The sequence below is a fragment of the Salmonella sp. JXY0409-18 genome (assembly GCF_020268625.1).
Taxonomy (GTDB): domain Bacteria; phylum Pseudomonadota; class Gammaproteobacteria; order Enterobacterales; family Enterobacteriaceae; genus Salmonella; species Salmonella enterica.
This window is the reverse complement of sequence record NZ_CP084216.1, coordinates 1,210,663-1,268,333: the sequence shown is the minus strand read 5'-3', so window position 1 is coordinate 1,268,333 and position 57,671 is coordinate 1,210,663. Positions and strand designations below refer to the sequence as shown.

General features: G+C 54.8%; 46 protein-coding genes (2 of these 46 only partly in view). 15 read left to right on the top strand and 31 right to left on the bottom strand.

Going from position 1 to position 57,671, the window contains the following annotated elements:
- From hisS to LDB27_RS05955, 11 genes are all read right to left on the bottom strand, one after another.
- Nucleotides 1-1,147: the 5' portion of a histidine--tRNA ligase gene (gene hisS / locus LDB27_RS06005; RefSeq protein WP_001107139.1), read on the bottom strand. The gene continues 128 nt to the left of window position 1, outside the view; only the first 1,147 of its 1,275 coding nucleotides appear in the window; the start codon lies at nucleotides 1,145-1,147; its stop codon lies beyond the left edge, outside the window.
- Between the two features lie 110 nt (nucleotides 1,148-1,257).
- Nucleotides 1,258-2,376 carry a flavodoxin-dependent (E)-4-hydroxy-3-methylbut-2-enyl-diphosphate synthase gene (gene ispG / locus LDB27_RS06000; protein ID WP_000551832.1) on the bottom strand — a complete coding sequence of 373 codons (1,119 nt, stop codon included), beginning with the start codon at nucleotides 2,374-2,376 and terminating at the stop codon, nucleotides 1,258-1,260.
- A 26-nt stretch (nucleotides 2,377-2,402) separates the two neighbouring features.
- Entirely contained in the window at nucleotides 2,403-3,407 is a 1,005-nt protein-coding gene (rodZ, locus tag LDB27_RS05995) for a cytoskeleton protein RodZ (RefSeq protein ID WP_001090883.1), read from the bottom strand.
- A 292-nt stretch (nucleotides 3,408-3,699) separates the two neighbouring features.
- Entirely contained in the window at nucleotides 3,700-4,866 is a 1,167-nt protein-coding gene (locus LDB27_RS05990; protein ID WP_000003206.1) for a bifunctional tRNA (adenosine(37)-C2)-methyltransferase TrmG/ribosomal RNA large subunit methyltransferase RlmN, read from the bottom strand.
- A gap of 206 nt (nucleotides 4,867-5,072) precedes the next feature.
- Nucleotides 5,073-5,504: a nucleoside-diphosphate kinase gene (gene ndk, locus LDB27_RS05985; RefSeq protein WP_000963846.1), complete on the bottom strand. Its 432-nt coding sequence runs from the start codon at nucleotides 5,502-5,504 to the stop codon at nucleotides 5,073-5,075.
- A 120-nt stretch (nucleotides 5,505-5,624) separates the two neighbouring features.
- A complete protein-coding gene (locus tag LDB27_RS05980; RefSeq protein ID WP_000247781.1) occupies nucleotides 5,625-6,488 on the bottom strand; it encodes a 4Fe-4S binding protein in 864 nt (287 codons plus the stop codon).
- Nucleotides 6,488-7,297: a dimethyl sulfoxide reductase anchor subunit family protein gene (locus LDB27_RS05975; protein WP_000544897.1), complete on the bottom strand. Its 810-nt coding sequence runs from the start codon at nucleotides 7,295-7,297 to the stop codon at nucleotides 6,488-6,490. Before LDB27_RS05975 ends, LDB27_RS05980 begins: the two co-directional genes overlap by 1 nt.
- Entirely contained in the window at nucleotides 7,290-7,919 is a 630-nt protein-coding gene (locus tag LDB27_RS05970) for a DMSO/selenate family reductase complex B subunit (RefSeq protein ID WP_000077436.1), read from the bottom strand. The genes LDB27_RS05975 and LDB27_RS05970 overlap by 8 nt, the downstream gene beginning before the upstream one ends.
- Nucleotides 7,916-10,294, bottom strand: coding sequence for a DMSO/selenate family reductase complex A subunit (locus LDB27_RS05965; protein ID WP_001530858.1), 2,379 nt, complete (start codon nucleotides 10,292-10,294; stop codon nucleotides 7,916-7,918). The genes LDB27_RS05970 and LDB27_RS05965 overlap by 4 nt, the downstream gene beginning before the upstream one ends.
- A 154-nt stretch (nucleotides 10,295-10,448) precedes the next feature.
- On the bottom strand, nucleotides 10,449-12,764 hold the full coding sequence (gene pbpC, locus LDB27_RS05960) for a peptidoglycan glycosyltransferase PbpC (RefSeq protein ID WP_001014741.1): 2,316 nt from the start codon (nucleotides 12,762-12,764) through the stop codon (nucleotides 10,449-10,451).
- A complete protein-coding gene (locus LDB27_RS05955; RefSeq protein ID WP_000681843.1) occupies nucleotides 12,765-17,699 on the bottom strand; it encodes an alpha-2-macroglobulin family protein in 4,935 nt (1,644 codons plus the stop codon).
- A 208-nt stretch (nucleotides 17,700-17,907) separates the two neighbouring features.
- Here LDB27_RS05955 and sseA point away from each other — a divergent pair, with 208 nt between their 5' ends.
- Together sseA and timP are read left to right on the top strand one after the other, a co-directional pair.
- Entirely contained in the window at nucleotides 17,908-18,750 is an 843-nt protein-coding gene (gene sseA, locus LDB27_RS05950) for a 3-mercaptopyruvate sulfurtransferase (protein ID WP_000205242.1), read from the top strand.
- Nucleotides 18,751-19,165: 415 nt separating this feature from the next.
- Nucleotides 19,166-19,282 carry a small toxic inner membrane protein TimP gene (gene timP / locus LDB27_RS23820; protein ID WP_242617172.1) on the top strand — a complete coding sequence of 39 codons (117 nt, stop codon included), beginning with the start codon at nucleotides 19,166-19,168 and terminating at the stop codon, nucleotides 19,280-19,282.
- A 36-nt stretch (nucleotides 19,283-19,318) separates the two neighbouring features.
- Here the strand turns inward: timP and sseB are convergent, their stop codons facing one another.
- The 11 genes from sseB to trmJ form a co-directional block, all read right to left on the bottom strand.
- The gene (gene sseB / locus LDB27_RS05945; protein ID WP_001522413.1) at nucleotides 19,319-20,095 is read right to left on the bottom strand and encodes an enhanced serine sensitivity protein SseB; all 777 of its coding nucleotides are present in this window, start codon (nucleotides 20,093-20,095) and stop codon (nucleotides 19,319-19,321) included.
- A gap of 109 nt (nucleotides 20,096-20,204) precedes the next feature.
- The gene (pepB, locus tag LDB27_RS05940) at nucleotides 20,205-21,488 is read right to left on the bottom strand and encodes an aminopeptidase PepB (RefSeq protein ID WP_000133546.1); all 1,284 of its coding nucleotides are present in this window, start codon (nucleotides 21,486-21,488) and stop codon (nucleotides 20,205-20,207) included.
- 53 nt (nucleotides 21,489-21,541) lie between these two features.
- Nucleotides 21,542-21,742: a Fe-S cluster assembly protein IscX gene (gene iscX, locus LDB27_RS05935; protein ID WP_000523621.1), complete on the bottom strand. Its 201-nt coding sequence runs from the start codon at nucleotides 21,740-21,742 to the stop codon at nucleotides 21,542-21,544.
- 11 nt (nucleotides 21,743-21,753) lie between these two features.
- Nucleotides 21,754-22,089 carry an ISC system 2Fe-2S type ferredoxin gene (gene fdx / locus LDB27_RS05930; RefSeq protein WP_001124466.1) on the bottom strand — a complete coding sequence of 112 codons (336 nt, stop codon included), beginning with the start codon at nucleotides 22,087-22,089 and terminating at the stop codon, nucleotides 21,754-21,756.
- 1 nt (nucleotide 22,090) lies between these two features.
- Nucleotides 22,091-23,941 (bottom strand): Fe-S protein assembly chaperone HscA, encoded by a 1,851-nt coding sequence (hscA, locus tag LDB27_RS05925; protein WP_001196652.1) that lies wholly within the window; start codon nucleotides 23,939-23,941, stop codon nucleotides 22,091-22,093.
- Nucleotides 23,942-23,953: 12 nt separating this feature from the next.
- A complete protein-coding gene (gene hscB, locus LDB27_RS05920; RefSeq protein WP_000384398.1) occupies nucleotides 23,954-24,469 on the bottom strand; it encodes a co-chaperone HscB in 516 nt (171 codons plus the stop codon).
- 195 nt (nucleotides 24,470-24,664) lie between these two features.
- Entirely contained in the window at nucleotides 24,665-24,988 is a 324-nt protein-coding gene (gene iscA, locus LDB27_RS05915; RefSeq protein WP_000028952.1) for an iron-sulfur cluster assembly protein IscA, read from the bottom strand.
- 28 nt (nucleotides 24,989-25,016) lie between these two features.
- Entirely contained in the window at nucleotides 25,017-25,403 is a 387-nt protein-coding gene (gene iscU / locus LDB27_RS05910; protein WP_000331704.1) for a Fe-S cluster assembly scaffold IscU, read from the bottom strand.
- Between the two features lie 27 nt (nucleotides 25,404-25,430).
- Nucleotides 25,431-26,645 (bottom strand): cysteine desulfurase, encoded by a 1,215-nt coding sequence (gene iscS, locus LDB27_RS05905; RefSeq protein ID WP_000775262.1) that lies wholly within the window; start codon nucleotides 26,643-26,645, stop codon nucleotides 25,431-25,433.
- A 180-nt stretch (nucleotides 26,646-26,825) separates the two neighbouring features.
- Complete coding sequence (gene iscR / locus LDB27_RS05900) at nucleotides 26,826-27,320, bottom strand: Fe-S cluster assembly transcriptional regulator IscR (protein WP_001241346.1); 495 nt, start codon at nucleotides 27,318-27,320, stop codon at nucleotides 26,826-26,828.
- 159 nt (nucleotides 27,321-27,479) lie between these two features.
- Nucleotides 27,480-28,211, bottom strand: coding sequence for a tRNA (cytosine(32)/uridine(32)-2'-O)-methyltransferase TrmJ (trmJ, locus tag LDB27_RS05895; RefSeq protein ID WP_000940033.1), 732 nt, complete (start codon nucleotides 28,209-28,211; stop codon nucleotides 27,480-27,482).
- 118 nt (nucleotides 28,212-28,329) lie between these two features.
- Between trmJ and suhB the strand changes: the two genes are divergently transcribed.
- The 5 genes from suhB (at nucleotide 28,330) to asrC (ending at nucleotide 33,227) form a co-directional block, all read left to right on the top strand.
- A complete protein-coding gene (gene suhB, locus LDB27_RS05890) occupies nucleotides 28,330-29,133 on the top strand; it encodes an inositol-1-monophosphatase (protein WP_000553473.1) in 804 nt (267 codons plus the stop codon).
- A gap of 144 nt (nucleotides 29,134-29,277) precedes the next feature.
- Entirely contained in the window at nucleotides 29,278-30,156 is an 879-nt protein-coding gene (locus LDB27_RS05885; protein WP_001130936.1) for an alpha/beta hydrolase, read from the top strand.
- Nucleotides 30,157-30,337: 181 nt separating this feature from the next.
- Nucleotides 30,338-31,381 (top strand): anaerobic sulfite reductase subunit AsrA, encoded by a 1,044-nt coding sequence (gene asrA / locus LDB27_RS05880; protein WP_000985212.1) that lies wholly within the window; start codon nucleotides 30,338-30,340, stop codon nucleotides 31,379-31,381.
- A gap of 3 nt (nucleotides 31,382-31,384) precedes the next feature.
- Nucleotides 31,385-32,203, top strand: coding sequence for an anaerobic sulfite reductase subunit AsrB (gene asrB / locus LDB27_RS05875; protein ID WP_000017587.1), 819 nt, complete (start codon nucleotides 31,385-31,387; stop codon nucleotides 32,201-32,203).
- A 10-nt stretch (nucleotides 32,204-32,213) separates the two neighbouring features.
- Nucleotides 32,214-33,227 carry a sulfite reductase subunit C gene (asrC, locus tag LDB27_RS05870; protein WP_000020685.1) on the top strand — a complete coding sequence of 338 codons (1,014 nt, stop codon included), beginning with the start codon at nucleotides 32,214-32,216 and terminating at the stop codon, nucleotides 33,225-33,227.
- On the opposite strand, the gene LDB27_RS05865 is transcribed toward asrC, so the two are convergent.
- On the bottom strand, nucleotides 33,228-34,214 hold the full coding sequence (locus tag LDB27_RS05865) for a nickel/cobalt transporter (RefSeq protein WP_000111018.1): 987 nt from the start codon (nucleotides 34,212-34,214) through the stop codon (nucleotides 33,228-33,230).
- Complete coding sequence (locus LDB27_RS05860; RefSeq protein WP_000780029.1) at nucleotides 34,205-34,843, bottom strand: DUF1007 family protein; 639 nt, start codon at nucleotides 34,841-34,843, stop codon at nucleotides 34,205-34,207. The genes LDB27_RS05865 and LDB27_RS05860 overlap by 10 nt, the downstream gene beginning before the upstream one ends.
- Before the next feature lie 125 nt (nucleotides 34,844-34,968).
- On the opposite strand from LDB27_RS05860, the gene csiE reads away from it, so the two are divergent.
- Nucleotides 34,969-36,246 (top strand): stationary phase inducible protein CsiE, encoded by a 1,278-nt coding sequence (gene csiE, locus LDB27_RS05855; protein ID WP_000982967.1) that lies wholly within the window; start codon nucleotides 34,969-34,971, stop codon nucleotides 36,244-36,246.
- On the opposite strand, the gene LDB27_RS05850 is transcribed toward csiE, so the two are convergent.
- Together LDB27_RS05850 and glyA are read right to left on the bottom strand one after the other, a co-directional pair.
- Nucleotides 36,241-37,380: a 3-phenylpropionate MFS transporter gene (locus LDB27_RS05850; protein ID WP_001173729.1), complete on the bottom strand. Its 1,140-nt coding sequence runs from the start codon at nucleotides 37,378-37,380 to the stop codon at nucleotides 36,241-36,243. The genes csiE and LDB27_RS05850 overlap by 6 nt on opposite strands.
- A 195-nt stretch (nucleotides 37,381-37,575) precedes the next feature.
- Nucleotides 37,576-38,829 carry a serine hydroxymethyltransferase gene (glyA, locus tag LDB27_RS05845; protein WP_000919173.1) on the bottom strand — a complete coding sequence of 418 codons (1,254 nt, stop codon included), beginning with the start codon at nucleotides 38,827-38,829 and terminating at the stop codon, nucleotides 37,576-37,578.
- Nucleotides 38,830-39,153: 324 nt separating this feature from the next.
- On the opposite strand from glyA, the gene hmpA reads away from it, so the two are divergent.
- The 5 genes from hmpA to dtpD all read left to right on the top strand — a co-directional run bounded on the left by hmpA (nucleotide 39,154) and on the right by dtpD (nucleotide 47,505).
- Entirely contained in the window at nucleotides 39,154-40,344 is a 1,191-nt protein-coding gene (gene hmpA / locus LDB27_RS05840; RefSeq protein ID WP_000883153.1) for an NO-inducible flavohemoprotein, read from the top strand.
- A gap of 181 nt (nucleotides 40,345-40,525) precedes the next feature.
- Nucleotides 40,526-42,070 carry a lysine decarboxylation/transport transcriptional activator CadC gene (gene cadC, locus LDB27_RS05835; RefSeq protein WP_001187142.1) on the top strand — a complete coding sequence of 515 codons (1,545 nt, stop codon included), beginning with the start codon at nucleotides 40,526-40,528 and terminating at the stop codon, nucleotides 42,068-42,070.
- A 360-nt stretch (nucleotides 42,071-42,430) separates the two neighbouring features.
- A complete protein-coding gene (cadB, locus tag LDB27_RS05830; RefSeq protein WP_000100008.1) occupies nucleotides 42,431-43,762 on the top strand; it encodes a cadaverine/lysine antiporter in 1,332 nt (443 codons plus the stop codon).
- A gap of 82 nt (nucleotides 43,763-43,844) precedes the next feature.
- Complete coding sequence (cadA, locus tag LDB27_RS05825; RefSeq protein ID WP_001100652.1) at nucleotides 43,845-45,989, top strand: lysine decarboxylase CadA; 2,145 nt, start codon at nucleotides 43,845-43,847, stop codon at nucleotides 45,987-45,989.
- A 55-nt stretch (nucleotides 45,990-46,044) separates the two neighbouring features.
- The gene (dtpD, locus tag LDB27_RS05820; protein WP_000856793.1) at nucleotides 46,045-47,505 is read left to right on the top strand and encodes a dipeptide permease DtpD; all 1,461 of its coding nucleotides are present in this window, start codon (nucleotides 46,045-46,047) and stop codon (nucleotides 47,503-47,505) included.
- Between the two features lie 48 nt (nucleotides 47,506-47,553).
- On the opposite strand, the gene glnB is transcribed toward dtpD, so the two are convergent.
- The 5 genes from glnB to purL all read right to left on the bottom strand — a co-directional run bounded on the left by glnB (nucleotide 47,554) and on the right by purL (nucleotide 56,035).
- A complete protein-coding gene (gene glnB / locus LDB27_RS05815) occupies nucleotides 47,554-47,892 on the bottom strand; it encodes a nitrogen regulatory protein P-II (RefSeq protein ID WP_000717694.1) in 339 nt (112 codons plus the stop codon).
- A 76-nt stretch (nucleotides 47,893-47,968) separates the two neighbouring features.
- On the bottom strand, nucleotides 47,969-49,303 hold the full coding sequence (gene glrR / locus LDB27_RS05810) for a two-component system response regulator GlrR (RefSeq protein WP_024131152.1): 1,335 nt from the start codon (nucleotides 49,301-49,303) through the stop codon (nucleotides 47,969-47,971).
- Nucleotides 49,303-50,067, bottom strand: coding sequence for a two-component system QseEF-associated lipoprotein QseG (qseG, locus tag LDB27_RS05805; RefSeq protein WP_001054246.1), 765 nt, complete (start codon nucleotides 50,065-50,067; stop codon nucleotides 49,303-49,305). Before qseG ends, glrR begins: the two co-directional genes overlap by 1 nt.
- Before the next feature lies 1 nt (nucleotide 50,068).
- The gene (gene qseE, locus LDB27_RS05800; RefSeq protein ID WP_023231178.1) at nucleotides 50,069-51,499 is read right to left on the bottom strand and encodes a two component system sensor histidine kinase QseE/GlrK; all 1,431 of its coding nucleotides are present in this window, start codon (nucleotides 51,497-51,499) and stop codon (nucleotides 50,069-50,071) included.
- Nucleotides 51,500-52,147: 648 nt separating this feature from the next.
- Entirely contained in the window at nucleotides 52,148-56,035 is a 3,888-nt protein-coding gene (purL, locus tag LDB27_RS05795; protein ID WP_000970053.1) for a phosphoribosylformylglycinamidine synthase, read from the bottom strand.
- A 21-nt stretch (nucleotides 56,036-56,056) separates the two neighbouring features.
- On the opposite strand from purL, the gene LDB27_RS05790 reads away from it, so the two are divergent.
- Together LDB27_RS05790 and mltF are read left to right on the top strand one after the other, a co-directional pair.
- Complete coding sequence (locus LDB27_RS05790; protein ID WP_001543559.1) at nucleotides 56,057-56,290, top strand: hypothetical protein; 234 nt, start codon at nucleotides 56,057-56,059, stop codon at nucleotides 56,288-56,290.
- Nucleotides 56,291-57,671, top strand: the 5' portion of a protein-coding gene (gene mltF / locus LDB27_RS05785; protein ID WP_000734243.1) for a membrane-bound lytic murein transglycosylase MltF. Its footprint extends 164 nt past the window's final position; 1,381 of the gene's 1,545 nt are visible here — the first part of the coding sequence; it begins with the start codon at nucleotides 56,291-56,293; its stop codon lies off the right edge, out of view.

Sequence of the window (57,671 nt, the reverse complement as noted above, 5' to 3'; positions counted from 1 at the left end):
TACGGGCGCCCCACTTATCGGCGCGGGCAAACTGTTTCTTAAAGTTGCCGCCGCCGTGGTTTGTCATTAGCTTCACGCCTGGCATTTCATCGCGCAGCCGCTCCGCCAGCGTCATTGCCGCAGACTGCGTTTGTGCGCCGGCAGCTACCAGGTATATATCGACAACAGGAGAGGCAATAAATTCCGGATTAACTGCCTGAACTAACAAAACAAGTCGTTCCAGGCCCATCGCAAAGCCCACTGCCGGGGTAGCGCGACCGCCCAGTTGTTCCACCAGACCGTCATAACGACCACCCGCACAGACGGTGCCTTGTGACCCCAGACTGTTTGTTACCCATTCAAATACGGTGCGGTTGTAGTAATCCAGACCGCGTACCAGACGCTGGTTGACGGTGTAGGCAATCCCCGCCGCGTCCAGCAATTTACACAGGCCGGCAAAGTGCTCGCGTGAATCGTCATCGAGATAGTCGCCGAGAGCGGGCGCGTCGTTGAGCAGCGCCTGCACGTCCGGATTTTTTGAATCCAGCACGCGCAGCGGATTGGTATACATACGGCGTTTGCAGTCTTCGTCCAGCGTCTCTTGATGCTGTTCGAGGAACGCGACCAGCGCATCGCGATAGTTCGCACGCGCCTCTAATGAACCAATAGAGTTCAGCTCCAGGCTAACGTGGTCAGCGATGCCCAGCGCGCGCCACCAGCGTGCGGTCAGCATAATCAGCTCCGCGTCAATATCCGGGCCTTGTAAGCCGAAGACTTCGGCGCCTAGCTGATGGAACTGACGGTAGCGGCCTTTTTGCGGACGCTCATGACGGAACATCGGACCGATATACCACAAACGCTGTTCCTGATTGTACAGGAGACCATGTTCGATGCCGGCGCGTACACAGCCCGCCGTACCTTCAGGGCGCAATGTCAGGCTATCGCCGTTGCGATCCTCAAAGGTGTACATCTCTTTTTCAACTACGTCAGTAACTTCACCGATCGCACGTTTGAATAACGGGGTCTGCTCTACAATCGGCAAGCGGATTTCACTGTAACCGTAGCTGCCGAGCACGTTTTTGAGTGTGCCTTCAATGCGCTGCCAGATGGCGGTTTCGCCAGGCAGATAATCGTTCATGCCGCGAATGGCTTGAATGTTTTTTGCCACGTTTATTCTCTTTCTGAATATAAAAATGAACCCTCAGCGCTTCCCCGAACGAACCGGGAGCCATGCGGGTTCAATCATACACGGGAAGCGCGCCGCTTCCCATCACGTTCTTATTTTTCAACCTGCAGCACGTCAATCCGACGCGCTTCATCAAGTTGACTTGCTTTCGCGCGAATACGGGATTCAAGCTGCGCGATCATATCGTCGTTATCGAGTCTGTCCTTACGCACGCCGTCTTCATACAGGCCGCTTTTCTTATTGCCGCCCGTCACGCCCAGCGTCGATACCAGCGCTTCGCCCGGTCCGTTCACTACGCAACCGATGATCGAGACGTCCATCGGGGTGATGATATCTTCCAGACGCTGCTCCAGCGCGTTCACCGTGCCGATAACGTCGAACTCCTGGCGAGAACAGGTCGGGCAGGCGATGAAATTGATGCCGCGCGCGCGAATGCGCAGCGACTTCAAAATATCGAAACCGACTTTGATCTCTTCCACCGGGTCGGCCGCCAACGATACGCGCAGCGTGTCGCCGATGCCTTCCGATAACAGCAGACCTAAACCGATCGCCGACTTGACTGCCCCGCTACGCGCGCCGCCCGCTTCGGTGATCCCCAGATGCAGCGGCTGATCGATCTGCTTGGCTAACAAACGATAAGACTCAACGGCAAGGAATACATCGGACGCTTTTACGCTCACTTTGAACTGATCAAAGTTGAGACGATCGAGATGATCGACATGGCGCATGGCTGATTCCAGCAGCGCCTGCGGCGTCGGCTCACCGTATTTTTCCTGCAGATCTTTTTCCAGCGATCCGGCATTTACGCCGATACGAATAGGGATGTTTTTGTCGCGCGCGCAGTCCACCACCATACGAATGCGCTCTTCGTTACCGATATTGCCGGGGTTGATACGCAAGCAGTCAACGCCGTATTCCGCTACTTTCAGCGCAATGCGGTAGTCGAAGTGAATATCGGCAACCAGCGGGACGTTAACCTGCTGTTTGATAAGCTTGAACGCTTCGGCGGCGTCCATGGTCGGTACAGAAACACGAACAATATCTGCGCCAACGCGTTCCAGCGCTTTGATCTGATTAACCGTCGCTTCCACGTCAGTGGTACGCGTGTTAGTCATCGACTGAACGGTGATGGGGGCGCCATCGCCAATCGGCACATTCCCAACGTAAATACGTGTCGATTTTCTACGTTGAATCGGAGCCTGGTTATGCATGAAAAATCTCCCGCGTTACCCGTCTGTTACTGCGCCGGTGTCGGTTCGGCATTAAGGGTCAGACGCGCAACCTGATTAGTTCTGATAAAGCGGCTCAGATCGACAGGTTTTCCTTGATACTGGATCTGCACCGCGGCCGGTGCGCCAATTTTAAGTTTATAAGGCGCCTGACCTGTTAGGTTTAAATTACCATCTTTACGCTGCATACCGCTAAACAGCTTCTTACCCGTGGCGTCAGTGACTTCGAGCCAGCAGTCAGCGGTAAAATTCATCACCAGCGCGTTCGGATCGGCAGCAGGCGCCGCTACGCCAGCCTGACTGGTCGGCAGCGCGGACGGCGTTTCCGTTGCCGCTGGCGCGGCAGATGTCGCAGCCGTATCGACATTCGCCTGCGAAGGCGCGACTACCGTATTTTGCGTTGCCGTTGCCGTTGCCGCTGGCGTTTGCGTCGCCGCTGTCGAATCAACCGGCGTCGCAGGAGCCGGAGCCGTTTGCGCTGGCGTCGTATCCTGGCTTGTCGCGTCACGGGTGTCCAGCGGTACATTTTGGCCGCTGTCTTTATCTGCGTTCAGTTCAGCCGTGCTTTGATCGGCCATTGTCGTGATCTCTTCCTGCTGCGCCTTATGGTTCTGCCACCACCAGGCGCCGGTCAGCCCTACGACCACAAACAGTACCAGCCAGGTAAAAGACATTAACCAGCCGTCGCGTTTTTTGCGACGCTTTCCTAATGAGAAACTCTGCATCGGAGCGACTTTGGCGGCGCGCAGCGGGGCCTGTTTTTCCAGTCCCGGCAGCAGTTCCTCTTCTGGAACATGCACCAGACGCGCATATGAGCGGATATATCCGCGCAGGAAGGTTGAAGCAAGATCGGACGGCGCCTTATCTTCTTCAATATCGCGTACCGTAGAAACCTTCAGGCAAAGTCGCTCAGCGACAGCCTGCTGGCTGAGTCCGAGTTGTTCACGGGCATTGCGCAGACGAACGCCGGTGGTTTGTGCTTCATTTTGGTCGTGCGTGGCTTCAGTATTCATTCGCTACAGCTACAGGTACGTGTAAATTAGGATTCAGGCGCCGACGAGCCGTAATGCCCGCCCTCACCGCGAAACATCAGGTTAGTTAACCTTAGTCAGACAGTATAAGCCTGTCAGGCCGCAGATGACAAAACCGCGTAAGACACAAGGCTAAACTCTTGTTGCACCGTTACATACTGCCTTAAAGTCGACAAAAACGCACCGTTATTATTGACCAGACAAGTACAACGCCAGACATTATTCAACTGACATTGCGCCACGGTATAATGAATGCACCGTGGCGCAACTGCTATCAAATAGCCTTGATGTCAATCACCTCTCCCTGCATACGCTTACGCAGGGTACGTTTAGTACGGTCAATCACATCGCCTGCCAACTGTCCGCATGCCGCATCAATGTCATCGCCACGCGTCTTGCGTACGATGGTCGTGAAACCATAACTCATCAAAACTTTAGAAAAGCGATCGATACGGCTGTTAGAGCTGCGGCCATACGGCGCGCCAGGGAACGGGTTCCACGGAATCAGATTAATCTTACAAGGCGTCTCTTTTAGTAGCTCCGCCAGTTGATGCGCGTGTTCAGTGCCGTCGTTGACGTGGTCAAGCATCACGTATTCAATCGTCACGCGCCCCTGATTGGCGTTGGATTTCTCCAGATAGCGGCGAACCGCGCCCAGGAACGTTTCGATATTGTATTTTTTGTTGATCGGGACGATTTCGTCGCGAATAGTGTCATTCGGCGCATGTAAGGAGATAGCCAGCGCGACATCTATCATATCGCCCAGCTTATCCAGCGCAGGCACCACGCCGGACGTTGAGAGCGTGACACGACGTTTGGACAGGCCGAAACCAAAGTCATCGAGCATAATTTCCATCGCCGGTACGACATTGGTCAGGTTAAGCAATGGCTCGCCCATTCCCATCATGACTACGTTGGTGATCGGACGCTGGCCGGTGACTTTGGCCGCGCCGACGATTTTCGCCGCACGCCAGACCTGACCGATAATTTCCGATACACGCAGGTTGCGGTTAAAGCCCTGCTGCGCAGTTGAACAAAACTTGCACTCCAGCGCGCATCCTACCTGTGAAGAGACACACAGCGTAGCGCGGTCGTCTTCCGGGATATAGACCGTTTCAACGCGCTGATCGCCGACAGCAATCGCCCACTTAATGGTGCCGTCTGAGGAACGCTGCTCTTCAACGACCTCCGGCGCGCGGATTTCCGCGACCTCTTTTAATTTACCGCGCAACACTTTGTTGATGTCGGTCATCTCATCAAAATTATCGCAGCAATAGTGATACATCCATTTCATCACCTGATCGGCGCGGAAAGGCTTTTCACCTAAGTTTTTAAAAAACTCGCGCATCTGCTGACGGTTGAGATCCAGCAGGTTGATTTTCGTTTCGTTGTTAAGAACTACCGGGGTACTGCTTTCAGGTGTGACAATTTGTTCAGACATATGCTATTCCGGCCTCGTTATTACACGTTATGGCCCCTGGAGGGTTGAAAAAAGAAACGCCCCGGTAAGCTTACTGCTCGTCCAGGGGCGCTGCATTGTACAAATTCTGGCGTAAGGATGCCACGTCTGCACGCGGCATTAGCAAAAATAATATTTGAACCGATAATTTATCGCCAACGCATTTACAGCGTGAAAGACGAAGAAGATTAACGGGTGCGCGGGCACACTTCGCCTTCACCGAAGAAAAAGGCGATTTCGCGCTGCGCGGATTCCAGCGAATCCGAACCATGGGTGCCGTTTTCAGTTAAGCTATCAGCGTAGTCGGCGCGCAGCGTACCCGCCAACGCGTTCGCCGGATTGGTGGCGCCAAGCAGATCGCGGTGACGCTGTACCGCATTTTCACTTTCCAGCACGGATACCACGATAGGGCCAGAGGTCATGAACTCCACCAGACCGTCAAAGAACGGCTTGCCGTCGTGCTCAGCATAGAAGCCGCGCGCCTGCTCAACAGTCAGGTGCAGCATTTTAGTGCCAACAATTTTGAACCCTGCAGCTTCAAAGCGCGCAAAGATGCTGCCAATAACGTTTTTTGCCACCGCGTTGGGTTTAATGATGGAAAAAGTCCGTTCAATAGCCATGTTTACCTCTGAAATATGTTCTGTTGTTATGTCAGGCGCGGATTATAAAGAGCATCCCATCAATTGCCTATGGATGCAGGTAACATTTTTTTAAAATAAAATGAGCATTAGCAACAAAAGTTAAAGGCGCACAGCAAACTCAGGGGACTGACACAGCACGCAGTGCGTGTGTTCAGGCGTGAGAGCATGGAAAGTACGTTTGCAGCTTTCGCAGGTGAGCGTATACGCCGCACTATGCCGCGTTGAGGCGGGTTCCACGTCAAACCGCAGCCGCAGCGCCTGATGCGGACATACCGCCGCACAGCCGCCGCATCCCGTACAACGCGCCGCCGCTATCGTCAGGGTATTGTCGTCAAACTGGATAACGTTCTCCGGGCAGCTTCGCCAGCAGGCGCCGCACATCCTGCACTCTTGCGGACTGATTTCGGGTACGCATTCGCTGAACGCGGAAAACGCCTGTCTGAGACGCCGTTTCCCCGGCTCGACGGCGCACGGGGTAATGGCGTCGCGCGGAACATGAAACAGAGTGCGCCGCGAGGCGTTAATCTCCGCGCCGACAACGTGTTTGAAAGACCAGCCCGGCTCGCCATAGCGGCGCAGCGCTAAATTTAGCCCCGCCAGCGCCATCAGCCACTGCGCCGATCGCTCCACCGCAATATCAATAAAGCGAATACCGTACTGGCTGTGCCAGAGAAGCAGTTCATCGACCGTTGGCGCCTGTAGCGAAAACGGCCCCACCAACGTATCCCCCTGCACAAAGCGTTTAACCGGTTTGATACCGGTAATGGCGTCAACAGGACAGACAAACAGACAGTCGCCACAGGCTATGCAGCGCGTCGTATCTATGCTGACCTGCCCCTGCGCCAGCGAAAACGCCTGCGCCGGACAAACATCGGCGCAAGCGCGGCAGGAAGAAAAACGAAAGCGACGACGGACGCAGGCCTGCGTCACGTCTACCGCCGGATCGATCGTCAGGTTAACCATCAGCCAATACTAAAGAAGACGTAGCGCAGCATAATCTCGCCGATAAGCAGCAATACGCTGCCCGCCACCAGCGTCCCTCTGGCGTTTCGCAGACCGCCTGCGGCAAAGCAGAGCATTCCCGCCGCTGAGACACACCAGCCGAGAAGATAGACGTCACGCAACTGCGCCAGCGCCTGTAGCGGATGATGCGGGAAAGTGACGACCGTCGTATCCACCGCATTAATATCCGCCAGCCATAGCGGCTGCATGATCAGGCGAATCAGCACCATCAGTGCGACCACCACCACAGCGCAGCGCATTGCGGTGCCAGCGTTGCGCAGATAAGCCAGCGCAATGACTACCGAACCGATAATGCCTGACGTGCCAAAAAACAGCGCCAGCGTGTTGCTATGCTGCCAGGTCGCCACCGAGGCATGGATATAAACCTGCGCCATGCAGAATACATCCACCAGCCCGAACGCTGCCGCCAGCGCCAGCAGCGGCTGCCAGCCTGGCTTTCGGAAAAACAGCAGCACAACCCCCAGTCCCAGCGCCGCCAGATAAAGGCTGGCAAAGACGATTTCGCGACTCAGCCACGAACTGGCGACATGACGTAACGCGTTTAGTGCATTCAGGGGATAGCCCATGTGCAGCGCTGAAGCAAGCAGCCCCACGCAGGCCAGTACAAACGCCCCCGCCATCGCGGGAAGCGCGCCGCGTGCAGGCACGCGTCCCTCTACGGCGTACTGGCGGCCCAACGCCAGCCACACTGTCACGCCCACGGACCCTTGCAAACAGAGCGTAAAAATCAGCAGCGGTAACTCATGCATGGCGTTTACCCTCTTTTTCTGCGCCCTGATGCGCTTTGACAACCAGATTAGGTTTGGTTATGGATGAATCTGGCAGCCCGTTAACGTCGCATACGCTACCGTACTTCGCGCGCAGTTCATCAATCGGGCCAAACTTGATGGCCTCCAGCGGACAGGTCGCGACACAGACGGGCGGTTCACCTTTCGCCAGTAAATCAACGCACATGTCGCACTTGGACATTTGGCCGGTCTGCTCGTTAAGCTGCGGCGCGCCGTAAGGGCAGGACCAGGCGCAATAGCCACAGCCGACGCATTTGTCGGTATCAACGCGCACGATGCCGTCGCCCGGGCGTTTATGCATAGCGGTAGTCGGGCAATTTTTGGTGCAGACAGGGTCCGCACAGTGGTTGCAGGAAATGGAAAGCGTATAAGCAAATACATTATTGCTGACCCCGCCCTGCCCGGTCGGGATGAAACTTCCGCCCTTGACTTCATAGACGCGGCGGAAACGACGGCCTACTTCCAGATTGTTTTTGTCTTTGCAGGCCACCTGGCAGGCTTTACAACCGGAGCAGCGTGAGGAGTCGATGAAAAACCCCAGTTGTTTATCGCTCACCGGCGGGTAATGTGTAAACTGACTCATGCTTTAGCCACCTCCACCAGCATGGTTTGATGTGAATTTCCCTTCGCCAGCGCGGTAATACGGGCCGAGCTGAGGACGTTCGCACAGCCGCCTTTATCAATACCGTTCTCATCCGGCTGCCACCAGGCGCCGGCCTGCATCGCGACAACGCCAGGAATAATGCGCGGCGTCACTTCCGCCGGGATTTCGCAAATCCCGCGTGAGTTATGAATGCGCACCATGTCGCCATGCGTAATGCCGCGCTTTTGCGCATCCTGCGGGTTGATCCACAATGTCTGATGCTGCACTTCAATCAGCCACGGGTTAGCGTATTGCGTTGAGTTGGCGCGGTTTTTTCCTTTCCACGTAATTAACTGGAGCGGAAAATCTTTCGCCAGCGCATCCTCCGGGCCTTCATGCGCGGGAACGTAGTGCGATAACGCCGGGATTTCCGGATGCTGCATGTCGTAGAGGCGCTTCGAGAAGATCTCTATTTTCCCTGACGGCGTCGGGAATGGATGATTGTCCGGATCGCGAATATTGTCTTCAAAGGCGATAAATGGCGCGCTTTTGAACAGATGCTGACGGGTCTTTTGCAGCGTGGCGAAATCCGGCAGATTTTCTTCCGGCATCGCCAGGCGCGTCTGTTCCCAGATGTGTTCAATCCACGCTTTCTCATCGCGCCCCTGGCTAAATTCATTCTCAATGCCTAATTTCGCCGCCACCTCACGTAGCCAGTCGTAGTCGGAGCGCCGCTCAAATTCAGGCTCGATCAGTTTTTCAGAGAGCATCAGGTAGCTTGCCGTACCCCAGGTTTCACCGATGTTCCAGCGTTCCATAAAGCTGGTTTCCGGCAGCAGTAGATCAGCGTATTTCGCGCTCGGCGTCATAAACAGATCGCTGGCGACAATAAACTGGATCTTTGATTCATCCTCCAGTACGCGTACCGCCTGGTGCAGATCGGGGTTCTGATTCGCCAGATAGTTCCCGGCCAGCGAGAACAGAATACGGATGTTACTGTCCAGCTTATCGGCATCTTTCAGTCCAATATCCGGCGTCACTTTGCTGGCGTCGTCTGCGGCCTGCACCCAGTTCATCACCGAAATTTTGGCTTTTACCGGGTTATCCGGCATCTCCGGACCCGCGGCAAATTTACGGTTAGCGCAGCCGCCGTAACCCGCAGCCCAACCGCCTTTGATGCCGACATTACCGGTAATGGTCGCCAGTAGAGTCGAGCCGCGCGCGGTGCGCTCGCCGCAGTTGTGGCGCTGTGGTCCCCACCCCTGAATCAACGCGGCGGGTTTGGTATTCGCGTAATCACGCGCTAACTGGCGAATGGTTTGCGCCGGCACATGGGTGATCTTTTCCGCCCACTCGGGGGACTTAACGACACCGTCTTTGGCGCCGGTCAGATACGCCACCAGCGATTCGTTAGCCGGTACGCCTTCCGGCATTGATTCTTCGTCAAAACCGATAGCGTAGCGCGCAATAAATGCACGATCGTGCAGATTCTCGCTGATGATGACGTACATCATCGCGTCCATCAGCGCATTGTCGGTGGTGGGCAGTAGCGGGATCCACTGATCCGCCAGCGACGAAACGGTGTCGGAATAGCGCGGATCGACCACGATAAACCGCGTACCGTTCTGCTTCATCTTCTGCAAGAAATAGTTGGTATGACCAAAAATGGTCTCCGTCGGGTTATGGCCCCACAGAATCACCAGTTTGGTCTCCAAAAGCGTATCCAGTGAACTGCCGCTGGCGGCAATGCCGTAAGTATAAGGCGTCGCGGCCGCCGTGTTGCCCATACTCACAGAATGGTAGCTTTCGAGATAGCCGCCGGTCAGATTCAGCAGGCGACGCGCCATTTTATCGCCAGAAAAGGTGCCGCCGGAAACGGCGGTACCAACATGAACATAGCGCGAAGCCGGGCCATATTTTTCAGTAATCGATTTTAAATTATCGGCGATTAAGGTTGTCGCTTCATCCCAGGAAATTCGCTCGAATTTTCCTTCACCGCGTTTTCCTACGCGCTTCATGGGATATTTAAGTCTGTCAGGATGATAAACAAATTTACGGTATGCGCGTCCACGAACACAGGCACGCATCACCGGCATTTGCGCATCCAGCGCATTATCCGGTCGCGTTGAAATTCGCGTCACGATACCTTCACTGACATGCGCCCGAATATCGCATTTGCCCCCGCAGTCAAAAGTGCTGCATGTCTGGACGACTTTTTCCGCAGGCCTGTTTTCAGTGGCCGTCACAGCGCGCGCCTGAGCGGTAGCTGGCGAGGAGACAAACGGTAACGCAATAAGCGCGGAGCTGGCCTGGATAAAATGGCGGCGAGAAATAGCGGGCTGTTCGCCATTTCCCTGGCTTTTTATATTTTTCATGATCCGACTCGTCAAATAAAAACCCATTCTCACGTTTTTAAGTGTTAGATCTCTTGATATTTATCAAGCTCCCTCATTAAGGGTAATTCCGGAAAATTAATAATTCTCATTAACTTTAAATTAAATGAAATTCATAATTTATTCTGAAGAGTTGTTAACGTATTAATTCAAAATTAACCGCTGCAACCTGACCGGACTCATCCATTACGACAAGTTGATAACGTCCAGCGATATTGAGTAATAAAGAAAGACGATTATTTTCGCCATTAACAGGTTCGCCATTTAAAAACCACCAGCGACGCCCTTTACCGCCGGTAGTCGAGACGGGCAGCGTGACGTTTTCCTGGCCTGGCAATTGCCTGATCACCGCGCCATCCCTCACTCCTGACAGCATTAACGGCGCGGCATCATTGCCCTGCAGCGGCGGACAGTGGTCGGACGCCGCTGGCAAGCGGGCGCTACGTCTTTCCGCAGGCGGCAGCCACGGCTCCAGCGGCCGCGGCCAGACGATAAACGTATGCGCACGCGCCTGCGGACAGTCGGCAGCGACACGCCGCCCCGTATCATCCAGCCAGACCGGGAAACGAATACCGTTGATGTCTTCCTGCTCAGGTAACAGCAGCGTGGGCGGCTGGCTGTCATCGAGAAGCCATGTCGCCAGTCGGCGGCGACAGTTGCTGTCTCCGGCAGGCAGAGTCTGTCCGCCCGGCCAGCAAATGACGCCGCGGCTTACCGTCTGCGGACGCGGATCTTCCGGCAGGCGTCCCGTATGCGCCAGTAACAGATTATTGACCTGGTTAAGCAATGGCACCGCGCTGGCAAAACCAAATTGCCCCACCACAGGCGTGCCGTCGGGCCTGCCTGTCCAGATACCGATGATATAGCGCGCGTTAACGCCAATAGCCCACGCATCGCGATAGCCGTAGCTGGTGCCGGTTTTCCACGCCAACGGCACAATGCGCGGCAGCGCGTTATCCGGCAAGGGTTGCGCTTCATCCGCCATAATCCGTCGAATGATCCACGCCGCTCCCGGCGACATTAATGGTCTTTCCGACAGCGGATCGTCCGGCTGTAACCGTAGTTTCGCCGCTTTCCCATGACGAGCGAACGCGCTGTATGCCGCCGCCATCTCGTCAAGCCGCGCGCCCGCGCCGCCCAAAATCAGCGAAAGATTGGGCACCGCGCCAGCAGGCAAATATAGCGGCAGGCCGACGTTACGCAGTTTTGCCGCAAATCGTTTCGGCCCATAGACTTCAAGCACCTGAACGGCAGGCAGATTCAGCGAGCGTACCAGCGCGTCGCTCATGCTGACCGGGCCGTGAAATCCGCTGTCGAAGTTTCCCGGGCGGTAATCTCCGGTGCGGCGCGGAACGTCCTGTAATAATGATGCGGGATGGATCAAGCCGTCATCCAGCGCCAGACCGTACACAAAGGGTTTGAGTACCGATCCCGGCGATCGGATCGCCGTTACCATGTCGACATGACCAAAACGGCTGTCGTCATTAAGGTCTACCGATCCTACCCAGCCGCGCACGCTCATATCGGTATGATCGACGACGATCATCGCCAACGAACTGCGTGCCGGCAGCCGCCCTTTCCATGCCCGCGCCAGATCTTCCAGTTGCCGCTGCAACCCGGCGTCCAGCGTGGTCACAATTTTGTCGTTCTGGCTTTTACTCAACATCATTCGGGCAAAAAGCGGCGCCAGTTGCGGCATTTGACGCGGCGCCAGCCAGACCGGCTCTTCACGCGACTCGCGTACCGTTTCGGCAGGCCAGACGCCCTGCGCCGCCATCCGATCCAGCACTTTATTTCGTGCCGCTTCGGCTCTCGCAGGCCAGCGGTCGGGGCGTAACCGGCTCGGCGCCTGCGGCAATACGGCCAGCAGCGCCGCGTCAGCGTAACTCAGGCGCGCGGGCGGCTTGCCGAAGTAGGCCCAGCTTGCAGCGCCAATACCCTGTAGCGTGCCGCCGAACGGCGCGCGGTTCAGGTACAGCGTCAGGATATCGCGCTTGGACAAATGCCATTCAAGCTGGAGGGCGCGCCAAAGCTGGCGGATTTTACCGCCGAACGTGCGCGAATGTGGGTCCAGCAGTCTCGCCACCTGCATAGTCAGCGTACTGCCGCCGGAAATAACGCGCCCGGCGGTAAGATCCTGCCATGCCGCGCGCGCGACGGAGAAAGGGTTAACGCCAGGGTGCCGCCAGAACCAGCGATCTTCGTAATTGATTAAGGCCTCCAGGTAACGGGGAGAGACCTCTTCAATCGTCACCGGATAACGCCAGATCCCCCCGGCGTCGGCAAAGCGCCACAGCGGCGTACCGTCATGGGCTACCACGACCCGCGCAGGATGGACCTCATTGAGCGGCAGCGGCCAGAGTTTATCCGCCGCCCATAACGCCAGGAAAATAAAAAGCGGCGCGCCCGCCAGCCACAGCCAGCGGTCACGTTTACCACGCCAACCGTTCATTTAAGGCGTCACAATCAGCAGCCCCTCGCTCGCGCCGGTTGCCCGCCACTGAGGCACGTACATCGATTCCACCTGCGGTTGCGCAAGCTGGTACGTCCCCGGCGTTACCGCGCGCGCCAGGTAGACCAGCGTCACGGGCTGGCCCTCATTGACAACGACGGCAGCCACAAACCGATCATCGCGGAATTCCATATACTGAATATCCGCCTGCTGCATCTGATTAAGCAGATTTTGCACTTCGCTACCGCTCTCCGGCAGGCTGGCGCTGCTGTCAGCCAGATTCTGGTTTTCCAGCTCCAGTCCGGCCGGGAGCAGGTCCACCACCAGCGCATCCGGCACATTGCGATCGGCCACTACCGTTAACCAGACCAGCACCAGTTCGCCGCTACGCAACGAGGACAGCGATTTGCGCTGACCATCGGTCCCCAGTATTTGTCGTTCAATCTGCAAAACGTTGCTGGCAGGCTCAGGCGCAGATGAGGGATAACCGCTGCTATCCAGACGCAACCATAGCGGCTGGCTACCGGTGTTCGTCACCTCAAGGGCGGCCAGCTGGTCAGCATCCAGATTACGGGTCAGCGCCTTGTCGCCCGACAGCGGCTGCGCCTCTAACGAGGTCTGCGCCTGCCAGGCGCCCGCGCTGGCCTGTCGCGAATGCGCGGCGAGGAACAAGGCATTGTTCTCCTGGGTAGAGAGCCATCGCTGACCGAAGGCCTGCTCAGAAAGCGAGCTTAATAGCGCATTTTGCGCGTCCGGTCTGAGGTTGTTCTCTTCCAGTAGCGACAACATCAGAGCGTTATCGCGCAGAGAACTGCCGTAATCCGCTATCCATTGCCGTTCGTCCTGACGCGGCGTATTCAGAGCCAGCGTAATGGCCTCTTCGCCGCGTCTGGCATCACCCATCATGTTTAACGCGATGCCCAATTGCATCAGCGGCAGTCCTGAAACCGCCTGACTACGGCGCTCCCAGATTTCGCGCAGCGCGCCGAGCGGCGCTTTCTGCTGACGCGCCAGTACCAGCGCGGCGTAAGCCTGAGCGGCAAAAGTACTGGCCTGGGTATTATCGCTATAACGAATCAGTATCGTGCCGGGATCCTGCAGATAACGCAGCAGTCGCTCATTGCCCCGGTTAATGGCTTCCGGCGGGACGCTATATCCCTGCTCGCCCGCGCGAATGAGGAAATCCATCGCGTAGGCCGTTAGCCAGGGCTCTTCCGCCCCATCTTCATCCCATAGCGCAAAACCGCCGTTATCACGCTGCATCTGTAGTACCCGTGAGATGCCGATATCCACTGCGGCGCGCCGTTTTTCATCGCTATCGCCGGTAATACCGAGCGACTGCAATTGAGCGGCATTGGTATACAGCGCCGGGAATAACCCGCTGGTGGTTTGTTCCAGGCACCCGTACGGATATGCTTTCAGCTCGCGAATGTAGCGCGCCAGATTGAGCGGCGGTTTTCCGCTTAACAGCAGTTGTCCCTGTAACGTGGCTGGCGAGACGTTTGCCAGATGCTGCTCTGGTACATGCCAGCTCTCTCCCGGCGCCAGCGCAATGCCGCTATTTACCGTTTGGGCAGGCCAGGCCGGACGCACGCCGATTTGCCACTGCTTATGCTGCGCGCCGAGGGTTTCTCCCGGCAGATTCAGACCGCTAATGGTCGCCTGGATTTCGCCTTCGCCCAAACCTTCCAGCGCGCGTACCGGAACGAATAAGGTGGTGCGCACGCCCGGCGCCAGGTTGACCGGTTGCGGCTGCTGGCTAAGCAGTTCCAGTAACCCACTGGCGGCGAGCGCAATATTCAGCGTCTGCGGGCGGTCGGTCAGATTGGTGACGTCCAGCACCAGTCGCGAAACATCCCCTCCCGCCAGAAAACGCGGCATATTCAGCTCGGCAATCACTGGCGCGGCGACAACAACTTTGCTTTCGCCGCGACCAAAATCGTCCGCTGTCCATGCCTGCGCCATAACCCGCAGTTCGCCGTTAAAGTCGCCAATCGGCAGCGTTACGACCCCTTCGCCCTGCTCATTGAGCGTGATCGGCTGCGCCTGCTGCGCGATGATATTGACATGGTTTACCGGCGGTTTTCCGCCGCGCTTAAGGTCGTCGCCATCGCCGCCAAAACGCAACGCCGCCAGCCGCCCCTGCCCTTCAATGACCTGGCCGTAAATATCGTAGATATCCGCACCGTAGCGTTTTTGACCGAAGAACGCCTGCCACGGGTCCGGCGTCGCGTAATCGGTGATATTCAATACGCCGCTATCGACTGCGGAGACCAGCACGTTGATCTGTTTTGGCATTTCGCCGTGTTTAACGCTGGCTTTCACCCTGACGGTGAGCGGCTGATTCGGGCGCATTTTAGCCGGGCTTTCGAGCGCCAGATCGAGGCGGCGGTTTTCATCCCCCAGCGGTAGGTGTAGTAACCCCACGGCGCGTTTTGGCGTCGCGGAACGAGATTTATCGCCGGGACGCACCACCAGCGTACTGAGATAGAGATCGTGGCGATTCCAGGTTTTATCCACCGGAATCGTGAGCTCCAGACCTTGTGCCGGCACATCGATCGCCTGCCACCACAGCGGACCATCGCTGGACTCCACCATCGCATAACCTTTACCGGCGACCGGCGCGGCGATATGCAATTTCATGGTGTCGCCTGGACGATAATTCGCTTTATCCAGTTTGAGGGTGACGCGATCCGGACGCGCCGCGCCGCTACCGTCGCTGTTATCCTGCCAGCTATAGCCGGCCCAGAAACGAACGCTGCTGACCGTCTCATTCGGCGCTTTGACCTCCAGACGGTACGCGCCCCATTCCACCGGGAAGCTGACTTTTCCGGTTTCATCCGCGTTCAGATCCAGCGTCTGCTCGCCCTCCACCAGATCTTTTTGATCAAACTGCGACTGCCAGCCTTCGCTTTCCGACCAGTTCCAGTAATAGTCGCGACGCTCGCGGATGAGCCGCACCTGTAAACCGGACACCGCTTTTTTCTCGCCCTGCGCGTTGGCGTAAACAATATCGAATGCGGCGTTGCTGTCTTCGTCGACAATCGGTTGATTAACGGTGGTATCCGTACGGTAGTCGTATACCGCTTTGGCGGCGAACTGTGGACGAATTCCCGGTAACGTATCGGCAGGCCAAATCGCCTGCTCTACGCGACGAGTGACCGGACGACCGCCAGACTCCAGCAGGCTGGCCTGTAGAATTACCTGCAGCGGCGAATGCGCTTCTTGCCACTGGCTGGCAGCACTCACTTCACCACGTCCGCCTTTATCCAACGTCAGTTGAACTTCGTCCAGGCTGCGCGAAAGATTCTCTTCGGCAATATTGCCGAACTGGAAGCCAGGCAACGCCGCGACAGCGTCGCGCAGCGGACGCAGGAAAAGTTGCCCTTGCAGGGTATTGCCGATAGCAGGCGCGCCATACAAGTAATAGCCGACAACGGAGAATTTCACCTCATCCGCAGGCGCCAGCGGTGTTTTTTGCGCCGTCAGGTTGAGCGCCATCCGCTCCGGCATAAAGTCTTCCACATGGAAATCCCAACTCCGCAGCAAATTATCGCCGGTGTTGGCGCGGACATGCCACAAGCCGGTCGGCGCGTTGATATCCAGCGGATAATTCAAACGGTATAGCCCGTTTTCCGGCTGGCTGACGATGGTACGCATCACCTGTCCGTCTGGTTTTACCACTTCCAGCTTAACGGGTTGATCGGGCAGCGTTTTACCGTCGCTATCGCGCAGCAATCCGTTGAGGATAACCGTTTCGCCCGGTCGGTAGAGATCGCGCGGGCCGAACATAAAGAACTGCTTGCTGTAGCCGGGCGCGCCAGCGACATTAAATTCCGACAGATCCAGAGCCGGAAGCGTGAGATCGAGCAGCGTGGTCTGCTCCTCTTTACGCGCCAGTAATAGCGCCGCCGCTTTATCAGCTTCCAGTTGCACATGTCCCTGCGCGTCGCTCGTCGCCTGCGCCAGCGTCTGCCCTTTATCATTCAGAAGAACGATCTCAATTCCCGACTGCGCCGCGCCGTTTTCCAGGCTTTGCGTAAAGATATCCAGCCGATTATGGTAACGGTGCGCGGACACGCCGATATCGCTAAGGGTAAACAACGTAGCGGCATTACTATAGTTGTAGTGTCCAGCCTGATTCATTACCGCCACATATACGCCCGCCTGTTGCAGCGGCTTAATATCGCTTAATGGCAGCAGCAGTTTCTCACGCGTATTGCGCGCCGGATTAAGATCAAAACGACCGGTATAAACCAAATCCGCCATTTTCAGCAGATTGTCGGACTCCCAGTTAGAGAGAGAACTACGGTACTCCCACTGGCTGACAAATGACGCCAGCGATCCGGGCTTAACGCGGAAAAAGTTCACATCAACGTGGTTGACGTTAAGCGCCATGACCGGCAGTCCTTCCGCGATTTTCCCCGGTAGCAGCGATCCCCGGCTGGCAAAGCCGACGCTGGGCTGGACATCACGCGTGGTAATCGTTTTTTCATAAGACTTGCCGAAGGTGGCGTTATTCAGCGCTTTAACGGCGGGATCAACCGTGACCACCAGCACGCGTTCAGGTTCCAGATGACGTAACCTTAGCTCTTTTAAATTTGGCGCCAGCTCCCATGCGCCGTCAACGCTGCCGCTTTTCTTATCAACCACGTGAACCACACGGGAGAAATCCTGTTCAGGATCTAAAGGAATTGAAAACGTCAGCACCAGCGTCGCCGCGCCGTCGAGCTGCGCTTCGGAGGCGTCTAATAGCGTGAGCGCTTTGCCCTGGCTTTGCTGCGCCAGCTTTTGTAGCTGTGCCGGGTCTTTTGCGGGCGAGGGCTGCGCTACGGCTGGCGCTTCGCTTTTAGTCGTCGGGGCGGTTTTATCGTTGTTATCGCATCCCGCCAGCGCCAGCATGATCATGCAGGCCACCACGCGTAAATGTTTCATCTTTCATCCCTGGCCTTAACGGCCTGTCAGCAACGGTTGATGAGATATTATGCGCGAGAAATTTTATTGTGTAAGTCCGTATTACTGTGATGATGCGAAAATTTTACGCAGAAATGTGGTTTCGCCAGCCAAAACAGCCTCTTCTACTTGTCCCTTTTCGGGAAACGTCCGACAATTTGATCATAATCAGGTAACAATGGAGATGCCCATGACCACCGCCTTTTTTGTCGCCGCCGACTGGCTTGCCGAACATATTGATGATCCGGAAATACAGATTCTTGACGCCCGTATGGCGCCGCCAGGACAGGAACATCGTGATATGGCGGGCGAATATCGCGCCGGACATATTCCCGGCGCGCTGTTTTTTGATATTGAAGCTCTTTCCGATCGCGCATCGCCGCTGCCGCATATGATGCCGCGCCCGGAAGCGTTTGCGGTGGCCATGCGTGAACTGGGTGTTCGCCAGGATAAACACCTGGTCATATACGATGAAGGCAATCTGTTCTCCGCTCCGCGGGCATGGTGGATGCTACGCACGTTCGGTGCCGAGAAAGTGTCCATTCTGGCGGGCGGACTGGCGGGCTGGCAGCGTGACGAATGGCTATTGCGCGAAGGCGAAGAAGCGCATGAAGGAGGCGAGTTTGAGGCGAAATTCGCGCCGCAAGCCGTGGTGCGTCTCACCGACGTATTGCTGGCAAGTCATGAAAAAACCGCGCAAATCGTTGATGCGCGTCCGGCGGCGCGTTTTAACGCTCAGGCTGATGAACCGCGTCCGGGGCTGAGGCGCGGACACATTCCTGGCGCGCTAAACGTCCCGTGGACGGAACTGGTGTATGAGGGCGAATTAAAAACCACTGACGAACTGAATGAGGTTTTTTTCAGCCACGGCGTGAGTTTCGACAGACCGATTATCGCCAGTTGCGGTTCCGGCGTGACGGCCGCGGTCGTGGTGCTGGCGCTCGCCACGCTGGATGTGCCTGACGTCACGCTTTACGACGGCGCGTGGAGCGAATGGGGCGCGCGTACCGATTTACCGGTTGAACCCACTTAATATCTGCCATGCCGGATGGCGCTCACGCTTATCCGGCCTACCGTTCAGGCTGATGTAAAACGAATCTACATAAATACTGTTTAAGCAGGCCACAAAAAAACCGCTCAATTGAGCGGTTTTTTTGTGCTGGTCCGGTTCGCGGCCTTTCCAGCAGGCTTTGTTGCCATAGCAACGCAGGCACACCGTAGGGGATTAATACTCCCTTTTAAGGGAGCAAATGTCAATATAATTTACCAGGAAACTATTCAATATTTGAGGTATTATCTTTCCCGGCCCTTTCCGCCGTCTCGCAAACGGGCGCTGGCTTCAGGAGAGGATAACCCATGGCCGTAAGCGCAGGCACACCGTAGTGCCTGCTATCACGGCATTATCGCCAGCGGTACTGCCGTGATGCGGTCTTCGCAAGGACCGCAACATGAAGGTACGATGCTTTTGTGTCGTGCTTCTTGTTTCTGGCACGTTGTGTCTTCACGCAGACAGAAGCTACCCAGGTAATTCTGTTCCCGTAACGCTCAACGTCCAGAGCAGGTAAGCCAGGAGGCCGCCCTGTTGGGCGGCTTTCTTTTCTTCAGATGATGCGATTCTGTTTAAAGTCGCGCAGGAACCCACCCCAGCGGCGCTCGTAGAACGGTGCGATATGCTCGGTGATAAAGTGGCTGATACCCTGCTCGCCCTTCCTCACCTGACAAATATCGATCGGTTCGTCACCCGGTAACGTGTCGGTCGCCACATTGCCCGCTGCGTGAATGATCTCTTCAATATCGCCGTCAGCCTCAATGCCAATCAGCAGATTAGGTTGGGCGTCCGCATGTTCTTTAATAGCGCAGAGAAATGCGCGTTTCACCGGTTTGATGGTTTTAAACAGCGTAGTGAGGGAATCAATCATCTGCGACGGCGGCTCGGCCACTTCGGATAAAATAAGCGACTCGCCGCCTTCCAGCACTTCCTGCGTACTTAATGGACTGCCTTCCTCAGCGAGAAGCAGGCTGATTTCACGCGGCATAAACTCTTTGCCGGTCGGCAATTTAGCGTTGAGGAATAGCGTTTCGCCAAGCGTCATTTCAAACAGCGTGCGCGCCGGCATCACCACAAATGCCTGTTCGTCTTCCACGGCCTGCTGCAGCGCCTCCAGAGAAGTAAAGAAGGGAATGACGGTCGTGCCGTCTTCTTTTTCCCAGTGCTGCAAATCCAGAGCGCTGTCTTCCACAATCGCCTCGCCTTCGGCAGCGCTGCCCGGCACCCAGACGGTGGACTCCAGTAAGGTACGGAAAAATGCCGGACGATGCGCGGGCTCAGTCGCCGCTTTCTCCAGCAAGATTTCTAATTCATTTTTAGTTTCGGACATAGGAATCACAAATTATGTATATGGGTTGTAGGCCTGATAAGACGCACGGCGTCGCCATCAGGCAAAATGCCGGGTGGCGCTTCGCTTACCCGGCCTACAAAAACACCGTTCAGGCGGTCAGCAAATTCGCGATGGTGCGCACACCCAGACCGGTTGCCCCGGCAGCCCACTGCTCAACCGGCGCTTTGCGATAAGTGGCGGAACAGTCAATGTGCAGCCAGCCTTCGCGGTAATTTTCAACAAAGTGCGACAGAAAACCCGCGGCGGTGCTTGCCCCAGCGGGATACGCCGCGCTGCCGGTGTTGTTCAGTTCCGCAAAGTTAGACGGCAGCTGGTTACGGTGGAACTCCGCCAGCGGCAGACGCCAGAACGGTTCATTCTCTTGCGCCGCGCTGGTCAGCAAGCGCCCCGCCAGCGTATCGTCAAAACTGAATAGCGCATGGTAGTCGTTACCCAGCGCTGTTTTCGCCGCGCCGGTTAACGTCGCCATATCAATGATTAGCTGCGGGTGTTGTGCGCTGGCGTCAATCAGGCCATCCGCCAGCACCAGTCGCCCTTCCGCATCGGTATTCATGACTTCGACATTCTTACCATTACGGTAGCGAATAATGTCGCCCAGTTTAAACGCATTGCCGCTGATTAGATTATCGGCGCAGCACAGGAACAGTTTTACGCGTTTATTCAGCCCACGGGTAATGGCGAACGCCAGCGCGCCTGTTACTGTCGCCGCGCCGCCCATATCGGATTTCATTGAGTCCATAAAAGCGCTTTGTTTGATACTGTAGCCGCCGGAGTCAAAGGTAATACCTTTACCGACCAGGCAGGCATAAACCGGCGCATCTTTGTCTCCCGTCGGGTTGTAATCCAGCGCCAGCAGCACCGGCGGACGCTCAGAACCACGGCCTACGGTATGCAACCCCATATAGTTCTGCTCGCGCAGATCTTCGCCTTTGGTGATACGGTAAGTGACGCTATCGCACGCGACGCTACACAGCAGATCCACCGAGCGCTGCGCCAGTTGCTCCGGCCCAAGCTCTTCCGCCGGAGCATTAATGGTGTCGCGCACCCAGTCAATAATGGTCAGGCGGTTATCCAGCTCCTGACGTTGGGCATCGTCTAAATCCGGCCACATTACGGTACGGACGCCTTTTGGTCCTTTATAACCCGCCCAGAATGCCCAACAACGCTCGGTATCCCATCCTTCGCCTGTCAGCGCGACCTGTTTTATTCCCAGGCCGTCGATTTTACGCGCCGCACGCTGGATCAACCCCAGATCGTCTTTACCGTTAAGATGCAAGGTAATACCGTCGTTATTAATACTGTAAGTGGCTTTATCGCCCCAGCGCGCATCGGCAGGCTGCGTGGAAAGCGTAATTTTCATGGCTTCTGTCATTGTTATTTTCCTTATTAGCAAACGGGCCGCCGTAGGGCAGCCCGTTATTTGACTTACTCTGCTTCATCCAACCAGACTAGCAGAATCGCCTCCAGAATTTTTTCATTGGATGCGTTAGGGTCGTCGTCAAAATCGTCCAGTTCGCAGATCCACTGATGCAGATCGGTGAAACGAACGGTTTTAGGATCGACATCAGGATATGCGTCGTATAACGCTTCGCCAATCTCGCGGCTATCGGTCCACTTGAGTCCCATACTACCCTCTGTTAATGCTCACGCGCATGGTTGATTGTGTAACGTGGAATTTCGATAACCAGATCGTCGTCGGTAACGCGGGCCTGGCAGCTCAGTCGACTTTCCGGCTCCAGCCCCCACGCTTTATCCAGCATATCGTCTTCTTCTTCCGAACTTTCCGGCAAGGAGTCGAAGCCTTCACGTACAATACAGTGACAGGTGGTGCAGGCGCACGATTTCTCACAGGCGTGTTCAATCTCGATGCCGTTGCGCAGCGCAACGTCAAGAATGGTTTCACCGGTCTCAGCTTCCAGAACTGCGCCATCCGGACAAAGATCCTGATGAGGCAGAATAACAATCTTCGGCATGTTAAACCTCGTCTACGGAATGGCCTTTCAACGCGCGACGAACCGACTGGTCCATGCGGCGAGCAGCAAATTCCTGGGTTTGTTTATCTACGTTTTTAATGGCTTGTTCTATGGCGTCAACATCATCGCCTTGTGCGACCGCGCTTAAATGTGCGGCGGCATCATCAATGCATTGACGTTCTGCGGCGCTTAACAGCGCGGCGTCGGCAGTTAGCGCGCCGGTCAAACTTTCCAGCACGCGCGCGGCTTCGACTTTTTGCTCCGCCAGCATACGCGCTTTCACGTCCTGCTCGGCAAAACTCATGGAATCCTTGATCATCGAGGCGATTTCGCTATCGGTCAGGCCATAGGAAGGTTTGACCTGAATGGAGGCCTCGACGCCGGTGGATTTTTCCATTGCGGTGACGCTCAACAGGCCATCGGCGTCTACCTGGAAGGTCACGCGAATATGCGCCCCGCCCGCCGGCAACGGCGGAATCCCGCGCAGCGCAAAACGCGCCAGCGAGCGGCAGTCCTGCACCAGTTCGCGTTCGCCCTGCATCACATGGATAGACATCGCGGTCTGACCGTCTTTGAAGGTGGTGAAATCCTGCGCGCGCGCCACCGGGATAGTGGTGTTGCGCGGAATGACTTTTTCCACCAGGCCGCCCATCGTTTCCAGCCCAAGAGAGAGTGGAATCACGTCCAACAGCAGCATTTCGCTGTCCGGCTTGTTGCCGACCAGAATATCGGCCTGAATCGCTGCGCCGATAGCGACCACTTTATCCGGGTCGATAGCGGTTAACGGCGTGCGGCCAAAAAATTCGCCTACTCGCTCACGCACCAGCGGTACACGGGTCGAACCACCAACCATGACCACTTCCAGAACGTCCTGGGGATCAACGCCGGCATCTTTCAATGCGCGACGGCAGGCCAATAGCGTGCGCTTAACCAGCGCGGAAATGAGATCGTTAAACTGCTCGCGAGTGATTTCCCCCTGCCAGCCCGCAACGTTAACGCGAACGGTATCGGCATCGCTTAAGGCGATTTTCGCCGCAATCGCGGCATCAAGCAGTTCGCGCTGAACGCGATTGTCGCTACGATCGGCAATTCCCGCCTGCTCACGAATATAGTCCGCCAGCAGATGGTCAAAGTCGTCGCCGCCGAGCGCAGAATCACCGCCCGTCGCCAGCACTTCAAACACCCCGCGGCTCAGGCGTAAAATAGAGATATCGAAGGTACCGCCGCCGAGATCGTAAACAGCAATAACGCCTTCTTTGCCTGAGTCCAGACCGTAGGCAATCGCCGCCGCCGTCGGTTCGTTGAGCAGGCGCAGTACATGCAGGCCCGCCAGCCGCGCGGCGTCTTTCGTCCCCTGACGTTGGGCATCATCGAAATAGGCGGGAACGGTAATCACCACGCCATCCAGCTCGCCGGAGAGCGATTCGCTAGCCCGCGCGGCCAGCGCTTTGAGAATATCAGCCGATACGCGTACCGGATTGAGCAATCCAGCCGCCGTGTCAATCATCGGCAGCCCATTAACGCTTGCCTTAAACCGGTAAGGCAGATGCGGATAGCGCGCCTGGATATCCGCCAGCGAGCGTCCCATCATGCGTTTCACAGAGCTGATAGTGTTGGCCGTATCCTGCGCGGCATTGTCGCGCGCAGCGTAACCGACCGTATGGCCCTGCTGCTGATAGTGAACCACTGAAGGCAACAGGTGGCGCCCTTCGTGGTCAGGCAGAGTTTCCGCCTGGCCGCTGCGAACCGTCGCAACCAGAGAGTTGGTAGTGCCTAAGTCGATGCCCGCCGCCAAACGACGCTGATGCGGCGCGGCGCTCAGACCAGGCTCACTAATTTGTAATAAGGCCATGTTAGATTCCAGTTAAAAATCGAGCAGCTTTTCTTCGAGTTGTTCTGCGCTGCTTCGCAGTTTATCGAGAAACCGCAGTTTGCGCACCGTATCCGCCGCCGCGTCCCACGCGGCGTTGTCCAACTGTTCCACCATTTGCTGAAGACGAGCATCAAACATCTTTTGTACGCGTTTGATGAAGCTTTCCAGCCGCACGTCGTCTTTTGATTGTTCGATATCGTCCAGCTCTTCGCGAAGCGTGAGTTGTTCCATCAGAAACGCGGTGTCGCGTACCGTATGCTGCTCGCTGGCCAGATCGAACCCGTGTAAGGAAAGCAGATACTCCGCGCGCGTCAAAGGGTGACGCAGCGTTTGCCAGGCCTGGTTGATCGTGGCGGATTGCTGAACGGCGGCAAGCTGCTGCGCCTGAGTGCCGTTGGCAAATTTGTCAGGGTGATACTGGCGTTGCAGATCCTGAAAACGAAGGCTCAGCGCCTGGGTGTCAATCTGATAACGGGCTGGTAAGCCAAAGAGGGTGAAGTAATCCATAACATTCTCAGGGATAGCCTGTCAGAACAAACCCCACACGCAGGCGACCACGGTGGGGTTATACCTTCTTACTTCGCGCCGCAGATGCGTTGTCTGCGCGGGTTCCCCCAGTCACTTACTTAAATAAGCGCCTGGGGATTCACTCGCTTGCCGCTTTTCTGCAGCACGAATGCTCGGTATAACAGCGGAACACGGTTACACGTGGAAGCTTTCGCCGCAACCACACTCATCTTTCACATTCGGGTTGGAGAATTTAAACCCTTCGTTCAGACCTTCTTTTACGAAGTCCAGCTGTGTACCGTCCAGAAATTGCAGGCTCTTGCCGTCAACCACTACCTTAACGCCTTTGTCTTCAAACACGGTGTCTTCCGCCGTTGGCTCGTCAACAAATTCCAGTACATAAGCCATACCTGAGCAGCCGGAGGTTCTCACGCCCAGACGCAGACCAAACCCTTTACCACGGTTGGCCAGGAAGGTATTAACTCGCGCTGCTGCACTGTCGCTAAGTGTTATCGACATAACAAAACCTCAATGTTAACGTTCTATTTTATTTCGCTTCGCGTTTGCTTTTGTAATCCGCAATAGCGGCTTTAATCGCGTCTTCCGCCAGAATAGAGCAGTGAATTTTCACCGGCGGCAGTTCCAGTTCGTCTGCAATGTCGGTGTTTTTAATCGCCTGCGCTTCGTCCAGGGATTTCCCTTTCACCCACTCCGTTACCAGAGAACTGGAAGCGATAGCGGAACCGCAGCCGTAAGTCTTGAAGCGCGCGTCTTCAATGATACCTTCATCGTTAACTTTAATCTGCAACTTCATGACGTCGCCGCAGGCCGGCGCGCCAACCATGCCGCTTCCCACGTTATCGTCGTTGTTGTCAAACGACCCTACGTTACGCGGGTTCTCATAGTGATCGATTACTTTTTCGCTGTAAGCCATTATAAATTCTCCTGATTCCGATACCGATTAATGATGTGCCCATTCGATGCTGTTCAGATCCACACCCTGCTTGTACATTTCCCACAGTGGAGAAAGGTCACGCAGACGGCCAATGGATTTACGAACCAGATCAATGGCGTAGTCGATCTCTTCTTCAGTGGTAAAACGACCTAAAGAGAAACGGATAGAGCTATGCGCCAGTTCGTCATTCATGCCCAACGCGCGCAGCACGTAGGACGGTTCCAGACTGGCGGAGGTGCAGGCGGAACCGGAAGAGACCGCCAGGTCTTTCAGCGCCATGATCAGCGACTCGCCTTCAACGTAGTTAAAGCTCACGTTGAGAATGTTTGGCGCGCCCTGCTCAAGGTCGCCGTTCAGGTAAACTTCTTCAATATCTTTGATGCCGTTCCACAGACGGTTACGCAGACCGCGCAGACGGGCCATTTCGGTCTCCATCTCTTCTTTCGCGATACGGTAAGCTTCGCCCATGCCGACGATCTGGTGGACAGGCAGAGTACCAGAGCGCATACCGCGTTCGTGCCCGCCGCCATGCATCTGCGCTTCAATGCGAATACGCGGCTTACGACGCACATACAGCGCGCCAATGCCTTTCGGACCATAAATTTTATGACCGGAGAAGGACATCAGATCCACTTTCAGTTGGCTCAGGTCGATAGGCAGTTTGCCCACGCTCTGGGTGGCGTCAACGTGGTAGATGATACCGCGCGCGCGGCACATTTCGCCGATGGTTGCGATATCCTGCACCACGCCGATTTCGTTGTTCACGTGCATGATGGAAACCAGAATGGTGTCGTCACGCATCGCTGCTTCGAGCTCGTTGAGATCGATGATGCCGTTGCGCTGCGGCGCCAGGTAGGTCACTTCAAACCCTTCGCGCTCAAGCTGACGGCAGGTGTCCAGCACCGCTTTGTGCTCGGTCTTGCTGGTGATGATGTGCTTGCCTTTTTTCTGATAAAAGTTGGCAGCGCCTTTGATCGCCAGGTTATCGGACTCCGTCGCCCCTGAGGTAAAGACGATTTCACGCGGGTCGGCACCGACCAGTTCAGCAATCTGGTTACGGGCGATATCTACCGCCTCTTCAGCCTGCCAGCCGAAACGGTGTGAACGAGACGCCGGGTTCCCAAAGGTTCCGTCCAGGGTCAGAAACTGCATCATTTTCTCGGCAACACGCGGGTCCACCGGCGTGGTTGCGGAGTAGTCGAGATAAATCGGTAATTTCATTGCTCTTAAACTCCGTACATCACTCAATGCAAGGAATCAGGCAACCGGCTGGATGTACGACCGTGTTGACGGGACGTCCGCGTCCCGGCCTGATTCTGAATTCTTTTTTACGCTTCATCCTTCAGACGACCGCGGCATTCACCGCATGAGGCCGCCAGAAGAGATGGCGTAATATTTTAATTAAGCGCGTAATTTAACGTCGATAGCGTCCTGCGCACGACCGCTGGCGCGCGGCGCGTCATGCGTGTGCTGGCGACCAGACACATCCAGAACTTCCTGGTTATTCACCAGCTCGCCTAAGGTAATATTGTTGAGAAAACCGGTCAGGCGATCGCTTAAATCACGCCACAGCGCATGGGTCAGGCATTTATCGCCGCCCTGGCAGCCGCCTTTGCCCTGGCAACGGGTCGCGTCAACGGATTCATCAACCGCGCTGATCACTTCGCCGACCGCGATACTGCCAGCATCTTTACCCAGCAGATAACCGCCGCCCGGCCCGCGTACGCTGGAAACCAGACCGTTTTTACGTAAACGGGAAAATAGCTGTTCCAGATAAGAAAGGGAAATCCCCTGACGTTCAGAAATATCAGCCAACGGTACCGGGCCCGCTTCGGAGTTGAGCGCAACGTCTAACATTGCGGTCACGGCATAACGCCCTTTAGATGTCAGTCTCATGTCTTACTTAACCTCAAACTCGCCCCTGCCCGGGGTTTTTTATTGTAAAATGGGGGTATTGCATAGCAGGGACAAGTCTGACATTCCCGAGTAATTTGGTCAACTATTTACTTGAGTAAATTAGTCAGGTATTTAGCGTTCCGTGCGGTATTGACGCGGTTACTTGCCTTTATTCTGCTGCTCAATAGACGCCAGAATCCCACGCAGAATATTCAACTCCTGGCTTTCCGGGCGGGCGCGGGTAAACAGACGGCGCAATTTATTCATCACCTGCCCCGGATGGCTTTCGCGAATAAAGCCAGTGGAGAGCAACGTCTGCTCCAGATGGCCGTAGAAACGTTCAAGATCGTCCACCAGCGGATACGGCGTCTCTTCATGATCTGCCGCGTCGCCGTTTTCCTGCGTCGCCAGCCAGGCCATACGGACTTCATACGCGATGACCTGTACCGCCATCGCCAGATTCAACGAGCTGTACTCCGGGTTAGCGGCAATCGCGACGTGATAATGGCATTTTTGCAACTCATCGTTAGTCAGCCCGACACGCTCACGACCAAAAACCAGCGCAACCGGCGTATTTGCCGCTTCCGCCACGCTTTTTAAGCCGCACTCGCGCGGATCAAGCATCGGCCACGGCAGAGTGCGGGAACGGGCGCTGGTGCCGACCACCAGGCTACAGCCAGCCAACGCTTCATCCAGCGTATCGACGATCTGCGCATTACCGATCACATCGCTGGCGCCTGCCGCCAAGGCGATGGCCTGGGAGTCCGGTTTCACCAGCGGGTTTACCAGCCACAGGTTAGTTAAGCCCATGGTTTTCATAGCGCGAGCCACAGAGCCCATATTGCCGGTGTGAGAGGTTTCCACCAGCACAATTCGAATGTTTTGCAGCATTGTCTTTCTTCAGCTAAAGATTATTCTGACATCTTACCATAAAACCAAGACAGATTCCGATCTCGCTGCTATACTCTGCGCCGTTTTCCCGTTCTTTAACATCCAGTGAGAGAGACCGATGCATCCGATGCTGACCATCGCCGTGCGCGCAGCGCGCAAGGCGGGTAATGTAATTGCCAAAAACTATGAAACTCCGGACGCTGTAGAAGCGAGCCAAAAAGGCAGTAACGATTTTGTGACCAATGTGGATAAGGCCGCTGAAGCGGTAATTATCGACACCATTCGCAAATCTTACCCGCAACACACTATTATCACCGAAGAAAGCGGTGAGCACGTTGGCACAGATCAGGATGTTCAATGGGTTATCGATCCGCTGGATGGCACCACCAACTTTATCAAACGTCTGCCACACTTCTCTGTTTCCATTGCTGTACGCATTAAAGGCCGTACTGAAGTGGCTGTCGTTTACGATCCGATGCGTAACGAACTGTTCACCGCCACCCGCGGTCAGGGCGCGCAACTGAACGGCTACCGTCTGCGCGGCAGTACCGCTCGCGATCTGGACGGCACTATCCTCGCTACCGGCTTCCCGTTCAAAGCCAAACAATACGCGACCACCTACATTAATATTATCGGCAAGCTGTTCACCGAATGCGCCGATTTCCGCCGCACCGGTTCCGCCGCGCTGGATCTGGCCTATGTGGCTGCAGGTCGTGTCGATGGTTTCTTTGAAATTGGCCTTCGTCCGTGGGATTTCGCCGCGGGCGAACTGCTGGTTCGTGAAGCGGGCGGTATCGTCAGCGATTTCACCGGCGGTCATAACTACATGATGACCGGTAATATCGTGGCGGGGAATCCGCGCGTCGTTAAAGCCATGCTGGCGAATATGCGCGACGAACTGAGCGATGCGCTGAAGCGCTAAGTCTCTTCGGCGGATGGGGCCACTCATCCGCCGTGCCTTTTCAGGCGTTTTTCCTAAACACAGCCTCATCGCTTTACTTGCCTGCATGTTTTTGTACGATCGCTCCCTGCTCCGCTATTGGCATAAAGCGGCAAGGAAGCGAACATGCCCCTTCAACATACCCGACGCATCGTCAAATCCCTTTTTATTCTGTTTATCATTGTGGTCTGTATTTACCTGCTACCCCGCGTAGCGATCAATGCCTTTTATTACCCGGACAATAAAGTCTATGGGCCAACCCCTGCCGAAGCTGAATCCATTACCTTTACCGCCAAAGATGGCACGCATCTGCACGGCTGGTTTATTCCCACTGCTTTCGGCAGGCCGGAAAACGCCGTCGCGACGGTGATTCATGTCCATGGCAACGCCGGAAATATGTCGGCGCACTGGCCGTTAGTCAGTTGGCTGCCAGAACGCAACGTAAACCTGTTTATGTTTGATTACCGTGGTTTTGGCGAATCTGAGGGTACCCCATCACAAGAGGGGCTACTGGACGATACGAAAAGCGCGATAGATTATGTGCGGCATCGCGACGACGTTAACCCCGAGCGCCTGGTACTGCTGGGGCAGAGCCTGGGCGGCAATAATGTACTGGCCGCCGTAGGCCACTGCGTAGGCTGCGCAAATATGCGCTACGCCGACCAGGCGGGCATACGTGCGATTATCCTCGACTCAACGTTTTTATCCTATTCCTCCATCGCCAACCAGATGATCCCGGGCAGCGGCTATTTGCTTGATGACCGCTATAGCGCGGATCGCAATATCGCCAGCGTCAGCCCCATTCCGGTATTGATTCTTCATGGCACGGCAGACCATGTTATTCCCTGGCAGGACAGTGAGAAATTGTATGCCCTCGCCCAAGAGCCCAAACAAAAAATCTTCATTCCTGGCGGCGATCACATTGATGCTTTTTCCGGGCGTTATGAAAACCTTTACCGCGATGCAATGATTAATTTTATTCAGACCGCGCTATCCGCTAAATAGCGCGACGCTGTATATATGCATATTTTATGATTAAGAATATATTTATTATACCGATAGTAAAAACCATTTTTTCCCGTTAGCGAAGGCGGTGGATTAGCGCTAGCGTAACAGTAATATTCAACTGATTTTTATAACAATTTATTTTCATTTGTTTTTCCTGAATATTACTGTGGAGTATGTGATGGCTATCAAAATTACGCCTGACGAGTTTAGTTTGCTTATCCAGCGATTAAACAAAAAATGGCGCGTGTTTGCCCCGTCCGCAGAGTTTCGCGGCGGACGTTTTTCCGACACTGACAACATTATTTATCAACGGATTAGCGGCTGGCGCGATCTCATCTGGCACGAGAAATCGCACATGTCGCCGAATACCATTATCGCCCCTATCACCGAAACGCTCTTTTATTTCGATAAAGACACCATTCAAATTGCCGAGACAGACACTTCCCCGATAATCATCTTTGCCCGCGCCTGCGACATTAACGCCATGTCGCGGATGGATTATATGTATTTATCAAATGGGAATAATTCCGATTACAGTTATCAACTGCTACGGGAGCATATTCGTTTCGTCCTTATTGAGTGTGAAGAAAGCTTCGAAAATTGTTTCTGCGTCTCAATGGGTACTAATAAAACTGACTGTTATAGCGCCGCTATGCGTTTTAGCGATGAGGGCGCGCTTGTCAGCATCCGCGATCCCTTTATCGAGGCGGCGATACAAGGGCTGGGGCAGGAGGCTGACTATACCCCCTCTTTCGTCAGCGAAAACCGGGAAACCGTCGTCACGCCGGACAGCGTTTGCCGCGATCCGCAAAAAATTCGCGACATTCTCACCCGCCATCCGCTATGGGACGCCTACGACAGCCGCTGCATCAGTTGTGGTCGCTGCACTACCGGGTGCCCAACCTGTACCTGCTATAGCGTCTTTGACGTCGCCTATGATGAAAATCCGCAGCGCGGCGAACGCCGTCGCCAGTGGGCAAGCTGCATGGTGCCGGGCTTTAGCGACATGGCCGGCGGTCATGGTTTTCGCGAAAAACCCGGCGAGCGTCTGCGCTACCGCGCCCTGCATAAGGTCAATGACTACAAAGCGCGCAACGGCATTGAACATATGTGCGTCGGCTGCGGCCGCTGCGACGATCGCTGCCCGCAATACATCAAATTTTCTTTGATTATCAACAAAATGACCGCTGCCGTTCGGCAGGCGCTGGCAGAGGAGGCATAACGCATGTCACATTGTTCCTGTCATGATAAACCGCAGCACAGTTTGCTGCCTGCGGCGTACCGCATCCTCAGTATTACTCGCCACACGCCGCTGGAGTGGAATTTCCGCGTGGCCGTCGATTTTCCCGCGCACTGGGGGCAATTTGTTGAGGTGTCGCTGCCGCGCGTCGGCGAAGCGCCCATCTCCGTTTCCGACTACGGCGACGGCTGGATAGATCTGCTGATTCGTAATGTCGGAAAAGTGACCAGCGCCCTCTTTACGCTGAAAGAAGGCGACAACGTATGGCTACGCGGCTGCTATGGCAATGGCTATCCGGTCGATACGCTGCGCCATAAACCCTTACTGGTTGTCGCAGGCGGCACGGGCGTCGCGCCGGTGAAAGGCTTAATGCGCTATTTCGTTGAGAATCCCCAGGAAATTGGTCAGCTGGATATGATTCTCGGCTATAAAAATCGCGATTGCGTGCTGTACAAAGAAGAAATGGCGACGTGGCGCGGCAAACATAATCTGGTGCTCACGCTGGATGAAGGCGAGGCTGATGACCGTTACCAGATTGGTCGGGTGACCGATCGGCTTGCCGACATGACGCTTAGCGATATCGACACCATGCAGGCCATCGTCGTTGGGCCACCAATAATGATTACCTTTACCGTAAAAATGCTGCTGCAAAAAGGGCTCAAGCCGGAGCAAATCTGGGTGGACTACGAACGCCGGATGGCCTGCTCCGTCGGGAAGTGCGGCCACTGCCGTATGGGCGAAGTGTATGTCTGCACCGACGGCCCGATATTTAACTACGCCGTCGCGCAACGTTTTGCCGATTAAGGAGAACATCATGAGCATTGATATTGATATCATTAAAGCCCGTGCGAAAAACGAATATCGCCTGTCAAAAGTGCGCGGCGAAGCCATGATCAGCGTCCGCATTCCCGGCGGTATTTTGCCTGCGCATTTGCTAACGGTGGCGCGTGACATCGCCGAAACCTGGGGCAACGGACAAATTCACCTCACTACCCGCCAGAAGCTGGCGATGCCGGGTATCCGTTACGAAGATATCGACAACGTGAACGCCGCGCTGGAGCCGTTTCTTCGCGAGATTGAAATAGAACTGTGCGACGTCCAGGTTGAGGATACCAAAGCGGGCTATCTCGCTATTGGCGGGCGAAATATTGTCGCCTGTCAGGGGAACCGCATTTGCCAGAAAGCCAACACTGACACGACCGGTCTGTCCCGTCGTCTTGAAAAACTGGTCTATCCCAGCCCTTATCATCTCAAAACGGTCATCGTCGGCTGCCCGAATGACTGCGCGAAGGCGTCAATGGCCGATCTGGGAATTATTGGCGTGGCGAAAATGCGCTTCACTGCCGATCGTTGTATCGGCTGCGGCGCCTGCGTGAAGGCCTGTAGTCACCACGCGGTAGGCTGCCTGGCGCTGAAGAACGGCAAAGCGGTCAAAGAAGAGTCCGCCTGTATCGGCTGCGGCGAGTGCGTGCTGGCCTGTCCGACGCTGGCCTGGCAACGTAAGCCGGATCAGCTCTGGCAAGTCCGTCTGGGCGGACGCACCAGTAAAAAGACGCCGCGCGTCGGCAAGCTCTTCCTCAACTGGGTGACTGAAGATGTGATAAAGCAGGTGATCGTTAACCTGTATGAATTTGAAAAAGAGATGCTCGGCGGAAAACCGATCTATCTCCATATGGGCCATCTGATCGACAAAGGCGGCTACCTGCGTTTTAAAGAACGGGTACTGCGCGGCGTTCAGCTCAATCCGGAAGCGATGGTCGCCGAACGCATTTACTGGGCCGAAGACGAATCCGTCGCGCGGATGCATCTCAAACCCGCCGGGCACTAATCAACCACGCCATGGCCGCAGCCCGCCCACAGGCTGCGGCACGCTAAACCACATGACCAGCGCCGCGACAAGCAGTATCACCCCTCCGGCCAGCGCCAGCGTTGACCAGCCTACCTGCCGCCATAACGCCGGCGCTTCGTTTCCACTGAGCTTCACCGCCAGAGCACGAAAAGTGTGTACCAGCAGCGCCAGCGAGGTAATCGTTAGCGAGGTTCCCGCCGCCATTGCCAGTACCGACGCCATTCCCCAGCTAAAAACGCCAATCACTTTACTGAATAACAGCACCATTATCGCGCCGGAACAGGGCCGCATCCCCATAGACAGTACGATCATGAGTCGCGCGCGCCAGTCATCGCCGCTATGCAATTGTTCCTGCGTCGGTAGATGCTGATGTCCGCAGCCGCATTTTTCATGGTGAACATGGCGCGGCGTAAAAGCGATAAAGACAGGTTTACGTAGCAGCGCGCGTAACCTTTTTATCGCCCGCCAGCACAGCAAGATGCCCAGCCCGCCAACTAACGCATAGCTCCCCTTTTCCAGCCAGAAACCGCTCAGATGGAGCTGCCTGGCCGGAAGTTGCAATACGGTCAGCACGCCCACCACCAACCCGATAGCCACGAGCCCCTGTAATAACGCGGCGGCGAGGGTTAGCACGATACTTGATTTCAGCTTCGAAGGATGCGTCGCCAGCCATGTCGCGATCACCACTTTGCCGTGTCCCGGCCCCAGCGCATGAAGCACGCCATACATAAAACTCAGCAGAAGCAACGATCCGCCCGCCCGCTCAGGATGCGTCGCCACCGCGTTAAGCAGCGCGCTCAACTGCTGATTCACGTCCCGCTGCCAAAGAGCGCTTTTCAACATCACCTGCGGCCAGGCCTGCCATATCCACAGACCGCCAACCAGCATTAGCAGCAGGAATAACGCCAATGGCCACAGCGAGAGCCAGCGCCGCCCCGGAGTGCGTTGAGAAAAAATTACTGACATTGCAAGGTCACCGTTTGGGCAAACTGTTTACCTAAATCCATATCCTCCGGCGGCGCGTCCTCTTTATCCAGCGACTGGGCGAAACGTAGTGTCTCTTCGCCGGGCGCAGGAGTATAAACCTGAATCCGACACTTTTCGCGCAGCGGTTCCGGCATCGTGATATCGCTGTCCTGGTCATAATGCATATCGACATAATAAGAGGGATCAAACGTTGAAAAGGTATAAGTCTGTCCGCTTAACGGCTGCGGTTCAGCCAGCGGTAGCGTAAAGGTCAATACCGCCTGATGCACGTCACGCGTCATACCGTATTCTGTCGGCCTGTTTTTAAACTTCACTTTCGCGCCATTGCGCCACACTTCTGTAAAGTAGTGCTGCCCAAGTACGTTAGCCATCACTTCCGCCGCCAACTTTTTCCATATTTCTGACCCCGGAGCCGCGTTTCCGGCGTCATACAGCAGATCTGCGGATGTCAGCGCGTCCATTGTCCAGCGCATTTTTAACGCCACAAATTGCTCATTTTCACTGACCACCTGCGTTTGCAGACGGATGAAGCTGTGCGGATGCGCCGCCGCCACGAAAGATAAAACGGCAAGAAATAGTGTTAAGGCGCTGCGTTTCACTAGCTTCATCTGTTCCTCGCGATAAAAATTCTGTGACGTTCCTCAGCATTCCTGGCCTAAAAGCACGCTTATCACATTTTTCACGCGCAAACTTTAGCTATCCTTACCAGACAAACTAACGGGAGACCTGACAGATGATGCCGACAATTGCCCCACCATCTGTACTTTCCGCTCCCCAGCGCCGCTGTCAGGTATTGCTGACGCTTTTCCAGCCGGAGCCAATTGCCACGGTGGAAATCTTCAGCGCGCTTAATGGCGTTGATGATGATACTGCCCGTGAGGATATCACTGAGACAAGCCTGGAGATCCAGCGCTATCATCGCCTTGCCATCACAACATGCCAGAACGGTTGCTATCGGATCGAAGGTACAGCACTCGATCAGCGCCTTTGCCTTTTACACTGGCTCAGGCGCGGCCTGCGTTTATGCCCGACCTTCGTCACGCAACAGTTTACCCCGGCCTTAAAAAACGCGCTAAAGCAGCGCGGTATCGCGCGTCCGCTGTATGACGATATTAATCTGCACGCGCTCATCAATCTGTGCGCCCGCCGGTTGCAAAAACCATTTGAACATCGCGACGTGCAGTTCCTGCGTCTCTTTTTACAGTATTGTCTGCTACAACACCATGCCGGCATCACCCCGGAGTTCAACCCTGTACAGCAGATTTGGGCGCAGTCGTGCGCGGAATATCCACTCGCCCAGGAAATTGGTCGTCACTGGCAGCGCCACGTGATGCAGGCCGCACCGCTCAATGAAGCGCTGTTTATGGCGTTACTGTTTTCAATGATTCGCCTCCCCGACCCGATTCGCGACACGCATCAACGGGCGCAGCAACTGCGACTGGAAGTGGCGCGGCTGGTGCTGCGCTTCCGAGAAAAAGGGAACGTACGCTTCAGCGACGAACAAGGGCTTAACGATCAGCTGTATGTCCATCTCGCCCAGGCGCTGAACCGAAGTTTATTCACGATTGGCATCGATAATACGCTTCCGGAAGAGTTCAACCGTCTTTATCCGCGTCTGGTTCGCACCACACGTGAGGCGCTCGCCGGATTTGAAGCCGAATATGGTGTCCACTTTTCCGAGGAAGAGACGGGTCTGGTGGCAGTGATTTTCGGCGCCTGGCTGATGCAGGATAACGATTTGCATGAGAGACAGATCGTATTGTTAGTGGATAAAAATGATGCGCTGGAGACGCATATTGAGCAGCAACTGCGTGAACTGACCCTGTTGCCGCTGAATATCAGACGGATATCGCTCCAGGCGTTTCAAAAAGAGGGATGCCCGCGCGGCGTAGCGCTGATTGTTACCCCTTACGCCACGCCGCTACCGCTCTTCTCACCGCCATTAATTCATGCGGATCGCGCCCTCACAGCGCACCAACAGCAGCAGATCCGCAAGATCCTGGAATCATGACGCGGCAACCACTTTGGGCCGAAGGAAGATAGCGGGCAATGCCACCAGCGCCATAATCCAGAATACGCCGCCGCCCAGATGTTGATACAGAAAACCGGCAAATACTGTCATAATCGCGATGCTGCCGCCCATCGCCACAGCGGAATAGACGGCCTGCAAACGAATCACCTCGCTTCCCTGACGCGCAGCGATATAGCGCATGGCGGCCAGATGGCAAACGGTAAACGTGCCACAGTGCAGGATTTGTATCACAATCAGCCACGGCAGCGCCGTACTCCAGCCCATCAGTCCCCAGCGTACCACGCCGCACACAGCGGAAAGCAACAGCAAGTCGCGGGCGCTAAACCGGCGGAATAGCTTTTTACTCAGTGCGAAAATGATCACTTCCGCCACCACGCCCAACGACCATAAATAGCCGACCGCCGATGCTGAATAGCCAGCCCCCTGCCAGTAGATGGCGCTAAAACCGTAGTAGGCGGCGTGCGCCCCTTGCAGCAAACAGACGCAGGCGAGAAAACGCCAACTTTGTGCCACCAGCGTACGCCAGGCGGGCCAGCCTGCGCTCTCCTGCTGACGGCTTTCCCCTTGCGGCGGCACGCTGGGACGTAACAACATACCCAGCAACATCGAGGCGACGCCGAGCGTCAGTAGCGCCAGAATCGCCTGGTAATCGTATAAACTCACCAGCTTACCGGTCAGCGCCGACCCTATCACGAAGGCGATGGACCCCCACAGCCGCACCCGACCATAGTCCAGGGTAATTTGCTTTTGCCAGGTATTGGCCAGCGCATCGGTCAGCGGCACCAGTGGTGAAAAGAAGAGGTTAAACCCAACCATCACCACCATTAGCCACGCGACATGCGTTCCTGCCCAAAATGCCAGCGCAAATACCAGCGTCAGCAATGCCAGTACGCGCAGCGCGGAGATCAACCGCGAAGGATCGCTTACGCGAGGCGCAATGAGCAGACTACCGAGAAAACGCGCGACCAGACCCACGCCCAGCAGAAGACCGATGGTTTCCGGCGTTAGCCCAAGACCTTTGAGCCAGACGCTCCAGAAGGGCAGAAAAATACCGTAACTAAAGAAGTAGGTGAAATAACTGAGCGCCAGCCAGCGCGTGGAATGCAATGCCATGATTCCCTCCCGTTTGGAGGCGATAGTCTGGCGGTAAACGGTTGCGCTGGCAAGGGTAACATAAGATTAACAAGCGGAGGGAGAAGTTCAAACGGCAACGCCGCCGGATAATGACTTCCGGCGGCGTCACGTTATGGCGCATAAGTAATGCCCGACAGACGCAGCGCCATCGGGCCATTTTCACAACATAAGCGCTTACGCGTAAACCGGGAAGCGGGCGCAGATATCCAGTACTTTCGCTTTCACGCGTTCAATGGTGGCTTCATCATTGATGTTGTCCAGCACGTCGCACATCCAGCCAGCCAGCTCTTTCACTTCCGCTTCTTTGAAGCCGCGACGAGTAACCGCCGGGGAACCGATACGGATACCGGAGGTCACGAACGGGCTCTTCGGATCGTTCGGCACGCTGTTTTTGTTCACGGTGATGTTAGCACGGCCCAGCGCGGCGTCAGCTTCTTTACCGGTCAGGTTTTTATCCACCAGGTCCAGCAGGAACAGGTGGTTCTCAGTGCCGCCAGACACCACTTTGTAGCCGCGGTTCAGGAACACTTCCACCATCGCTTTGGCGTTTTTCGCCACCTGCTGCTGGTAGACTTTGAACTCCGGCTCCATCGCTTCTTTCAGCGCTACCGCTTTACCGGCGATCACGTGCATCAGCGGGCCGCCCTGCGCGCTTGGGAAGACGGCAGAGTTCAGTTTTTTGTACAGCTCTTCGTCGCCGCCTTTCGCCAGGATCAGGCCGCCGCGCGGACCCGCCAGGGTTTTGTGGGTGGTGGTGGTGACAACGTGAGCGTGCGGAACCGGGTTCGGGTAAACGCCTGCGGCAATCAGGCCCGCTACGTGCGCCATGTCGACAAACAGGTATGCGCCAATGCTATCAGCGATTTCACGCATTTTTGCCCAGTCAACCACGCCGGAGTAGGCAGAGAAGCCACCGATAATCATCTTCGGCTTGTGCTCTTTGGCCAGCTTCGCCATCTCGTCATAGTCAATTTTACCGGACTCATCGATACCGTAAGGTACGATGTTGTACAGTTTACCGGAGAAGTTAACCGGGGAGCCGTGAGTCAGGTGGCCGCCCTGCGCCAGGTTCATACCCAGAACGGTATCGCCCGGCTGCAGCAGCGCGGTGTAAACAGCGAAGTTAGCCTGAGAACCGGAGTGCGGCTGCACGTTAGCGTAGTCGGCGCCGAACAGTTCTTTCGCGCGGTCGATAGCCAGTTGCTCTACAATATCAACGTATTCGCAACCGCCGTAGTAGCGCTTGCCCGGATAACCTTCAGCGTATTTGTTGGTCAGCTGAGACCCCTGCGCCTGCATCACGCGCGGGCTGGTGTAGTTTTCGGAGGCGATCAGTTCGATGTGCTCTTCCTGACGTACTTTTTCCTGCTCCATAGCCTGCCACAATTCGGCATCATAATCGGCAATGTTCATTTCACGCTTTAACATCCGCATCTCCTGACTCAGCTAACAATAAAATTTGTGCCTGAAAAGGCAGTCCGTGGGACTTCGGCCAACAGTATAACCGAATCATTCTTCGATAACAGGTCTTGACAAAGGTTTTTACGCAAACGATTACCTATGCGTCAGATAAGGGTTTCCTGAACGAGAGCCTGACGAATTTCAACGGATTTCTTTTCAGCTTTGTGATGCAGATTTTTCACGTTGTTACCTCCATAACGTAAAGCAGAGAAGAACCATTTACAATGCAAGGGTATTTTTATAAGATGCATTTGATATACATCATTAGATTTTCACATAAAGGAAGCACGTATGCTTGACGCACAAACCATCGCTACAGTAAAGGCCACCATTCCCCTGCTGGTTGAAACAGGACCGAAACTGACCGCCCACTTCTACGACCGTATGTTTACGCATAATCCGGAGCTCAAAGAAATCTTCAATATGAGCAACCAGCGTAACGGCGATCAGCGCGAAGCCCTGTTTAATGCTATCGCGGCCTACGCCAGCAATATCGAAAATTTACCGGCGTTGCTGCCGGCGGTAGAAAAAATCGCGCAGAAGCACACCAGCTTCCAGATTAAGCCGGAGCAGTACAACATCGTCGGGACGCATCTGCTGGCGACGCTGGACGAAATGTTCAACCCGGGCCAGGAAGTGCTGGACGCGTGGGGCAAAGCCTATGGCGTACTGGCTAACGTCTTTATTCATCGGGAAGCCGAGATTTATCACGAGAACGCCAGCAAAGACGGCGGCTGGGAAGGCACGCGCCCCTTCCGCATCGTTGCGAAAACCCCGCGTAGCGCACTGATCACCAGCTTTGAGTTTGAACCGGTCGACGGCGGTACGGTGGCGGAATACCGTCCCGGGCAGTATCTGGGCGTCTGGCTGAAGCCGGAAGGTTTTGCACATCAGGAGATCCGCCAATATTCACTGACCCGTAAACCCGATGGCAAAGGGTACCGTATTGCCGTGAAGCGTGAAGACGGCGGCCAGGTATCAAACTGGTTACACCATCACGCCAGCGTAGGCGATGTGGTGCGTCTGGCTGCGCCGGCAGGTGACTTCTTTATGAATGTCGCCGCTGATACCCCCGTTTCGCTGATTTCCGCTGGCGTCGGCCAGACGCCGATGTTAGCGATGCTCGATACGCTGGCGAAAGGACAGCATACCGCGCAGGTGAACTGGTTCCACGCGGCGGAGAACGGCGACGTTCATGCGTTTGCCGACGAAGTGAGCGAGCTGGGCCGTACACTGCCGCGTTTCACTGCCCATACCTGGTACCGCGAACCGACCGAGGCCGATCGCGCCCAACACGTCTTTGACAGCGAAGGGCTGATGGATTTAAGCAAACTGGAAGTCGCGATCAGCGATCCGGCAATGCAGTTCTATCTTTGCGGCCCGGTAGGCTTTATGCAGTTTGCCGCAAAACAACTGGTTTCACTTGGCGTGAATAACGAAAACATTCATTACGAATGCTTCGGCCCGCATAAAGTGCTGTAATTGCAAGAAATCCTCTGAAAAAACGGGCGTTATCGTTAAGGCGAACGCCCGTTTTCCTCCCCGTTCCCCTGCTTATTACACTGCTTTTTATGCCTTTCTTTTACAAAAAAGGGGAATAAAAAAAGTCTGTGCAAATCGTGTTATTATTAACGTTTGACTTAGCTCGTTAGGGCATCTTTTTATGCAGCAACCTGTTGTACGCATTGGAGAGTGGCTGGTTACACCTTCTGTTAATCAGATCAGTCGTCAGGGACGCCAGATTACTCTTGAACCACGGCTGATCGATCTTCTGATGTATTTTGCGCATCACCCGGATGAAGTGTTAAGCCGGGATAACATTATTGATCATGTCTGGATGCGCACCATCGTGACCAACCATGTTGTCACCCAAAGCATTTCTGAACTACGCAAATCATTAAGAGATGGCGGAGACAGCAATGCTGAATACATTGTTACCGTACCTAAACGCGGCTATAAGCTGACGGCGCCGGTTATCTGGTGCGAAGAAAATAGCGATGAGATCGATAATTCATCAACGTCGCCGCCGCCGCCGATCGCAGCAACGAATGCAGAACCGGCAGAGGGGGCTACTGCCGCTACGCCTGTGCCGCCCGCCTCTTTGCAAACGCCGACTAAAAAGGCGAAAAAGCCGCGTATCGCCGCTTTCTGGACGTGGGTAATGTTCCTACTCTCGCTGGCGACGCTGGTGGTGTTTATCGTGATGTCGGTGGTAGATCATAATGCCGCGGTAACAAAAACGCGGTTATTACTTAACCCACGAGATATAGATGTTCGTTTTGAAGGCGGCAATTCCTGTAATAACTGGGTCTCGCAGGAGTCCTACGCCATCGGTCTGGGCGGCTTAATCACCGACCTGCTGAACACCTACTCGACCTTTATGGTGCACGATAAAACTAATTACCGGGTCAATGAGCCAAGCAGCTCCGGTAAGACGTTAACCATTCAGTTTGTCAATCAGCGCCACTATCGGGCGCAGCAGTGCTTTATGTCTGTGGTGCTCATTGATAACGCCGATGGTTCAACCATGCTGGATAAGCGTTATTTCGTCACCAATACTAACCAGTTGTCCATCCAGGATGATCTGTTTAATAGCCTGTCTTTCGTTTTAACACAGCCCTGGCCTAATCGTATGCGAGAACAACTGGCCCTGTTCAGAACGCCGCAAAATACCGCGCTGATGCGTTTTTATGAGGCGCGCCAGCTTATTCTGAGCGGCGATGCGCAGGCGCTAGGTAAAGCCAGCGATATTCTGAATGGCATTATTAAGGAAACGCCTGATTTCAACTATGCCTATGAATATAAAGTGCTGGTAGATGTATTACGGCAATCACAGCAGCCGTTTGATAAAGAACAAGTGGCCGCACTGAACGAAGAGTTTAAAAAAATAGATCAAATTCCGGGCGTTGAGAAAACGTCTGTTTATTATAAAATCAAGACCGTCGATCTGTTAGGCAAAGGTGATATCGATGCAGCGTATGAGGAAATCAATAAAAGCATCGAGCTTGAAATGTCGTGGTTTAACTATGTCCTGTTGGGGAAAGTTTACGAAATGAAAGGTGAGAATCGTCTGGCCGCTGATGCCTATCTGACCGCCTTTAATTTACGTCCAGGTGAAAACACGCTGTACTGGATTGAAAATGGCGTATTTCAGACATCCGTTCAGAAAATTGTCCCTTATCTGAATAGTTTTCTGGCAGAAGATTAAATTTAACGCTGAACCATGACAAATAAAAGCGAAAAGATATTAAATTTTTCGCTTTTATTTTGTGAAAAACATGTTACCAAAAATAACTTATGTTAATTTTGGTAACATGTTTACTGCAAAGAAATGTAAATATAACTCCTTGTAATTAAACGATGTTTATCCTTTCATGATATTTTTCATGATATTTATATGTTAATTCAAAAAAATCAATCTATCAGTTTTTTCATGTTTGTGTTTATTTCACTTTTTCTTTAGGACTTATCTCAACCCATTCGTTAATCTTGTCGACAGTTGAACGGGCACGCAGCATATATGAAGCATAAGCCCGGTTCTTAAAAATACAGCTCAGGAGAAATGAACATGAGTTCTGTCAAAAAGATCGGGCTATTTGCCTGTACTGGCGTCGTTGCCGGTAATATGATGGGGAGCGGGATTGCATTATTACCCGCCAACCTTGCCAGTATTGGTGGCATTGCCATCTGGGGCTGGGTAATTTCTATTATTGGGGCAATGTCGCTGGCTTATGTTTATGCGAGGCTGGCAACCAAAAACCCTCAACAGGGTGGCCCTATCGCTTATGCTGGGGAAATATCTCCGGCGTTTGGTTTCCAGACCGGTGTTCTTTATTATCACGCAAACTGGATTGGTAACTTAGCCATCGGCATTACCGCTGTTTCTTATCTTTCTACATTCTTCCCGGCATTAAATAATCCAATACCGGCAGGTATTGCCTGTATTGCTATCGTCTGGCTGTTCACCTTTATTAATATGCTGGGCGGGGCCTGGGTCAGCCGCTTAACAACGATTGGCCTATTCCTGGTGCTGATCCCGGTAGTCTTGACCGCAGTCGCCGGCTGGCATTGGTTCGATATCGCGACCTATCACGCGAACTGGAACACGTCTACGACGACCGACTCTCACGCCATTGTTAAAAGTATTCTGCTCTGCCTGTGGGCGTTCGTTGGCGTTGAGTCTGCCGCCGTCAGCACCGGCATGGTGAAAAACCCGAAACGCACCGTACCTCTGGCAACCATGCTGGGTACCGCGCTGGCAGGCATCATCTATATCGCTGCGACTCAGGTTATCGCCGGGATGTTCCCAGCTTCCGTTATGGCCTCTTCCGGCGCGCCGTTCGCTATCAGTACCTCCACGATTCTGGGTGGCTGGGCTGCGCCGCTGGTTTCCGCCTTTACCGCTTTCGCCTGCCTGACGTCTCTGGGCTCCTGGATGATGCTGGTCGGCCAGGCTGGGGTTCGCGCCGCCAACGACGGCAACTTCCCGAAAATTTACGGTGAAATGGATAAAAACGGTATTCCGAAAAAAGGTCTGCTGTTGGCTGCTGTGAAAATGACGGCGCTGATGATTCTGATCACCATCATGAACTCCAGCGGCGGTAAAGCGTCCGACCTGTTCGGCGAACTGACCGGGATTGCCGTACTGCTTACCATGCTGCCGTACTTCTACTCCTGTGTTGACCTGATTCGCTTCGAAGGGTTCAACATCCGTAACTCGGTAAGCCTGATTTGTTCTGTACTGGGCTGCGCATTTTGCTTCATCGCACTGATGGGCGCCAGCTCCTTCGAACTCTCCGGCACCTTTATCGTCAGTCTGATCATCCTGATGTTCTACGGTCGCAAAATGCACCAGCGCCAGAACAACGACAGCGACAACAATACGGCTGAAGCGCTTTAACCGCTAACTCCTTTTTCTCAAAGCCCCTTTCGTCACCTGCTATAGCGTAGCGGGAGGGGCCCACTTTACCAGGAACAAGACTATGAACGTTATTGCTATCATGAACCACATGGGCGTCTACTTTAAAGAAGAGCCTATTCGTGAACTGCATCGTGCACTGGAAGGTTTAAATTTCCGTATCGTCTATCCAAACGACCGAGAAGACCTGCTGAAGCTGATTGAAAATAACTCCCGCCTTTGCGGCGTCATTTTCGACTGGGATAAATATAACCTTGAGCTTTGCGAAGAGATTAGCAAGCTGAACGAGTATATGCCGCTGTACGCCTTCGCCAACAGCTACTCTACGCTGGACGTCAGCCTCAACGATCTGAGAATGCAGGTTCGCTTCTTTGAATATGCTTTAGGCGCCGCAGCCGATATCGCGGCGAAAATTCGCCAGAATACCGATGAATACATCGACAATATTCTGCCGCCGCTGACAAAAGCGTTGTTCAAATATGTGCGCGAAGGGAAATATACTTTCTGTACGCCTGGCCACATGGGCGGGACCGCTTTCCAGAAAAGCCCCGTCGGCAGCATCTTTTATGATTTCTTCGGCCCGAACACGATGAAATCCGATATTTCGATTTCCGTTTCCGAACTGGGTTCGCTGCTGGACCACTCCGGCCCGCATAAAGAAGCGGAAGAGTATATCGCCCGCGTCTTTAACGCCGAACGTAGCTACATGGTGACGAACGGCACCTCTACGGCGAACAAAATCGTCGGTATGTACTCCGCGCCGGCAGGCAGCACGGTACTGATTGACCGTAACTGCCATAAATCGCTGACCCATCTGATGATGATGAGCGACATTACGCCGATTTATTTCCGCCCAACCCGTAACGCCTACGGTATTCTTGGCGGTATTCCGCAAAGCGAGTTCCAGCACGCCACTATCGCTAAACGGGTAAAAGAGACGCCTAACGCAACCTGGCCGGTCCATGCTGTTATTACTAACTCAACCTATGACGGTTTGTTGTATAACACTGACTACATCAAGAAAACTCTGGATGTGAAGTCCATTCATTTTGACTCCGCCTGGGTGCCTTATACCAATTTCTCCCCTATTTATCAGGGTAAATGCGGTATGAGCGGCGACCGTGTAGAAGGCAAAATCATTTATGAAACCCAGTCCACGCATAAACTGCTGGCGGCGTTTTCACAGGCATCCATGATTCATGTTAAAGGCGACATTAACGAAGAAACCTTTAACGAAGCCTACATGATGCATACCACCACTTCTCCGCACTACGGTATCGTAGCGTCTACTGAAACCGCAGCGGCGATGATGAAAGGTAATGCGGGTAAACGCCTGATTAACGGTTCTATTGAACGTGCGATTAAATTCCGTAAAGAAATTAAACGCCTGAAAAGCGAATCCGACGGCTGGTTCTTTGACGTATGGCAGCCGGAACATATCGATGGGGCTGAGTGCTGGCCGCTGCGTTCAGATAGCGCATGGCATGGCTTCAAAAATATCGATAACGAACACATGTACCTCGACCCGATCAAAGTCACTATCCTGACGCCGGGGATGAAAAAAGACGGTACGATGGATGAGTTCGGTATTCCGGCAAGTCTGGTCGCCAAATATCTCGATGAACGTGGCATCATCGTAGAAAAAACCGGTCCATACAACCTGCTGTTCCTGTTCAGCATTGGTATCGACAAAACCAAAGCTCTGAGCCTGCTGCGCGCGCTCACTGAATTTAAACGCGCCTTTGACCTGAACCTGCGCGTCAAAAACATTCTGCCAGCACTGTACCGCGAAGCGCCTGAGTTTTATGAAAATATGCGCATCCAGGAACTGGCGCAGAATATTCATAAACTGGTCGAACATCATAATCTGCCGGACTTAATGTACCGTGCGTTTGAAGTGCTGCCGAAAATGGTGATGACGCCGTATACTGCGTTCCAGAAAGAGCTGCATGGCGAAACGGAAGAGGTGTATCTTGAAGAGATGGTTGGTCGCGTCAACGCCAACATGATCCTTCCTTACCCTCCGGGAGTGCCGCTGGTGATGCCTGGTGAAATGATCACCGAGGAAAGCCGTCCGGTACTGGAATTCCTGCAAATGCTGTGCGAAATCGGCGCCCACTATCCGGGCTTCGAAACCGATATCCACGGCGCCTATCGTCAGGCAGACGGACGTTACACCGTTAAGGTGCTGAAAGAAAATACGAAATAAGTACCAAAGGGAAGTGGCTTGCCACTTCCCTTTTTTCACGCAGCAAGGAGACTTTATGAAAACACCCTCACAACCGCGCGCGATTTTTTACATCGTGGCGATTCAAATTTGGGAATACTTCAGCTTTTACGGCATGCGTGCCTTACTCATCCTTTATCTTACCCACCAGCTTGGTTTTAATGACAGCCACGCGATCAACCTCTTCAGCGCCTACGCCTCTTTAGTTTACGTTACCCCTATTCTTGGCGGCTGGCTTGCCGACCGCCTGCTTGGCAACCGCGTGGCGGTTATCACCGGCGCCTTATTGATGACGCTGGGTCATGTGGTATTGGGCTTAGAATCTGATTCAACGCTGAGTTTATATGCGGCGCTGGCCATTATTATCTGCGGCTACGGCTTGTTTAAATCCAATATTAGCTGTCTGCTGGGCGAACTTTACGCCCCTGATGACAACCGCCGCGACGGGGGATTCTCGCTGCTCTACGCCGCCGGGAATATTGGATCGATAGCCGCGCCGATCGCCTGTGGTCTGGCGGCGCAGTGGTATGGCTGGCATGTCGGCTTTGCGCTGGCGGGCGTGGGAATGTTCATCGGCCTGCTCATCTTTTTAAGCGGTCATCGCCACTTTCAGCAGACGCGCGGTGTTAATCGCCCCGCATTGCGGGCGGTTAAATTCGCCCTTCCAACCTGGGGTTGGCTGGTATTAATGCTGTGTATCGCGCCGGTATTCTTCACCCTCCTGCTGGAAAATAACTGGTCTGGCTATGTGCTGGCCATTGTCTGCGTCTTCGCGGCGCAACTTATCGCCCGTATTATGGTTAAATTTCCCGAACACCGTCGCGCCTTGTGGCAAATCGTTCTGTTAATGATCACCGGCACTCTCTTCTGGGTTCTGGCGCAGCAGGGCGGAAGTTCGATCAGTTTATTCATCGACCGTTTTGTCAACCGCCACTGGCTGAACATGACCGTCCCCACCGCATTGTTCCAGTCGGTCAATGCGATTGCGGTGATGGCGGCGGGCGTGGTGCTGGCGTGGCTGAGCAGCCCGAAAGAGAGCGCCCGCTCGGTGCTGCGCGTCTGGCTTAAATTTGCCGTGGGACTGGTATTAATGGGCGGCGGTTTTATGCTGCTGGCGCTAAACGCGCATCAGGCCCGGTTAGACGGGCAGGCATCAATGGGAATGATGATCGCAGGGCTGGCACTGATGGGCTTTGCAGAGCTGTTTATTGATCCGGTCGCGATGGCGCAAATTACCCGCCTCAACCTGCCTGGCGTCACGGGCGTGCTGACCGGTATTTATATGCTGGCGACCGGCGCGGTCGCTAACTGGCTGGCTGGCGTCGTCGCGCAACAAACCACGGAATCGCAAATTAGTGATACGGCGGTAGCCGCCTACGGACACTTTTTCTCGCAAATGGGCGAGTGGACGCTAAGTTGCGTGGCGCTGATCGTCGCCATTGTCGGCCTGAGATGGGTTTGCACCCGGACTACATCGGCGCTACCGCAGGGCGATTAAACGGTGGTTCGCTGCCCACAAGGAGGAGACGGGCAGCGAATCGGCACATCAGATAGCCGCGTCGTCTTCTTCGCCAGTACGGATACGAATAACACGGGCAACATCAAAGACAAAAATCTTACCGTCGCCGATTTTCCCCGTCTGCGCGGTACGAATGATGGTGTCAACACAGGTATCCACGATGTCGTCAGGCACAACGATTTCAATTTTTACCTTCGGCAGAAAATCCACCATATATTCCGCGCCGCGATACAGCTCGGTGTGGCCTTTTTGACGGCCAAAGCCTTTGACTTCAGTTACCGTCATCCCGGTAATACCTACCTCGGCCAGCGCTTCACGGACATCGTCCAGCTTGAAGGGTTTAATAATCGCATCAATCTTTTTCATGCTATTCCTTGAAAAGGTCGCCTGTGTTTTGATCGGTTAAACGTAACATATTTCGCGCTACTTTACGGCATGAAAACTACTCTTTGAAATCATTCGCATCCAGTTCGTGACGGGAGAGTAGCTTATAGAATTCCGTGCGGTTGCGCCCCGCCATCCTTGCCGCGTGCGTCACGTTACCTTTGGTAATTTGCAGTAACTTGCGCAGATAGTTCAGTTCAAATTGGTTTCGCGCTTCGGCAAAAGTTGGCAGCGCGGTGTTTTCGCCTTCCAGCGCCTGTTCGACCAACGCATCGCTGATCACCGGCGAAGAGGTTAACGCCACGCATTGTTCAATGACGTTGACCAGTTGGCGCACGTTGCCCGGCCAGCTTGCCGTCATCAGCCGTTTCATTGCATCAGTAGAAAAGGCGCGAACAAACGGTTTATGCCGCTGTGCCGACTGTCTGAGCAGATGATTAGCCAGCAGCGGAATATCTTCGGTACGCTCCGCCAGCGCCGGAATTTTCAGACTCACGACATTCAGCCGGTAGTACAAATCTTCACGAAATTCGCCCCGCGCCATCGCCTTCGGCAGATCGCGGTGCGTCGCGGAAATAATTCGCACGTCTATATCAATATCGCGATTGCTGCCCAGCGGCCTGACTTTGCGCTCCTGTAACACCCGCAGCAGCTTCACCTGTAACGGCGCGGGCATATCGCCAATTTCATCCAGAAACAGCGTGCCGCCTTCCGCCGCCTGGAACAACCCTTCACGATTGCTCACTGCGCCGGTAAAGGCGCCGCGCGCATGGCCGAATAATTCGGACTCCAGCAACTGTTCCGGCAACGCGCCGCAGTTGATGGCGACAAACGGCTTGTTATTGCGCGGGCTGGCATTATGAATCGCCTGTGCGAAAATCTCTTTTCCGGTACCGCTTTGTCCGTTAATCAATACGCTGACATCCGACTGCGCGACCATGCGCGCCTGTTCAAGCAGTCGCAGCATCAGCGGGCTACGGGTAACGATAGCGTTGCGCCAGCTATCGTCCGTCGCGGGAGCGGACTGCTCCAGCGCTTCATCTATCGCTTTATATAACGCGTCTCTGTCGATCGGCTTTGTCAAAAAGCTGAATACGCCCTTCTGGGTAGCGGCCACCGCATCCGGAATGGAACCATGCGCCGTCAGAATGATAACCGGCATTCCCGGCTGTACTTTCTGAATTTCTGTGAACAGTTGCATACCATCCATTTCATCCATGCGCAGGTCGCTTATTACCAGATCCACTTTTTCCCGATGCAGTACCCGCAGTCCTTCCTGACCGCTCTCTGCGGTCACGACACTGTATCCTTCACTGGTCAGGCGCATACCGAGCAATTTCAGTAATCCGGGATCGTCATCGACCAGCAACAGGTGCGCCGGTTTACGGCTTATCATGGCGTTACCTCATCTTGTGACGGCGACGGCGCCGCGCCATCTTCAGACGTCGCGGGTTTGTCATTGGTATGCGGCGTATCGGCGTTGTAATTACCTGCCGGTTTTCGTGTCGAAAGCTGGCGCTCAATATCGGTTAAACTCTCCAGCTTACGAGTGGTAAGATCGAGCTGCGTTTGCAAGGCCTGTTGCTGCTGGCGCAGCGCATCCAGCTCACTATCTGACGTTTGCTGGAGTTTGCTATAACGCTGACGTTCGGCAGAAAGCGCTAATTGCAGCGCCTGACCGTCATGCCAGATTTGGTAGACGGGCCGTACCTGAGCCGGTATTTGCGCGCTTAACGCCTCCAGACGGGTCACTATGGCGCGCCGCTCCGGCGGCGTAATTTTTGCATCCGCCAGTAAGATCCCGCGCCTGAAGGCATTCTGCCAGTTATCATCCGTCAACGCGCGCGCCTCTGCGCGCGACTGAACCGGCATCAGACGATCGGCGCAGTCAATCGTGCGTAGCCAGTACAGCGGATTCGTCTCTACCGCCTGCCCGCGTAGCGACCAGATATCCGCGCACGCCGTCGGGAGATAATCCGCCAGTTGATAATGGGGGAGCGTGTCCTGCGCTGCGCTATCGGGCAGTTGCTGTGAAGCATGGGGAACACATGCGGTCAGCGCCAGACACGATATGCCCACCGGTATTCCCCACCGCAAAAGGCATCGTTTAATAGTTTGGACTAAAACGTGTGACATACGCACCAGGCTTAAATTCATATTAGTGTTTGTCAGATGCAGGCAATGGCAGCGAGATGCGAAAACAGACTTCCTGCGCTTTGTCATCCACCAGTTGGATCTCTCCCTGCATTCGGCGAATACAATCTCTGGCGATACTCAGCCCTAACCCACTGCCTTTTACCGCCCCTTTTCGCTGGTGGCTTCCCTGGAAAAAAGGCTCAAAAATCATTTCTCTTTCGGTTTGCGGAATCGGTTCGCCGCTATTAACCACATCGATATAAACCGTGGAGCCCTGAGAGCGACTACGGATACAAATGTTACCGGATTCAGCGCCATAGTGCACCGCGTTGGAATAGAGATTATCCAGCACGCTCATCAGCAACATGGGCTCTGCTATGCAGCGTTCGGCCTTCAGGTCGACATCGGTATGCATCATTTTAGCGCGGGCAGGCAAACTGTGGGCGGAAACCACCATATCCACAAGCGGCGCGATATCGACCGATTCCAGCTCTGTGGCACTGTCTACCAGTTTCCGGTTGTAATCAAGCAATTGCTCAATCAATTTTTGTAAATTACGACTGCTGTCATCCAGAATATCGACCACCTCTTTTTGCTCCGGCGTCAGCGGCCCAACCACCTGATCGGCCAGCAGCTCTGTCCCCTCGCGCATACTAGCCAGCGGAGTTTTCAGCTCATGGGACAAGTGACGTAGAAACTGATGGCGCTGGGATTCCAGCCACGCCAGACGCTCACTCAGCCAGATAATGCGCTGCCCCACCGATCGTAATTCACGCGGACCGGTAAAGGTGACGGTATTCCCCAAAGAACGGCCTTCGCCCAGGCGATTAATCATCCGTTCAATTCCTTTCACCGGCCCGATAATCATGCGGGTAAAAAGTAGCACCATCGCCAGGCTCACCAGAAATAGCACCAGCGCCTGCCAGCCGAAAAATTGTCCGCGCTCGGCGATTTCTTGTTGTAACTGCTGCCCGCGCGAGTAAACCACAGTACGCGTCGCCTGCACCATTTCCGTATTAGCGTTGGCAAAGGCCTCCAGACGCGCGGCCGCTGCCGCTTCCGGGCCGCTATCTTTACACTGCAATTGCGCCAGCGCGTTTAAATCCTGGCGTAACGCCTGATACAACTTATCATCCGGCAAGACGCCGGCATGGGCGTCCAGCATATCGCTATAGCGCTTACGCTGGCTTTGATACACTTTTGCCAGCGTCGGATCGTCAAGCACGCAATACTGTCGGTAGCTTCGCTCCATCTCCAGCGCGACGTTGGTCATCGCCTCGCTGCGCCGGGCGTCAATAAGCGTGCTGCGGTTAGTCACCGCAGCCTGATCGCTTAACGCGTTAAGGCTTTGCCACGCCTGCCAGGCCAGAACCAGCAACGGCAGCAGGATCAGCAAAAAGGCCAGCATGACCAATTGTCGTAAAGAACGGGGGAAAACAGACCAGCGCTTCAACGTGTCGCTCACATAAAAGAAGAATAAAAAAGATGCTAACCGAGGGAAGCGCCAGATACAACAAAGCCGGGCTAAACCCGGCTTTGTTATGGAATAAGGCGGTGCCTAACTCGACGTTTCGCCCGGAGGTTGATAAAGCTACGCTATTATCAGAAGTTGGACGGCAGGCACCTTGTTGTGCGTCATTCGAAGTTTATGTAGCGCATCCCTAAGGGGCTGACATAAGAAGGTGAATGAGCCACTGGTTACCATTATGCAGTAATTGTGCCAACATTCAAAAGACTTTGTTAACATAATGATAGATATGAAAAATATCGTTATTCATGCTCAAAATGGCTCTGCCTGTTTTTTACCCTTTCTGTCTCCAATCAGCAACACCTACAACACCTAAAAATAAAATCATTTAAAATCAAATTGTTAAATGTCTCTTTTTGGCGACAACCTACCCCCCGCTCATGTCGGGATTTCCCGACACTTTAATCTTGCGGCATAAGCGCTAGTTTATTGCCGGATGGCGGCGTAAACGCCTTATCCGGCCTACCGCTTGACGTTCAAGACGGTAGCTACAACCGCGCTTCCCCGTGGGCCTGATAAGCGCCGTCTACAAAAAGCCCCTCGTGAAGAGGGGCTTAATGGCTATCGGGCTAATTAACCAAGCTGCTTACGCGCATTACGGAAGATACGCATCCACGGGCTATCCTCGCCCCAGTTTTCCGGGTGCCAGGAGTTGGCGACGGTGCGGAATACGCGTTCCGGATGCGGCATCATAATCGTCACCCGACCGTTTTCGGTCGTCACCGCCGTGATGCCGTTCGGCGAACCGTTCGGGTTAGCCGGATAGGTTTCGGTCACGTGGCCGAAATTGTCTACATAGCGCAGGGCGACCAGGCCTTTGCTCTCAAGCGCGGCAAGATGCGCATCGTCACGCACCTCAACGCGCCCTTCCCCATGGGAAACCGCAATCGGCATCTGTGAGCCTACCATTCCTTGCAGCAGCAGCGATGGGCTTTGCGTCACTTCCACCAGGCTGAAGCGGGCTTCGAAGCGGTCAGAATGGTTACGTACAAAACGCGGCCACAGTTCGCTGCCCGGGATCAGCTCACGCAGATTCGACATCATCTGACAACCGTTGCACACCCCAAGCGCCAGCGTCTGTGGACGATGGAAGAAGGTTTCGAATTCGTCGCGCACCCGATGGTTAAACAGAATGGATTTCGCCCAGCCTTCGCCCGCCCCCAGCACGTCGCCGTAGGAAAAGCCGCCGCAAGCCACCAGAGCGTGGAAGTTACCCAGACCGATACGACCGCCCAGCAGGTCGCTCATATGGACGTCAATCGCGTCAAAGCCCGCACGATGGAACGCCGCCGCCATCTCCACGTGAGAGTTCACCCCCTGCTCGCGCAGTACAGCGACTTTCGGTCGTGCGCCTGTCGCAATGTACGGCGCGGCGATATCTTCATTAATATCAAACGACAGCTTCACGTTGAGGCCCGGATCGGCATCATTCGCTTTCGCCTCATGTTCCTGGTCAGCACATTGCGGATTGTCGCGCAGACGCTGCATCTGCCAGGTGGTTTCCGCCCACCAGACACGCAGCGTAGTGCGGCTTTCGCTGAATACCGTCCGATCATTAGCGGTAATCACAAAGCGATCGCCAGCCAGAGCCTGACCAAGGTAGTGGACGCAGTCAGCAAGGCCGTACTGCGCCAACAGCGCTTCGACCGCGTCTCTGTCTTCAGCGCGTACCTGAATCACGCCGCCCAGCTCCTCGTTGAACAGTGCGGCCAGATGGTCATCGCCCAGCGCGGCGATATCGACCTGCACGCCGCAGTGGCCGGCAAAGGCCATCTCGGCCAGCGTCACCAGCAGACCGCCGTCGGAACGGTCGTGCCAGGCCAGTAATTTACGCGCAGCGACCAGCGCCTGCATGGCGTCATAGAAGCCTTTCAGTTGCGCGACGTCACGCACGTCCGCGGGTTTGTCGCCAAGCTGACGATAGACCTGCGCCAGCGCCGTTGCACCCAGCGCGTTGTGGCCCTTGCCAAGATCGATCAGCAACAAGGCGTTATCTTCCGTTGACAGCTGCGGCGTAAGGGTGTGACGCACGTCTTCCACGCGGGCAAACGCGGAAATCACCAGCGACAGCGGCGAGGTCATTTCGCGCTGTTCGTTGCCTTCCTGCCAGCGGGTTTTCATCGACATCGAATCTTTGCCCACCGGAATCGTCAGGCCAAGCTGCGGACAGAGTTCCTCTCCCACCGCTTTAACCGCGTCATACAAACCGGCATCTTCGCCAGGATGACCGGCTGCCGCCATCCAGTTAGCGGAAAGTTTGATGCGCTTGATATCGCCAATCTGCGTCGCGGCAATGTTAGTCAACGCTTCACCGACGGCCAGACGGGCGGAGGCGGCAAAGTCCAGCAGCGCCACCGGCGCGCGCTCGCCAATCGACATCGCTTCGCCGTAGTAGCTGTCGAGGCTGGCGGTAGTGACCGCGCAGTCAGCCACCGGGACCTGCCACGGGCCAACCATCTGGTCACGCGCCACCATACCGGTGACGGTACGGTCGCCAATAGTGACAAGGAAGGTTTTTTCCGCCACGGTCGGCAGATGCAGAACACGCTTTACCGCGTCGGTAATCGTGATATCCGCGCGGTTCAGCGCATCGCCTTTCGCCTTCAATGTTTGCACATCGCGGGTCATTTTCGGCGTTTTGCCCAGCAGGACATCCAGCGGTAGGTCGATCGGCTGATTGTCGAAATGGTTATCATGCAACGAGAGATGCTGTTCTTCGGTAGCGTCGCCAATGACCGCATACGGCGCGCGTTCGCGCTTACACAGTTCGTCGAACAGCGGCAACTGGTCAGCCGCGACCGCCAGCACATAGCGCTCCTGGGATTCGTTACACCAGATTTCCAGCGGGCTCATGCCCGGCTCGTCGCTAAGAATGTCGCGCAGTTCGAACTTCCCGCCGCGCCCGCCGTCGCTCACCAGCTCCGGCATCGCATTGGAGAGACCGCCCGCGCCCACATCATGGATAAACAGGATTGGGTTGGCGTCGCCCAACTGCCAGCAGCGGTCGATCACCTCCTGGCAGCGGCGTTCCATTTCCGGGTTGTCGCGCTGTACGGAAGCAAAGTCGAGGTCAGCGTCAGATTGGCCGGAAGCCATTGACGATGCCGCGCCGCCGCCGAGGCCGATATTCATCGCCGGGCCGCCAAGGACGATCAGCTTCGCGCCGACGACGATCTCGCCTTTCTGCACGTGATCGGCGCGGATATTACCGATTCCGCCCGCCAGCATGATCGGCTTATGGTAGCCGCGCAGCTCTTCGCCGTTGTGGCTGTTCACTTTCTCTTCATAAGTACGGAAGTAACCGGTCAGCGCCGGGCGACCAAATTCGTTGTTAAACGCCGCGCCGCCCAGCGGACCTTCGGTCATGATATCCAGCGCGGTGACAATACGTTCCGGCTTGCCAAAATCCTCTTCCCACGGCTGTTCAAAGCCCGGAATACGCAGGTTGGAAACGGAGAAGCCCACCAGCCCGGCTTTTGGTTTCGCGCCACGCCCGGTGGCGCCTTCATCACGAATTTCGCCGCCGGAACCGGTCGCCGCCCCCGGCCACGGAGAGATGGCGGTTGGGTGGTTATGCGTTTCGACCTTCATCAAAATGTGCGCGGGCTCCTGATGAAAATCGTAACGGCCGGTATTGTGGTCGGCGAAGTAGCGCCCCACCGCAGATCCTTCCATCACCGCGGCATTGTCTTTATAGGCAGAGAGCACATAGTCCGGCGTGGTTTCGAAGGTGTTTTTAATCATTTTAAACAGCGACTTCGGCTGCGGTTTACCGTCGATAATCCAGTCGGCGTTAAAAATCTTGTGGCGGCAGTGCTCGGAGTTCGCCTGGGCGAACATGTACAATTCGATATCGTTCGGGTTGCGCCCCAGTTTGGTAAACGCCTCCTGCAAATAGTCGATTTCATCTTCCGCCAGCGCCAGACCGAGACGCAGGTTGGCGTCAATTAACGCCTGACGGCCTTCTCCCAGCAGATCGACACTGGAAACCGGCGCAGGCTGATGGTGGATAAACAGTTTTTCCGCATCGGTTAAAGAAGAGAACACCGTCTCCATCATACGGTCGTGCAGCTCTGCGGCCACTTGTCGCCACTGTTCCGCCGTCAACGTCGAAGCCTCGATATAGTACGCTACGCCGCGCTCCAGCCGATCAACCTGTTGCAGGCCGCAGTTGTGGGCGATATCCGTTGCTTTTGAAGACCAGGGGGAGATGGTACCAGGACGCGGTGTGACCAACAGGAGTTTACCCGCCGGCGTATGGCTGCTAAGCGCCGGGCCGTATTGCAGCAGACGGGTAAGCTGCGCCTGCTCGCTATCATTTAACGGGGCGTTCAGGTCAGCAAAATGGACATACTCAGCGTATATATTGTGGACCTGGAGGTTGGCAGCCTGAAAGCGCGCCAGCAGTTTATTGATACGGAATGCAGACAGTGCAGGCGAACCACGCAGAATTTCCATCATAAGTCTCTCGTCTTCTAAGCTTTGGTGTGCGCAAGGGGGGAAACGGCCGTCATTATAAAGAATCTGACGCGCCGACGAAACCGTTTGCGTATAAATAAAATCACCGCTTTTTCTTGTCATACGGTGCGGCTATCGTTGCGAATAAGTTGCCAACTGGCGCATTGTTACGCAAAATGCCGCTCATTAATGACTTATCTATTGCAGCAAAACATCTTTTTCAGCCCGAGGCAACGCACGATCCAGAGAATTAACTAATTGAAAAAATTAAAGATTAATTATCTGTTCATCGGCATATTGACGCTGCTGCTGGCAGCAGCCCTTTGGCCCTCAATCCCCTGGTTCGGTAAAACCGAAAACCATATCGCCGCGATTCAAGCCCGGGGGGTACTGCGCGTCAGTACGATCGACTCGCCATTAACCTATTCCGTTATCAACGGTAAAAAATATGGTCTGGACTATGAACTGGCGCAGCAGTTCGCCAACTATCTCGGCGTGAAGCTGAAAGTGACGGTGCGCCAGAATATCAGCCAGTTGTTTGACGATCTGGATAACGACAATGCCGACCTGCTCGCGGCTGGGCTGGTCTACGACAGCGCGCGCGTTAAAAACTATCAGCCCGGCCCCATGTATTACTCGGTTTCGCAACAGCTCGTCTACCGGGTCGGACAATATCGCCCACGCTCGCTGGCGACCGTTAACGAGAATCAGCTTACCATTGCGCCAGGGCACGTCGTGGTCAATGATTTACAGCGTTTAAAAGAGACAAAGTTTCCCGACCTGAGCTGGAAGGTGGATGATAAAAAAGGCTCGACGACGCTGCTGGAAGAGGTCATCAGCGGCAAACTGGATTACACCATTGCCGATTCAGTGGCGATCAGTCTGTTTCAGCGCGTTCATCCCGAACTGGCCGTGGCGCTGGATGTCACGGATGAACAGCCCGTGACCTGGTTTAGCCGACTGGACGACGATAATACGCTCTCCGCCGCGCTGCTCGATTTTTTCAATTCGATCAATGAAGACGGTTCTCTGGCGCGGATCGAAGAGAAATATCTGGGGCATGGCGATGATTTCGACTACGTTGATACCCGCTCTTTCCTGCGAGCGGTGGATAACGTCCTGCCGGAGCTGGAACCGTTATTTAAAAAATATGCCAAAGAGATAGACTGGCGCCTGCTGGCGGCGATTTCTTATCAGGAATCACACTGGGACCCGCTGGCGACCTCGCCAACCGGCGTGCGCGGCCTGATGATGCTGACTAAAAATACCGCCCAAAGTCTGGGGCTGACCGACCGTACCGATGCGGAGCAAAGCATCAGCGGCGGCGCTCGCTATCTTGAAGATATGATGGCTAAAGTTCCCGAAACCGTTCCGGAAGACGAGCGTATCTGGTTTGCTTTAGCCGCCTACAATATGGGTTATGCGCACATGCTCGACGCCAGATCGCTGACGGTAAAAACCAAAGGCAATCCGGATAGCTGGACCGATGTGAAGCAGCGTTTGCCGCTGTTAAGCCAAAAACCGTATTACAGTAAGCTAACCTACGGTTACGCGCGTGGACATGAGGCTTATGCTTATGTGGAAAATATCCGTAAATACCAGATAAGTTTAGTGGGGTATTTGCAGGAAAAAGAAAAGC

Excerpts from the sequence above, each read along its gene's own strand:
- ispG (WP_000551832.1), bottom strand. The coding sequence starts at position 2,376 with ATGCATAACCAGGCTCCGATTCAACGTAGAAAATCGACACGTATTTAC.
- rodZ (WP_001090883.1), bottom strand. The coding sequence starts at position 3,407 with ATGAATACTGAAGCCACGCACGACCAAAATGAAGCACAAACCACCGGC.
- LDB27_RS05990 (WP_000003206.1), bottom strand. The coding sequence starts at position 4,866 with ATGTCTGAACAAATTGTCACACCTGAAAGCAGTACCCCGGTAGTTCTT.
- ndk (WP_000963846.1), bottom strand. The coding sequence starts at position 5,504 with ATGGCTATTGAACGGACTTTTTCCATCATTAAACCCAACGCGGTGGCA.
- LDB27_RS05980 (WP_000247781.1), bottom strand. The coding sequence starts at position 6,488 with ATGGTTAACCTGACGATCGATCCGGCGGTAGACGTGACGCAGGCCTGC.
- LDB27_RS05975 (WP_000544897.1), bottom strand. The coding sequence starts at position 7,297 with ATGCATGAGTTACCGCTGCTGATTTTTACGCTCTGTTTGCAAGGGTCC.
- LDB27_RS05970 (WP_000077436.1), bottom strand. The coding sequence starts at position 7,919 with ATGAGTCAGTTTACACATTACCCGCCGGTGAGCGATAAACAACTGGGG.
- LDB27_RS05965 (WP_001530858.1), bottom strand. The coding sequence starts at position 10,294 with ATGAAAAATATAAAAAGCCAGGGAAATGGCGAACAGCCCGCTATTTCT.
- pbpC (WP_001014741.1), bottom strand. The coding sequence starts at position 12,764 with ATGAACGGTTGGCGTGGTAAACGTGACCGCTGGCTGTGGCTGGCGGGC.
- LDB27_RS05955 (WP_000681843.1), bottom strand. The coding sequence starts at position 17,699 with ATGAAACATTTACGCGTGGTGGCCTGCATGATCATGCTGGCGCTGGCG.
- sseA (WP_000205242.1), top strand. The coding sequence starts at position 17,908 with ATGACCACCGCCTTTTTTGTCGCCGCCGACTGGCTTGCCGAACATATT.
- timP (WP_242617172.1), top strand. The coding sequence starts at position 19,166 with ATGAAGGTACGATGCTTTTGTGTCGTGCTTCTTGTTTCTGGCACGTTG.
- sseB (WP_001522413.1), bottom strand. The coding sequence starts at position 20,095 with ATGTCCGAAACTAAAAATGAATTAGAAATCTTGCTGGAGAAAGCGGCG.
- pepB (WP_000133546.1), bottom strand. The coding sequence starts at position 21,488 with ATGACAGAAGCCATGAAAATTACGCTTTCCACGCAGCCTGCCGATGCG.
- iscX (WP_000523621.1), bottom strand. The coding sequence starts at position 21,742 with ATGGGACTCAAGTGGACCGATAGCCGCGAGATTGGCGAAGCGTTATAC.
- fdx (WP_001124466.1), bottom strand. The coding sequence starts at position 22,089 with ATGCCGAAGATTGTTATTCTGCCTCATCAGGATCTTTGTCCGGATGGC.
- hscA (WP_001196652.1), bottom strand. The coding sequence starts at position 23,941 with ATGGCCTTATTACAAATTAGTGAGCCTGGTCTGAGCGCCGCGCCGCAT.
- hscB (WP_000384398.1), bottom strand. The coding sequence starts at position 24,469 with ATGGATTACTTCACCCTCTTTGGCTTACCAGCCCGTTATCAGATTGAC.
- iscA (WP_000028952.1), bottom strand. The coding sequence starts at position 24,988 with ATGTCGATAACACTTAGCGACAGTGCAGCAGCGCGAGTTAATACCTTC.
- iscU (WP_000331704.1), bottom strand. The coding sequence starts at position 25,403 with ATGGCTTACAGCGAAAAAGTAATCGATCACTATGAGAACCCGCGTAAC.
- iscS (WP_000775262.1), bottom strand. The coding sequence starts at position 26,645 with ATGAAATTACCGATTTATCTCGACTACTCCGCAACCACGCCGGTGGAC.
- iscR (WP_001241346.1), bottom strand. The coding sequence starts at position 27,320 with ATGAGACTGACATCTAAAGGGCGTTATGCCGTGACCGCAATGTTAGAC.
- trmJ (WP_000940033.1), bottom strand. The coding sequence starts at position 28,211 with ATGCTGCAAAACATTCGAATTGTGCTGGTGGAAACCTCTCACACCGGC.
- suhB (WP_000553473.1), top strand. The coding sequence starts at position 28,330 with ATGCATCCGATGCTGACCATCGCCGTGCGCGCAGCGCGCAAGGCGGGT.
- LDB27_RS05885 (WP_001130936.1), top strand. The coding sequence starts at position 29,278 with ATGCCCCTTCAACATACCCGACGCATCGTCAAATCCCTTTTTATTCTG.
- asrA (WP_000985212.1), top strand. The coding sequence starts at position 30,338 with ATGGCTATCAAAATTACGCCTGACGAGTTTAGTTTGCTTATCCAGCGA.
- asrB (WP_000017587.1), top strand. The coding sequence starts at position 31,385 with ATGTCACATTGTTCCTGTCATGATAAACCGCAGCACAGTTTGCTGCCT.
- asrC (WP_000020685.1), top strand. The coding sequence starts at position 32,214 with ATGAGCATTGATATTGATATCATTAAAGCCCGTGCGAAAAACGAATAT.
- LDB27_RS05865 (WP_000111018.1), bottom strand. The coding sequence starts at position 34,214 with ATGTCAGTAATTTTTTCTCAACGCACTCCGGGGCGGCGCTGGCTCTCG.
- LDB27_RS05860 (WP_000780029.1), bottom strand. The coding sequence starts at position 34,843 with ATGAAGCTAGTGAAACGCAGCGCCTTAACACTATTTCTTGCCGTTTTA.
- csiE (WP_000982967.1), top strand. The coding sequence starts at position 34,969 with ATGATGCCGACAATTGCCCCACCATCTGTACTTTCCGCTCCCCAGCGC.
- LDB27_RS05850 (WP_001173729.1), bottom strand. The coding sequence starts at position 37,380 with ATGGCATTGCATTCCACGCGCTGGCTGGCGCTCAGTTATTTCACCTAC.
- glyA (WP_000919173.1), bottom strand. The coding sequence starts at position 38,829 with ATGTTAAAGCGTGAAATGAACATTGCCGATTATGATGCCGAATTGTGG.
- hmpA (WP_000883153.1), top strand. The coding sequence starts at position 39,154 with ATGCTTGACGCACAAACCATCGCTACAGTAAAGGCCACCATTCCCCTG.
- cadC (WP_001187142.1), top strand. The coding sequence starts at position 40,526 with ATGCAGCAACCTGTTGTACGCATTGGAGAGTGGCTGGTTACACCTTCT.
- cadB (WP_000100008.1), top strand. The coding sequence starts at position 42,431 with ATGAGTTCTGTCAAAAAGATCGGGCTATTTGCCTGTACTGGCGTCGTT.
- cadA (WP_001100652.1), top strand. The coding sequence starts at position 43,845 with ATGAACGTTATTGCTATCATGAACCACATGGGCGTCTACTTTAAAGAA.
- dtpD (WP_000856793.1), top strand. The coding sequence starts at position 46,045 with ATGAAAACACCCTCACAACCGCGCGCGATTTTTTACATCGTGGCGATT.
- glnB (WP_000717694.1), bottom strand. The coding sequence starts at position 47,892 with ATGAAAAAGATTGATGCGATTATTAAACCCTTCAAGCTGGACGATGTC.
- qseG (WP_001054246.1), bottom strand. The coding sequence starts at position 50,067 with ATGAATTTAAGCCTGGTGCGTATGTCACACGTTTTAGTCCAAACTATT.
- purL (WP_000970053.1), bottom strand. The coding sequence starts at position 56,035 with ATGATGGAAATTCTGCGTGGTTCGCCTGCACTGTCTGCATTCCGTATC.